Below are 46,428 nucleotides of genomic sequence, written 5' to 3' on the forward strand. Positions count from 1 at the left end.
GAAACGATCTGTACGACTGATCGTTCTTCAGGTATGACCAACGCCAAGTGCATCCTTGCCGCGATCGCCTTGACCGGTGCGGCCGTCATCAGCATGAGCGCCAGCGCCTACGCTGCTTCGGGGAACCGCAGCACGCTGGGTAACGGTGAGTGGCTCCAGGTAGGAAGTTCTCTTTTTAGCGAGGACGGCAGTGTCGAGTTCAAGTGCCAGACAGATGGGAAAGTCGCCATCTACTGGGGCGGCGAGGCCCGGTGGCAGAACACTCCGCAACAAAGGTATGACGTCAAGGGGCTGATCATGCAGGGCGACGCGAATGTGGTCCTCTACACGAAGGACGGCGAGGCCATCTGGCACAACGCGCCACACTAGACCTCAGAACTCCAGGCCGGCATCAACCAAAACGGACAGTTCGTTGTACGGCGGCAACCACCTGGCCCCGCAGATGATCAGAACTGATCACGAAATATCCGCCACAGCCATTTTCAAAGATCCTCATCAACGGCGCTGGATGCCACGGTGAGCGGCGTTGGCGCCCTTCATGAACCACCTGTCCGCCGTGCTGAGTTGGTGCCTGTGGTGGGGGAGTGTGGGGCATGGCGGCCGTGCGGCTCGCCTCCCTGGTGGCCGACTGAGCAGACGACAGAGCCCCCCGCGACGATTCTGCGGGGGGCTTCTCTGCTTGGTCGGGTGCGGTGGTGGTGTCGGGCGGCTGGCCGGCCGGACGGGACCGGCCGCAGGCCGCACGCCCGGCCGAGGCGGCCAGAGCCGCCCGGCGCGCCGAAGGCGCGCCCTTGAGCAAGTAAAGAGAAGTTACTCCGATTCGGATCGTCGGCGGGCGGCGCGCTTGGCGGCTGGCTTCGTCGGGGTCACGGGGTAAGTGAGCTGGCACGTGGCGGCGGGGGCCTTCAGCTCCTCGCACAGCAAGGGGCGGTCCTGGTCGGCGTCGGTGGTCACGCGGTAGGTGATCAGGAGGGGGCTGGCGTCGCTGAGTCCGAGTGCGGTTCGCTCGTCGGGATAGGGGGCGCGGGCGGTGACATGCTCGGTGAACGACAGGCTGAGTCCGGCTTCGGCAAGCTGCCGGTACAGGTCGATGATCTCGGCGTCTGGCTGCTCGGCCAGAGTGGGCACTTCGGCGGCGGTGGCCATGGGGATCAGAACGCGGTGGGCCATGCGTGCGCCGGTGGCCGGATCATGGATCAGTCGGTCTACGTTGATGGCGTCCTGGTCCTGCTGGTCCAACAGCAGTGCCGGGGGGCCGTCCAGCGCGGTCCTGCTGATGGCGGGCGGCTCTGCCTCGGTCATCTCCGGTAGGTGCCAACTGCCCTTCGTACTGCGCTGGATGGACCGGTCAACGCGGGTGGCGGGGAGAACTCCCCCGGAGGGAAGTACCCTGCTGCCCTTGCCCTGCATGGATTCCACCAGACCCATGCGGCGCAGCTCGGCGACGGCGGCACGGGCCGTGTGCTTGCCGATGCCGTACATCTTCACCATTTCCGACTCGGACGGCAGGAGATCGCCGGCCTGGTAGCGGCCTCGCTTGATGTCCGTGGCCATGCGCTGAGCCACCTGCAAGTACATGGACGGGGCGCGTTCGATGTGCTCTCGGGCTGCCATGGCTTGTGTCCTTCTCGGGTCGGCATCTAGGTAGTCGAACAAAGATTCGATATCAGTGGTCGTTGTCAGTGTTGCGTGGTATAGGCCATGCACTCATGAGGATAAGTGGTTGACCCTCTGCCGCCTACCCCACCCCACTCATCCGGATAAGTGGTTGACCCCGTTCCTGACGGCGAGTGAAGATGATCGCCCCAACTCATCCGGATGAGTGGCCGGGTGAGTGCTGTGCTGAAACGAGGTGAACCCCTATGGACAACAAGCCGATTGATGTTGCTCGGCTCGGCGCGATCCGCTGTGTGATCGCTCCGGAACCGCGTCTGACGCCGGAAGGAGAGACGCGCAGGGACCGCGAGGGAAACCCGCTGTGGATCACGGGCCTGTCGGTGAGGCAGGCAGAGGGACGGCGTACAGACGTCGTTCACGTGGTCACCAGCGGACAGCCGCAGGGCCTCACGGAGGGAAGTGAGGTCAGGGTCACGAACCTGTGGGCCAACGACTGGGCGGTGGACGGCCGGACCGGTACGACCTACCGGGCCGATGCGATCACCCCCGTGTCCGGCGGCGCTTCCGCCTCGACGACTCCGGCGGCCGGTCCGCGCGGGAAGTCGGCGGGCGGTGACGCGTGATGGAACGCTACTTCTGGCACCTGAACGCCCGGCAGTCAGACGGCATGGCCTGCGTGGTCTGCAACACCGACTTCCTCAACAACAAGATCACCTCCGTTCCGGTGGGGCGGTCGCCTGCGGATGAGTCACAGGTGTTCGCGTGCAAGGACCCGTGCGCGGCTGTGATCGCTGACGAGGCTGCCCGGATGGCCAAGGAGATGCGGGCGGCGGTCGGCGCTGACGAGGCGGACGACGAGGCGGACGGCGGGGGCCTGGCGGACGGCGAAGACCCGGTGTTCTGCGTGGACGGGCATTTCGGCTCGCTGCTGCGGGACCTGCGGGCCCTGGCCGGTGCTGAGGCGCTGCTCGCCACGTCCGACGACATCCCCACCCTTCGCTTCCTGTTGGGGCTGACGGCTCGTCATGCCGAGACGGCCATGATGCGCGCCCGGCTCGTGCTCGCCCGGACCAAGGAAGGGGACGGCTGATGCCTGCCTCGCTGGTGGTCTGGGTCCTGACGGCGCTGGTCCTGGTCGCCGTGATGACACAGCGCTGGTGGGAACCGCGTCTGGCGGCTCGGGGCATCCCGGTGCGGCGGTGGCCGTGGCGGTGGTGGCTGGTTGGCTACCCCGGAACCGCGCTGCGGATCTTCACGACCTGGCGGCGGCTGGCTCAGCTCAACGGGTTGTCGGTGAGCACGTCGCCGGACCGTCGTGTGATTGGCCGCGATCTCGTGGTGCAGGGACAGGCGCTGCGGCCCAAGCCTCCTCGGCTGTCCTGGCCGGTGCCGACGAAAACCGGGCTGACGCTGCGGGTGCTGCTGCATCCGGGGCAGACTCCGGCGGCCTACTTCGCGGCGGCCCGCGCCATGGAACACGCCTGGCACGTGCACGGGGTGCGGGTCACCTCCCCGCGTCGGGGACAGGTCCTCATCCACGTCACGGCCCTTGACCCCCTGACCGGTGACCTTGCGTCTGTCCGTTCGCCGGCTGCGGAGCTGCTGTCGGCCAACGTGGGCCGGATCGAGGACGGCGACCCCTGGGTGATCGACCTTCGGCGAGTGCCGCACTGGCTGATCACGGGTGCCACACAGTCCGGGAAGTCGTCGTTGCTGGCTGCCCTGGTGCTCGCACTGGCGCCTCAGCAGGTCGCCCTGGTCGGCATCGACTGCAAGGGCGGCATGGAACTGGGCCTATTCGGCGGGCGGCTCGCCGCGCTGGCGGTAGACCGGACACAGGCGGTCGGCCTGCTCTCCGGCGTGGTCGCTGAGATTCAGGCGCGCATGGATCGCTGCCGTGCGTGGGGCAAGCGGTCCGTCTGGGAACTGCCCGAGGAACAGCGGCCAGTGCCCCTCGTCGTGATCGTGGACGAGCTGGCAGAGCTGTACCTCTCTGACGGCTCTCGGGCCTCGAAGGACGAGGCGGAGCAGTGCGGAACGCTGCTGCTGCGGGTCGCCCAGCTCGGCGCGGCGCTCGGCGTTCACCTGGTCGTCGCCGGACAGCGGGTCGGCTCCGACATCGGCACCCGCGTCACCGCGCTGAGGGCCCAGCTCGGCGGACGCGTCGCCCACCGAGCGCACGACGAGGCATCAGCCGAGATGACCTTGGGCGACATCAATCCGGACGCCGTGATCACCGCCCTGAGCATCACCGAAGACGAACAGGGCGTCGCCGTGATCGCCATGGGCGGCCGGTGGATGCGCGCCCGGTCCCGCCTCGTCACGACCGCCGATGCGGCCGGCATTGCCCGCATGGACCCCCCGGCGGATCCCTTCCTGACACAGCCCGACCCCGTGACCTTCGAGAAAGGAGGTGCAGCGGAATGACACAGACACAGATATGGGTCATCGACTCCTTCCTGTTCCTGTACGTCGTCCTTACCGCCCGGTCACGGGAAATCCGCTGGTATCAGGCAACCCTGATTTCCCTGTTCGGATTCCTGCTGGCAATGACGCCATTCTCGTACCCCGTCATGGAAATCGTTTCAGCCATAGTCGGCCTCTTTACTGGCTGACCTTCCCGAATCGACAAGGAGAACAAGAATGAACATCACTACGCGCATCGCCGGTGCCGCTGCCTCGACCGCCCTTCTCGTCGTCGGCGCCCTGGCCGCTGCCCCGACTGCTTCGGCGGCGCCTCAGAGCGTTTCGGCGGCTGCCCTTCCCAAGGCATGCGACTGGGAATGGGCCTGGCCGCAGAAGGAGGCCACCACGACGGCCGTGAACCTGCGCAGTGGTCCGGGCACGAATTACACGTCCCTTGGAACCCTGTATAAGAGCGTGCACTTCACCGAGTACTGCAACAAGAAATTCGCCTGGGGATACGGCAAGGTCACCAGCGGCCCGAACGCCGGACGGTGGGGCTGGGTGAAGGAATCCTATCTCTGGCCCTGATAAGCCGCCCCGCTTATCCCTGGGCCTCCCGGAAACGCAAAAACACTCTTCATAGATCATTCAAGCCAAGCTGAAGCCGTAGCCGAGTAGAGACAAAGACGGAGCCAATCCATGAATACCGCGCCTATTCCTCGTGAAAGGGGGCCTCCGAATGTCTGTGATATCGGATGAGGCGCGGCGCTCAGTCCTCAATGAGGCTGAGCGTCTGCGCCTTCTTTCGTCCACCGAGCGTGACCTTATCCGGCTCGTCCATGAACCCGGATTCTCACGCTGGCTCGATCAGATCAAGTCCATTGGAGGGTGCGCCCACCCGATCTACCTTGCCGGGCACACCACAACCCGTGATGCCGTCACGGGGGAAATCCTGCGGCACTACGACACCAGCAACGAACCCGGCGGCCGGATGCCGGTACGGTGCCGCAACAGGCGCGAGACGCGCTGTGAGCCCTGCTCGTACCTGCACGCGGGCGACACCTTCCACCTGGTCCGCTCCGGCCTGCTCGGCGGCAAGGGCATCACGGACGGCGTTCAGCATCACCCCCGACTCTTCCTCACCCTGACAGCACCCTCGTTCGGCGCCGTGCACCGTGCTGACGACGGCGGGGTGTGCCGCCCTCGTCGGGACGGCGGAGTCTGCGAACACGGGCGCCCCGTCGGCTGCGGTCAGAAACACAAAGACAGCGATCCCATGGTGGGCCAACCCCTGTGCCGGGACTGCTACGACTACACCGGACACGCCCTCTGGCACGCCTTGGCCGGCAAGCTATGGAATCGCTATTGCCACATGCTCAGGCGGCATTTGGGGACGGCGGCAGGAATCACGCAAACCCGCCTGCGTGAACACCTGACGCTCTCGTTTGCCAAAGTCGCCGAGTATCAGGATCGGGGCGCGGTTCACTTCCATGCCGTTATTCGGCTCGACGGGCCCGACGGTCCCTCGTCGCCCCCGCCTCTGTGGGCGACAACTGCCTTACTGTCAGATGCCGTGCGGTCGGCTGCGGATCAAGTAGAGGTGCACACCCCGTATTCTCCTGCGACCGGTGAGCGGGTCATCAAGTGGGGTAAACAGCGCGACGTACACCCGATCCGCAGCGACGCATTCACCGAATCGGCCGTGACCGATAGCGCCGTTGCGGCATACGTCGCGAAATACGTATCCAAGAGCGTCGGCGACTCGGGCGGCATCGACTACCGGATACAGGACTTCGACAGCATCCGCCTTGCCCCCGTGAATGCTCACCTGCGGGCGCTCATGGCCACCTGCTGGCGTCTGGGTGGCCTGCCAGAGCTGGAGGGGCTGAACCTGCGGGCCTGGGCTCACACGCTCGGCTACCGGGGGCACGTGCTCACCAAATCACGGCAGTACTCCACCACGTACGGGGAGCTGCGTGCGGTACGGGCGGACTACCAGGGCGGCGGCGTGCTCGCCCTGGAGGGCCGAGAGACCATCACGGATTCAGCCTGGCGCTACGTCGGCTCGGGACACTCGCTGGCCGAAGCGGAAATTACGCACGGCATCGCTGAGGATCTGGCGACACTTCGAGAAATCAGACGAGAAATGATCGCTGAGGGGTGGAAGTATGCCGCGTAAGGAATACGCTGGGCGCTTCCACTCGGACCGTGTATTCAGTGGCCGAAAAGAGGTACTGCATGAATGGTGCGTGACGACAAATTTCCGAAATGTAGCGCAGATAACGGCACGGAGGCTAGGTGGTGAAGTGTGGGATGCTGGAGATTCCTCACGTGATCGATGGGAAGTGCTGACGAAATCTCCTGCCGTTGAGATTCTGGTGAGTAGAGTCACTGCTGGGGCGATTACGTTTACCTTGTCTGGAGAAAGTGAACTTGGGGAATTCTTCTTCAGGTCCGACATGTGGAACTCTGAAGAGATGTCTCGAATGTCGACCGTAGGTGATTCCCGTTCCGTGCGATGCGAGTTGAGCCTAAAGCCTGTTGAGTTCAAGACGTTAACGGGGTTGACGGTCCTTTATATTATGCCGTCAATCAGGTTGCTCCCCTCGAACGTGTAGTTGCAGGCAGGAGTGAGCCCCGGCAAGCGTGTAGTTGCAGGCAGGAGTGAGCCCCGGCAAGTCTGCGTCCTTGCCGGGGCTCACTCCGTGCTCTACAGCATGGCGTGATGTGCTAAGCGGCTCGGTCCCAGATGTCTGCACCGGTAATGCGGACTCGTTCCTTGGTGTTTGCCGGGAAGAGCGTCACGCGCACGTTAAAGCCGCTAAGAAGCTCGCGACGGGCCGCGTCGTCGTGGGCGGCGTGCCATTCATCTGCCACGGACTTTCCTGTGGGCACCATCCGCATTCCGGCGGGACGCTCCGGCAACTTCTTGAGTTCAGCGATTTCGCGACCCATGCGGGCGTACTCACGGCGGTACCATTCGGCGTCGTCCTCGGAGTCGTAGAGACCTGCTGAACGGTCGTCCCGAAGGCGCTTTCGGTCTGCCTCCAACTCGGCGATACGTGCGGCATACCCAGTTCCCGGGTCGTACTGGCGCTTCATGAGCTGACCGTTTCCGTATTTCCCTAGGAACCATTCAGTGACGATCTTGTTTAGCTTGGGAACGGACATGTTGGGTGCCGGGGAACAGTCCTTCGATACGATCACGCCGAGTACGCGCCCATCGCAACCGTAAGAATTGTTCTGGCCCTTGCGACCGTAGATGTAAAGTGAGCGACCGCAATTTCCACAGTAGGCACGCCCCGAGAGAAGGTATGTCGACTTCGGGGCTCGGCGCTGTGCTTCGCTTACCTTTCGCTTCGGGGCTGTCTTCTGGATCAGAGCATCCCGAGTAGCGCGATCCCACAAGGGCGGGGCAAGGCGGCGCGGGTGCCCGTCCGGCCCGATAACCGGGCGGCTGTTGTGCATCAGGTAACCCAAAGATCCTTCGCTGATGAGAAGCCTCTTTAGGGTCTTAGCGTTCCAGCGGAATCCCTTGGGCTCCCGGCCGCTCAGAACAGCGCGGTAGTCCTCCGGCGTTGGTACGCCTTCCCGGCTGAGGCGTGCAGCCTCGGTGTGTACGGTGATCTCTCCCGTCTCGTCGGCAAGGATGCGCTCTGCGACGGTGCGCAGAATCACAGCCGGCACAGGGTCAACCTCGACGCGATCGACCTTTCCGTTAGGGGTGAGTCGCACATAGCGGTAGCCGTATTGGTTCTTCTGCTTCGGCTTCCCGTTTGTACGAGCCCGTACCGTTTCTTCCCGGTTGCGCTTTTGGATCGCCCTCAACTCCATTTGCGCGCCGAAGGATTCCATGGAAAGGCGCATCTCGTCGTTGGGGTCGTCCAGGTTCCACGGTCCGTCATGCCCGTACGTCACCAGTAGGCGGCCGGACTCGTGGATCGTGTACGCGGTGTTCAACACGTCACGCTGGTTCCGGCCGATCCGGTCGACGGCGGCGCCCACGATCCCTGAGTACGGACCTGCCTCGTTCCTCAGCCACGGGCCAAGTCCCGGCCGCGTGAGAGGGTCTGTGGCGCCTGAGACCTCCCAGTCATCGGCCCACGCGATGATGTGGCCACCTACGGATTCAGCGGCGCTGAGGACCTGGTCTAGCTGCTTCTCGGGGCTGTTGCTCGCGTCCTTCATGCGCGAGAGGCGCCGGACGCCTACCAGGCACCTTCCGCATCCGTCGTAGTCGGTAGTGATCACCTGGTCCATGATGTCCGCTCTCCGATCCGCACGCATGTGCGTTTAGGGAGCGCTCCTGACCGCCACGGCCCTGCACTGGCTGCACAGCGAACCCCTCGCGGCCCTCTACGGTCGGATGGCGGAGCTGGTCCGCGACGGCGGTGTCTTCATGAACGCGGACCACATGATCGACGAGAGCACGCCGCGGATCAACGAGGCCGAGCGCGCCCAGCGGCACGTCCGGATGGATCAGGCCAAGCGGGCCGGCGCCGTGGACTGGGCCGAGTGGTGGCAGCTCGCGGCGCAGGACCCGGTCCTCGCCGGGCCCACCGCCCGCCGTTTCGAGATCTACGGTGAGCACGCGGACGGGGACGTGCCCTCGGCCGCCTGGCACGCGCGCGTGCTGCGCGAGAAGGGCTTCGGCGAGGCCCGGCCGGTGTGGTGCTCGCCGTCGGACACGTTGCTGCTGGCACTGAAGTGAGCCGGCCATGAGCGCCAAGGGGCGGTACGGGAAGCCCGTACCGCCCCTTGCGCAGTGGCGTGTCAGAGAACCTTGGACAGGAACGACTGCGTCCGCTCGTGCTGCGGGTTCGTCAGGACCTCGCGCGGATGGCCGGATTCGACCACCACGCCCTCGTCCATGAACACCAGGCTGTCGCCCACCTCGCGGGCGAAGCCCATCTCGTGGGTGACGACGACCATCGTCATGCCGGACTCGGCGAGGTCGCGCATGACGTCGAGGACGTCACCGACCAGCTCCGGGTCCAGGGCCGAGGTCGGCTCGTCGAACAGCATCAGCTTCGGGTCCATCGCGAGGGCCCGGGCGATCGCCACGCGCTGCTGCTGGCCGCCGGAGAGCTGCGAGGGGTAGTGCCCGGCCCGGTCGCCCAGGCCCACGCGCTCCAGCAGCTGCACGGCCCGCTCCTTGGCCTGCGCCTTGCCGGTCCCCTTGACCTGGACCGGCGCCTCCATGACGTTCTCCATGGCCGTCATGTGCGGGAACAGGTTGAAGCGCTGGAAGACCATGCCGATGTCCCGGCGTTTCATGGCGACCTCGCGGTCGCGCAGCTCGTACAGCTTGTCGCCCTGCTGGCGGTAGCCGACCAGCTCGCCGTCGACGTACAGCCGTCCGGCGTTGATCTTCTCCAGGTGGTTGATGCACCTGAGGAACGTGCTCTTGCCGGAGCCGGAGGGGCCGATGAGGCAGAAGACCTCGCCCGGCTTCACCTCCAGGTCGATGCCCTTGAGCACCTCGACATGGCCGAAGGACTTGTGGACGCCCTGCGCCTTGACCATGGGGACGGTGCCCTTCGCGGGGGCGGCGTCCTCGGGCTTGCTCAGCTTGTCGGTCATGCCGCGACCTTCCTGCTCGAGAAGGTCGTCAGGTGCGACCTGACCTTCTGCCACGGGGTGGGCGGGAGGCTGCGGCTGGAGCCGCGGGCGTAGTACCGCTCGATGTAGTACTGGCCGACGCTCAGGACGGACGTCATGATCAGGTACCAGGCCGCGGCGAGGAAGTACATCTCCACCGGGGCGCCGGAGTTCTGGCCGATGTCCTGGGCGTAGCGGAACAGCTCGGGATACTGGACGGCCGCCACGAGCGAGGTCGTCTTCAGCATGTTGATGACCTCGTTGCCCGTCGGCGGCACGATCACGCGCATCGCCTGCGGGATGATCACCCGGCGCAGGGTCTTGGCGTGGCTCATGCCCAGCGCGTGGGCCGCCTCGGTCTGGCCCTCGTCCACCGCGAGCAGGCCCGCCCGGCAGATCTCGGCCATGTACGCCGCCTCGTTCAGGCCCAGGCCGAGCAACGCCGTCAGCAGCGGCGTCATGAAGTTCGACCAGTAGTCCTTGTAGAACGGCATCAGGTTGATGTACTCGAAGACCAGGCCCAGGTTGAACCAGAGGAACAGCTGGACCAGGACCGGGGTGCCGCGGAAGAACCAGATGTAGAACCAGGCGATCGAGGAGGTCACCGGGTTCTTCGACAGTCGCATCACCGCGAGGACGATGCCGCCGACGATGCCGATCAGCATCGACAGGACCGTCAGCAGGAGGGTCTTGCTGACGCCGGTCATGATCCGGTGGTCGAAGAAGTACTCCGGCACCGCGTGCCAGTTGATCTTGCCTTGGCCGAACGCGTAGATGATCGCGACGAGGATCGCGATGGCTATGACGGCGGTGACGTAGCGTCCGTAGTGGCGGACCGGGATGGCCTTGATGGCCTCCGGGCCGGCGGTGGCGGCGCCCGGCCCTCCGGCCGTCTTCTCTGTGTCAGTCACGGGTGTTGCCTCTCAGTGGCCGCTTGCTCGTGCGGGTCACTTGCCGCCGTTGACGACGGACTGCTTGACGGCGCCGTCCTGGGCGCCCCACTTCTCGAGGATCTTCGCGTACTCGCCGTTCTTGATGATCGCGTCCATCGCGGCCTGGAGCGCGTCACGCAGCTGGGTGGCGTTCTTGGCGACGGCGATGCCGTACGGGGCCGCCTCGACCTGCTGGCCGACGGTCTCGAAGTCCTTGCCGCCGCCGGAGGTCTTCACCGCGTACGCGGCCACCGGGAAGTCGGAGGAGGCGGCGTCCACACCGCCCGAACGCAGCCGGGTCTGGGACTGCTGGTCGTCGTCGAACGGCTCGATCGTGAGCTTCTTTCCGCCCGGACACTTCTTGGCCTCCTGCTTGGCCAGGTCCTCCGAAACGGTGCCGCGCTCGACGGCTATCTTCTTGCCGCACAGGTCCGCCCAGCCGTTGATGCCCTGGGTGTCGCCCTTGCGCGTGTAGATCGAGACGCCGGCGGTCAGGTAGTCGACGAAGTCCACGCCCTCGCCGACCTTCTTGCCGGTGTCGGGGTCGACGCCCTGCTGGCGGTTCTTGTTGTCCGTCATCGCGGACATCGCTATGTCGTAGCGGCCCGAGCGCAGACCGGTGAGCAGTCCGTCGAAGGTGCCGTTCTCGAAGGTCAGCTTCACGCCGAGCTGCTTGCCCATGGCCGCCGCGAGGTCGGGGTCGAGGCCGGCGACGTTGCCGGAGGAGTCCTTGAACTCCACGGGGGCGTACGCGATGTCCGAGCCCACCTTGATCTCGCCCTTGCTCCGGATCTCGGCCGGGAGCTTGCCGGCGAGCGGGGCACTGCCGGCGGACGAGCTGCCCGAGCCCTTGCTCTTGTCCTTGGTCTGGTCACCGCAGCCGGTGAGCAGCAGGGCGCCGGCGACCGCGATCGCACCCACCGCGGCCAGACGGGAGTGCGCGGCGGTCGTACGGCGGGTGGAGCTTGCGGTCATCGTTGTTCCTCCGGCGGATGGGAAGAGGTGCCGATGGGTCGACGGAAACACACACCTTCGGGTGTCGCGACCTCGTGGGTTTACGGCATCTTGCCATTCGGACTGCGGCATTCAGGGCTGTGACTATGTCAAAATCGCATAACGGGTGACCCCCCGAACCGCATCAGGTCGGTACAACAACGGTCCTTGGCCACCGAACCATCTGCGGGAATCCAGCATTCCGGCCGGAGAATCTTCGGCGCATCTCACGATGTGGTCAGCGCATCTGTCCGCCTGCCAGCGCTTTCGTGCGCCGCGCACGGACGTCAGCCGCGTGTCATCTTCAAGCGGTTCTCTGGTTGCCAGATGTGACCTTGCACCTAATGGACTCGTCGTGGGCGCCGTCCGTCCGGTAAGAAGGTTCTTTACACCCCTCATCCGGGGCTCAGGGCGCGTGTGCGGCGCGCCCGTCGCGTATGTGCTCGTACGTATCACCAATCGGGCCGTACGCGGTGCCCGCCCACCCCTCACCAGGAGTGGTCGACCCTCAAACCATGCATACCTAAGGGGTAAGACAAAGTGGCAGCGGAGATCGTCAATCCTCGCAGCGACAGCAAAACGGATCAGGACAGCGGGGCCGAGCCCCTCGATTCCTTCGATCCGGTGTTCGCGCTGCACCGCGGCGGCAAGATGGCCGTGCAGGCCACCGTGCCGGTCCGTGACAAGGACGACCTTTCCCTCGCGTACACGCCCGGCGTCGCGCGCGTGTGCACCGCGATCGCGGAGCAGCCGGAACTGGTCAACGACTACACGTGGAAGTCCAACGTGGTCGCCGTCGTGACCGACGGCACGGCCGTGCTCGGACTCGGGGACATCGGTCCCCAGGCCTCCCTCCCCGTGATGGAGGGCAAGGCGATCCTGTTCAAGCAGTTCGGCGGGGTCGACGCGGTCCCGATCGCGCTCGACTGCACCGACGTGGACGACATCGTCGAGACCGTGGTCCGGCTCGCTCCCTCCTTCGGCGGAGTGAACCTGGAGGACATCTCGGCGCCCCGGTGCTTCGAGATCGAGCGCCGGCTGCAGGAGCGCCTCGACATCCCGGTCTTCCACGACGACCAGCACGGCACGGCCGTCGTGAGCCTCGCCGCGCTGCGGAACGCGGCGCGGCTGAGCGGGCGGGGGATCGGCGACCTGCGGGCCGTCATCTCGGGCGCCGGCGCGGCCGGTGTCGCCATCGCCAAGATGCTGGTCGAGGCCGGCATCGGGGACGTGGCCGTGACGGACCGCAAGGGCGTCGTGTCCGCCGACCGGGAGGACCTGACCCCGGTCAAGCGCGAGCTGGCCGGCTTCACCAACAAGGCGGGCGTCACCGGCACGCTGGAGGACGCCCTCGCGGGCGCGGACGTCTTCATCGGCGTCTCCGGCGGTACGGTGCCCGAGGAGGCCGTGGCCTCCATGGCCGAGGGCGCCTTCGTGTTCGCGATGGCCAACCCGAACCCCGAGGTGCACCCGGACGTCGCGCACAAGTACGCGGCGGTCGTCGCGACCGGGCGTTCGGACTTCCCGAACCAGATCAACAACGTGCTGGCCTTCCCCGGGATCTTCGCGGGCGCGCTTCAGGTGCGGGCCACTCGGATCACCGAGGGGATGAAGATCGCCGCCGCGGAGGCGCTGGCCGCCGTCGTGGGCGACGACCTCGCCGCCGACTACGTGATCCCGTCGCCGTTCGACGAGCGGGTCGCCCCGGCCGTGACCGCGGCGGTTGCGGCTGCCGCTCGGGCCGAAGGGGTCGCACGCCTCTAGGTCGCACGCCTCCAGATCGACTGGCCCCGCCTGCTGAGGCGGGGCCAGTCGTGCGAGGGGGGCTCCGCGGCGTCGGCGCGCGGCCTGCGCCGCACGGGTGCCGGTGCGCAAGAGGGCATGTGTCACAGGGGTGCGTGGTTCCCTCGGCTGATCCACGCCCCTATCGTCGGGCCCATGTTCGCTGTCTACGCCGCCCGAATCGACCGCGACCAGCCGCTCACCGGCCTTGAGTTGGGGGAGCGCCCGGCTCCCGAGGCCCGGCCCGGCTGGAGCACGATCGATGTGCGCGCCGCCTCCCTCAACCATCACGACCTCTGGTCCCTGCGCGGCGTCGGCCTCCCGGAGGGCCGGCTGCCGATGATCCTCGGCTGTGACGCCGCCGGGGTCGACGCGGACGGCAACGAGGTCGTCCTGCACTCCGTCATCGGCCAGACCGGCCATGGCGTCGGCCCGGACGAGCCGCGCTCCATCCTCACCGAGCGCTACCAGGGCACGTTCGCCGAGCAGGTCGCCGTGCCGACCTGGAACGTCCTGCCCAAGCCCAAGGAGCTGTCCTTCGCCGAGGCCGCCTGTCTGCCGACCGCGTGGCTGACGGCCTACCGGATGCTGTTCACCAACGCCGGGGTACGACCCGGTGACTCGGTCCTCGTGCAGGGCGCGGGCGGCGGTGTCGCCACGGCCGCGATCGTGCTGGGCAAGGCGGCGGGTCTTCGGGTCTTCGCCACCAGCCGGGACGAGGCGAAGCGGAAGCGGGCCCTTGAGCTCGGCGCGGTGGAGGCGGTGGAGACCGGGGCGCGGCTGCCGCAGCGGGTGGACGCCGTCATCGAGACCGTGGGCGCGGCCACCTGGTCCCACTCGGTGAAGTCCCTGCGGCCCGGCGGGACGATCGTCATCTCCGGGGCGACGAGCGGGGACCGGCCCTCGCACGCCGAGCTGACCCGGATCTTCTTCCTGGAGCTGAAGGTCGTCGGCTCGACCATGGGCACCAAGGACGAGCTGGAGGATCTGCTGTCCTTCTGCGCCGCCACGGGCGTACGGCCCGTCATCGACGAGGAGCTGCCGCTGGACCGGGCCCGCGAGGGCTTCGAGCGGCTCGCGTCCGGAGAGCAGTTCGGGAAGATCGTGCTCACCAACTCCTGAGGTTCATGGAGCGGTTGGGGCCAGAAGGCGGGTCCGGGGTGCTCCCGGCCCGCCTTTTTCCTGCCACGCATGTCAACTTTGGTTGACGGGAGGCGGGTGTCAACGTAGGTTGACATCATGACCGATGCAACCGATCTCGCCGAGCGTGCCGGCGACCGCGATCCGCGCGTCGGACTGCGGGCCGTGGCCGCGCTGCGCAGGCTGCTGGAGCAGCTGGAGGCGGTACAGGTGCGCAGTGCGCGCCATCAGGGCTGGTCGTGGCAGGAGATCGCCGCGGAGCTGGGTGTCAGCAGGCAGGCCGTGCACAAGAAGTACGGGAGGCAGTGATGTTCGAACGCTTCACCAAGGACGCCCGTGAGGTGGTGGAGGGGGCGGTCACGGACTGCCGGCGCGACGGGGTCCGGACCGTCGACGCCGAGCATCTGTTGCTCGCCCTTCTGGAGCGCGAGGGCAGCCGGGCCTCCTTCGCCCTGGCCGCGCTCGGGCTCGCGGAGCGCCGGGAGTCGGTGCGGGGTGCCTTGTCGCAGGCGCGGCGGAGTGCCGGGCTGACCCGGGCCGACGCCGACGCGCTGGCGGGGTTCGGGATCGATGTGTCCCAGATCGTGGCGCGGGTGGAGGAGGTGCACGGCGTCGGAGCGATGTCGGGCGGCCGGAAGGGCGGAAGCTGGTGGCCGGGGCGCCGGCCGGGCTTCGGCCGGGGCGCGAAGGACGTGCTGGAGAAGTCCCTGCGGGTCGCCCTCGCCCACCGTGACCGGCACATCGGCGACGAGCATCTGCTGCTGGCGCTCACCGTGCTGCCGGGCGTGGCGGCCGAGGTGCTGGCCGACCACGGGGTGACGTACGAGTCGGTGACTCGGGTGCTGTACGGAGAGGGGTACGAAGAGGGTCGGGGAGGGGGAGGGGGAGAGGCGAAGGCCGGCTGAACACCGGGCTGCGTCGGGGTGGCACCGGGGTGGCACCGGGGCGGCATCGGCTGCTCGCCGGTGCCCTGCCGGTGCCCGGGCGTTTGCCGTCGTCCCGCCGGTGCCGGGCCGCGTGCTGCCGTACCGCCGCGTAGTCTGCGTCCGACCGTCCGAGGCGGGCCTCGGTACATCGTCGGACGGCCTCCGTGTGCTGGTGTCGGGCCCGGCGGTTCCTGTCAGGGCTTCGGTGACCGCAGGAGTGCGCCGATACGGGCCGCCGCCGTCGACAGGTGGCGGCGGGTGTCGCGGAGCTGGTCCTCGGTGACTCCGTGATCGCGGGCCGCGTCGCGGATGTCGTCGCGGAATCGGTCCAGGAGCCGGTCCAGGTCGCGGGCCGGGTCGCCGGTGACGTCCTCGTGGGCCCAGGAGGGTTCGTACTCGGCGGGGAAGTCCTCGGTGGGCGGTGTGTACTGCGGTTCCTGCGCGGTGGCGGGCTTCGCCGTGTCCTCCGGGATGCGGCCGAAGCCCCAGTCCCTGCCCAGCTCCTTGCCGAAGTCCTTGCCGAAATCGCCGAATTCCTTGGCCAGTTCGGTCAGGCCCTCGCGTACGCCGTTCGGCCAGTCGCCGCGGGTGAAGTGGTCCTGTACGCGGTCCTGGACGTGGCGGGCGATGCGCTGCATCTCCTCCTGTGCCTGGGCTCGCGCCCGCGTCTGTGCCTCCTGGGCCTGCCGGCGGGCCCGCTGGGCCTCCTCGCGGGCCCGGCGGCTCTCGTCCTTGGCGCGGCGGGCCTGCTCCTTCCACTCCTGCTTGACCCGGCGCATCTCCTCCTTCGCGACGCGCCAGGACTCCTTGTCGTCGCCCAGGTCGCCGTACTCCCCGGCGAGGCCCGCCGCGCCCGCGCCCGCCTTGGCGCCCCGGCGGGCCTCCGTCGCGGCGGCGCGCATCTCGCGGCGCAGGTCGCCGGCCGCGCCGCGCACGTCGGCCTTGATCTCGGCCGCCAGTTCCGCCACCGACTCGCGGATCTCCAGCTCCAGGTCGGCCAACTCACCGCTGCGGTCGGCCAGTTCGGCGCGGCCCGCGTCCGTGATGGAGTACACCTTGCGGCCGCCCTCCGTGGTGTGCCGGACCAGGCCCTCGGCCTCCAGCTTGGCCAGCCGGGGGTAGACCGTGCCCGCCGAGGGTGCGTACAGCCCCTGGAAGCGTTCCTCCAGGAGCCTGATCACCTCGTAGCCGTGGCGCGGGGCCTCGTCGAGCAGCTTGAGCAGGTACAGGCGGAGGCGCCCGTGGGCGAAGACGGGGGGCATGTCAGAGCACCTTCTTGTCGGTCGTGCCGTCGGCCGGGGCGTCGGTGGCTTCGGTGCCCTGGCCGGAGACGGAATTGTCTCCCGGCGCGGCCGGGGAGTCGGCGGCGGGGGCGGTGTCCGGGTCCCGTGGCGGCGCGGACTCCCACGGGGTGTCCGCCTCGTCCTCGCGCGGTGGGCGGCGCAGCAGGGCGATCGAGCCGGAGACCGTGGTGGCCCGGAGCCTGCCGGTGCCCGCGCCGAGCCGGCCGGTGATCTTGTGGGCGCCCCACTGGCCGTGCACCCGCAGTCCGTCGAAGGCGTTGGAAATCGTGCCGCTCGCGGTGTTCGCCTCCACCTCGGCGTCCGCCGGGTGCGGCAGGCGGATGGCGATCTCGCCGGAGACGCTGGTGAGACTGACCTCCGTGGGGCCGTCCGGGTCCAGGTCGACGATCATGGATCCGCTGACCGAGTCGGCGCGGACGGAGGGGCCGGAGCCCTCGACCACCGTCAGGTCCCCCGAGACCGAGTGGAACCGCAGGTCGCCGGTGACCGCCTGGGCCTCCAGGTTTCCCGACACGGTGTCCGCGCGGACCGGGCCCGAGACGCCGACCAGGGTCGTGTCGCCGGTCACCCCCTTGACCACCGCGGGGCCGCGGACGCCGGAGACGACCGCGCCGGCGCCGACCACGCCCACCTCCACGCGGGTGTCGGCGGGGACCGCGAGGGAGACGACGGCGCTGCGCCGCCAGCCCTTGCGGTCCAGCCACTTGAGGAAACCCTTCCAGGGCAGGTCCTCGTAGGCCACCGTGAGGGTGCCGCCCTGCTGTGTGACCACCAGGGGCGGGCCTTCGATCTCCGAGACCTCCAGGCGGGCGGAACCTTCTTCCGTGCCCACCACGTTCACCGTTCCGTTGACGATGCGGACCTGGAGGTCGCTCACGCCGCTGTCGAACGTCAGCTTCCGGGGCTCGGTGACGGACCACTCGGGCATGGGGGACCTCCTCGGCCGGACAGTGTCGTGACGCGCCATATCGCGTCTTCTGTGAAACACGATATATCGTGGACGTCGGAAGTCAAGGCGCTCTTTCGAGTGAGCGCCCAAGCCGCATGGCGGGCGAGGTACGGGCACGTGCCTTGCGTGTTGGTCCGTCGACCGATGCGCTTCAGGGCGGCCCGTGGCGGGAGGGGGGCGACAGCGGCCGTCGGTTCCTCCCGGTCGGTGCTCGCGCCGTGGCGGGACGGTGCGACCGGGCCGGTTGCACCGTCGCCGCCGGATTCCGGCGTCCTCGGGCACGTCCGGCCGGCCGACGGCACGCCGGTGGCCCGGGTGCCGGGTGCCGGGGATCCGTGGGTGCGTCGGTTCGGGATGGTGCGGGTGGGGACAGGACCCAGTCGTCGCTGGGCGGCGCGGCGGTGGGAGCGCGGGGCGGTCGGACGCCGGGGCGCTGTTCCCGGCGCACAGGCCGTTGGAGATGGCCTGCGGCGGTACGCGTCGGCCCGGGTGAGGATGCGCGCCCGGGGAGCGGCCGGAGCTGTGCGGTGGGCCCGGACCGGGACGGGACGGTGTGCGGGGCGTTGCATAGGCTGTCTCCGAAGGCGCTGTCGGCCTTGAGCCGTGAAGAACCGTCGGCCTTGAGCCGTGAAGAAGACGCAGGAGACGCACCCCATGTACTTCACCGACCGTGGGATCGAGGAGTTGGAGAAGCGGCGAGGCGAGGAAGAGGTCACCTTCGAGTGGCTCGCCGAGCAGCTGCGCACCTTCGTCGATCTGAATCCGGACTTCGAGGTGCCCGTCGAGCGGCTGGCCACCTGGCTCGCCCGGCTCGACGACGAGGACGAGGAGTAGATCCGCTCCACAGGGGGCGATCATCAGCCGTATCGTTCGTTGACCCTCCCCCTCCCCTTCCCCGGGAGTTAGCCTTCTCCTCCCATCGGGGAACGGGGGCGTCATGACCGGCGGAATCGAGCGGATACGGCTGGACGACGGGAGCGTCGTCTGGGCCAGGATCGGGGACGGCGACGGGGACGGGTACCGGGACACCGGGCTCGGGGACCGGATCATCGACATGGCGGGGGGACTGGCCGGCACGGTCGGCGGGGTCGTGCGCTCCCTGCGCGCCGGTCTGGACACCCCGGCCCCCGTCGAGGTCTCCGTCAGCTTCGGCATCGAGCTGACGGCGCAGTCCGGCAAGATCGTGAGCGCCATCGCGGAGGGCGGCGGCAAGTCGTCCCTCACCGTGTCGCTGACCTGGACCGAACCGGCCGCCGGGGCCGACGGCGCGGATCCCGCGCCGCCCGCCGCCGGGACCGTACCCCCGCAGTCGACGGCGCCCGGCGCCGTATGAGCACCTTCGCCGCGATGGTGCGCCCCTCGCTCGCACGCATCGGCGCACCGGGTGACGGGTATGCAACGGACCGTGACCCGTACTGGGGGTCGGGGTTCTTCGTCGCTCCCGGGTGGCTGTTGACGTGCGCGCATGTCGTGGGGAAGGGGGGAGCCGCGGTGTGCCGAGGGGAGAGCGCCATGAGCGTGACCTGGCAGGAGCGCTCCGCCGCCGACGGCTGGGCGGACCGCACCGGCACCGGTACGGCCGTACTCGTCGCCCCCCGCCCCGATGCCGCGCAGGCCCCACGGGACCGCTGGCCGTTCCCCGACCTCGCGCTCGTCCGGGTCACCGGCGCCGACGACGTGCGCTGCCTCTGGCTCGGCGACCGGGAAGCGGGCCCGCGCACCCCGGTCGGGCTCTACGGCTGGTCCGTGCAGACCGGCGAGCTGGGCATCCGGCACGGCGACGGCGAACTCGCCGGCTCCGACGCCCGGGCCCTGCTGCTCGCCGGGAGCCTGCCGGTCGGCGGCCTGTCCGGCGGCCCGGTGCTCGATCTGCGGCACGGTTCGGTGATCGGCGTGATCAAGGGGCGGCGGCCGGAGGAGGGCGTCGCCGTCCCGGTCACCGCGCTGTACGAACTGCTGGACCTCAGGGACGGCGGCCGGATCGTGCGCGACGTGCTCCGCGCGCACGATCTGCACCATCTGCGTCTGCTCGACGACCGCGCCGCCTCCACGGCGTACCCCGACTGGACCTCCTTCCAGGCCGAACTGCCCGGCCACGCGCCCGCGGTCACCGGCATCACCCCCGAACTGCGCACCCGGCTGTACGGCCATCTCGCGCACCTGCCGCCGCCGAGCGGCGCGGGCGAGGTCGTCCACCTCGTGGAGGACGTGAAGGAGCACGTGCGCGGCGAACGCCTGCGCTCCCTGGTGCTGCGCAACGCACGGACCTGGCGCGAGGGCGCCGGACTGCTGTACGGGCTGCGCACGCTGGAGCCGGGCGGCGGCGGCACGCTGGTCGATCTGGACGCCGTCCTGCTGTATGCGGCGAAGGCGGCCCGCACGATCGCCTCGGAGCGCGCCGGGGAGGCGGATCCGGGCCGGCTGCGGGCGTTCACCGACTGGATCGCCGGGCAGGCCGCCGGCCACCGCCACTGGGCGGTCGGCGAGGCCATCCGCGCCCTCCTGGAGGTCGACGCCGGTCAGCCGGCACGGACGACGCCCGCGCCCGCAACCGTCCCCGCCCCGGTCACCGGGGCCTTTGGCACCCGTACCGACGTCCTCGTCAAGGTCGGCGCCGCCATGTACGACGGCCGTCATCCCTGGAGCGTGCAGCTGATCTACGACGGTCAGGACGTCACCCCCGTCGCCGCCGACGACCGGGGCGTGCGCGCCGAGGAGCTGGTGCGGGTGCTGCGGGAGCCGCTGGCCCGGGCGCTGAGCCAGGGCGATCACGGGGAGCACCTGGCCGCGATCGAGGTGTTCCTGCCGCGTCGGCTGTTCGACCTGCCCGTGGACGACTGGCAACTGCTGCCGGAGCGGTCTCGTGGTGAAGACGGCTGTGAGGACGACGAGGACGACCTCGTGGACGAGCGGGCCATGCCGCTCGGCATGCGGCGGACCGTCGTCGTCCGGGACGTCCGGCGCAACGCGCTGCCGCCCTCCCCGGAGTGGCGCCGGCGCTGGAAGGGCGTTCGGTGCGGGCCGCTGGCGGCCGAGACGCTGCACGGGCGGCCGCCCGCCGTGGGGCATCCGCCCGGTGCCCGCCCCGGCGGCCGCTATCCGTACTACGGCGCCCTGTCCGCGATGGGCGACGCGTCCGTACCGGTGTACTGCGGGCCCGTCGGCAGCGGAGAGGGGCAGGCCGCGATGAAGGACGCGCTGATGGCCGGGCACTCGGTGGTGCTGTGGCGCCGGGACCGGCACGACCACGAGGAGTGCGGGGTCTTTCACGGGCAGGCCGCCGAACTGCTGGCGGCCGCCGGGCAGGCGGGCGCTCTGCACGGCCCGGTGCGGGACCTGCGCATCCGCCTGGCCGACCCCGACACCGCCCGCGCGCACGGACTGCGCGGCAAGATCGCCGTGCTCTTCGACCCGCCGGACCGGCCGCCGTACGGTGCGGAGGCGATGCGTCCGCCGCCGTCGGCCGGGCCGGGCGGCTGACCCGGTCCGGACCGGCCGCCGTATCCGGACGCCCCGTCAACCCGACTGATCCGCAAGGGCGTTGGTCCGGCCGGAAGTGAACACCCGGGCACCCCGAACCTCGGCAGGCACGCCCCGGCGGCGGTAGCCTCGTAGGCCGGACGACCGGGACCCGCTGCATGATCACCAGAGCCGGGAGGAGCCCAAGGTGAACGACTGGCGGATCTACCGCGGAGTGGGTCAGCCGCACGACGGCGTACGGCGGTTGCCGGCGCCGCCGCCCTGGCGTGACTTCGCGGCGTCCCGGGAGAACGACGGCGACGGGGCGTCCGGTCCGGAGGACCCCAGCAGCGCCCGCCGGCTCGGCGTGCGCCGCCGGATGGTGGAGAGCTACGCGCCCCGGCCCGCCGAGGTCGACGCCGTCAACGCGGCCCTGTATCTGCGCCGGCCCCTGCTGGTGACCGGCAACCCGGGCACCGGCAAGTCGACCCTGGCCTACGCGATCGCCCATGAACTGGGCCTCGGCAAGGTGCTGCGCTGGCCGATCGTCAGCCGGACCACCCTCCAGGACGGCCTGTACCGCTACGACGCGATCGGCCGCCTCCAGGACGTCCAGCTGGAGCGCGCCCGGGGCGGCGAGGCCCCGGCGGGTGCCTCCGGGATCGGGTCGTACGTCCGGCTCGGGCCGCTCGGCACCGCGCTGCTGCCCGCCGCCGAGCCGCGCGTGCTGCTCATCGACGAGCTGGACAAGAGCGATCTGGACCTGCCCAACGACCTGCTGAACACGCTGGAGGAGGGCGAGTTCGCGATCCCCGAGCTGGAGCGGCTGGCCGACCGCGAGCCCGTCGTCGAGGTGCTCACGCACGACGGCGACCGGGTGGCCGTGCACGGCGGGCGCGTCGCCTGCACCGCCTTCCCGGTGATCGTCCTGACCTCCAACGGCGAACGCGACTTCCCCGCCCCGCTGCTGCGCCGTTGCATCCAGCTGGAGCTGGAGGCGCCCGGCGAGGAGCAGTTGACCGCGATGGTCGAGGCGCACCTGGGTCCGGAGGGCGTCGCCGCGGGCACCGAGCTGATCCGCAGGTTCCTGGAGCGCGAGCCGGGCGAGGTGCTCGCCGCCGACCAGTTGCTCAACGCCCTCTTCCTCACCCGGCACGACCCTCGCGCGCAGAGCCTCACCCGGGAGCGCATCGCCGAGATGCTCATGCAGCCGCTCGACCGTACGAGGTGATGGCCCGATGCCCGGCATGGGTCTGGACGAGCTGATCGGCAAGCTGCGCCAGGGCGGGCTCGACCTCACCGTGGAGGACGTGGCGGACGCGCTCTGGCTGGCCCGGCGGCTCGGCGCGGGCCCGGCGCGCGATGCACCCGGGCCGGCCGTGGCCGGGCCCGGCCACCCGCCCGGGGCGGTCCCGCCGCTGCCGCAGCCGGCGTCCCCCGCCCCCGCCTCGCCGGATCCCGGACCCGGCCCGCTCACGCGGCGCGGGGAGCCCTCCGCCGCCCCCGTCCTGCTGCACACCCGCACCGGGGGCCCCGACCCCGGGCGCCCGGCCGCCGAGGGCAGGCCCGCCGGGTTCCCGGTCCGCGCCCCCGCCGCCGGCGCCCTGCCCGGGCTGCTCGGCCTGGAGAAGGCGCTGCGTGCCCTCGGCCGTTACCGGCCCGGCTCGGCCCGCGGCGAGGACGAGCGGATCGACGAGGAGGCCACCGCCGACCGGGCCGCCCTCAGCGGCATCCTGCTCCCCGTCACCCGGCCCGGCCGCCGTCGGCGCTGTGACGTCCAGCTCCTGATGGACACCGGGCCCGCGATGGCGGTCTGGGGGCAGCTGGTCGAGGAGCTGCGCCAGGCCTGCCAGCAGTCCGGAGCGTTCGCCTCCGTCCGTGTGCACCAGCTGTACGCCGGACATGCCGGGCAATCGGCCGTCCCGCTCGTCGGTACGACCGCCGGTCCCGGCCGGCACACCCGGCTGCGTCCGGCCGACGAGCTGCACGACCCCACCGGCCGCTGTGTCACCTTCGTCATCAGCGACTGCGTGGGCCCGTTGTGGCAGGACGGCAGCGCCCAACGGCTGCTGCACACCTGGCCGCGCACCGCCCCGCTCGCCGTCGTCCAGCCGCTGCCGCCCCGCCTGTGGGGCCGTACGGCGCTGCCCGCCGAACCGGGGGTGCTGGTGCGCCAGGCGGAGGTCGGCGGGCGCCTCGTCTTCCTGCCCGACGACGAGCCGTGGGAGGAACCGGCCCCGGACGCCCGGCCGGTGCCGGTCCTGCAGCCCACCCCGGACGCCTTCGGGGCGTTCGCCCGGCTGCTCGCGGGCGCCGGCCCGACCAGCGCGCGCGCCTGGGCCGCGCTCACCGGCCCCCGTACGGCTCCGCCCTCGTCCGTCGGCGCGTACGCGCCCAGCGACGACGAGCTGCTGCGCGCCTTCCGCGCCGGTGCCTCGCCCGGGGCCCTGCGCCTCGCCGTGTACCTCGCGGCGGCCCCGCTCACGCTGCCCGTGATGCAGCTGGTCCAGCGGGCGATGCTGCCCGACACCGGGCCCATGGAGCTGGCCGAGGTGCTGCTCGGCGGGCTGCTGCGGCAACTGCCCGGGACCGAGGACCAGCCGTGCTTCGTCTACCCGGGCCGGGTGCAGGACCTGCTGCTCGCCTCGCTCGACCAGGACGCCGCCGGGCTCGTCCTCAAGCACTGCTCGGCCTATGTGGAACGGCACTTCGGCCGGGGCACCCGGAACTTCGCCGCGCTCGCCGCCGCCCGGCTCGGCGACCGCGACCCCGGCGGAGGCGCGGGGCCGCTGCCCGAGGACGCCGGTACGCAGGAGGGGAGCGGCGGCGTCGAGGCCGAGCTGTTCGCCCGCGTCCCCGCCCGGGTGCTGCGCTTCTACCGGCCCGAGAGCCCGGCGGTCGACCCGCTCGCCGAGGGCGGCCGGCTGTTCGAGGAGTGGCGGCGCCGGGGCGACCCGGAGGTGCTGCGACAGGCCTGTGACCTCGCCCGTACGGCGGTGACCGGCGCGGACGCCGACCCGCTGGACGTCGTACGGGCCCGGCTGCTGCTCGGCCGGGTGCTGCGCGCCGAGGCGGGCACGGCGGCCGTACGCGCGGCGGGCCGGCGCGAGGAGCTGCTGCGCCAGGCCGTGACCGAACTCGCCGCGGCGCATACGACGGCCCCCGCCGACAGCCGGGAGTGGGCCGAGTCGGCCCTCGAACTGGCCTCCTGCCGACGGGAGTTGTGGCAGCTGACGGCGGAGGCCGAGCAGCTCACGGCAGCGCTGGAGGCCCTCGACCCGGACCGTGCGCCGTGGCCGGACCTGGCGGAGCGGGCCCGCGCCTGGGCCCGCTCGCGGCCGCGCCGGGCGGCCGAGGCCGCGCAACACGGCCGGCAGGCTCCGGTCCCGCAGCACCCGCAGCGGGCCCAGGCCGGCCGGGAGGACTGGGGCGTGGCCATGCACCGGGCCCGGCTGCTGCTGCGTGGCCGGATCCTGCTGGAGCTGCGGCATTCCGCTGCCGCTGTGCCCGAACTCAGGGAAGGGTGCGCTCTGTTGGACCTCGAAGAGGCCTCCGACACGGTCCGCGCACCCGCGCTGCTCGATCTGGCGCGGGCGCTGCGGGCCGCGGGGGCCGAGGACGCCGAGACGCGCGCGGTGCTGGAGCGGGCCGAGCGGGCCGCCGGGGACGAGCCCGGGCTGCTGCTGCCCTGCCTGGCCGCGCTGGCCGCCTTCCAGGACGAGACCGGGCACGGCCGCGAGGCCGACGCGGCCTACGAGCGGGCCGCGCTGCTCGCCCCCGCGGACAGTGCCCTGCGCTGCCGGCTGCTGACCGGCTGGGGCGAGTCGCTGCTGCGGCGGGCCTCGGCACAGGGCGGCGCACAGATCGTCGACCGGGCCGAGTACGTGCTGCGCGAGGCGCTGAAGGTGCTGCCGGCCCGCTCCGCCCAGCGCGGCCGGCTCCAGGGGCTGGTCGGCAGCGCGCTCGCCCAGCGGTTCCGGCATCTCGGCTTCCTGCCCGACCTGTTCGAGAGCCGCCATCTGCTCGGCCAGGCCCTGCGTGCCGCCGCCGACGCGGCCGTACGCGCGGAGGTGTGGCTCCAGCTGGGGCGGGTGCGGCTGGAGGGCTGGTACCACGCGGGGGCGCCGGTGCTCATGGACGCGCTCCAGGCCTACGAGAACGCGGGGCGGGAGGCCCGGGCGGCGCACGGCGCCGATCCCGGCTCGGTGACCGCGGCCCGGGCCTGGCACGGCAGCGCCGCGGTGCTGGCCCTGATGGGCCGGCCGGCGGCGGCGCGGGGCGCCTACGGGGCCGCGCGGGAGCAGTGGCAGCGGCTGTCCGGGGCGCTGCGCGAGATGGACTGGGCGGACGTCGAGGAGACCAGGAGGGCGGAGACGGTCCTGGACTCGGAGGGGGTTCGGTGGGATGACGCACGGGGGATGCCGGAGGCGGAGTGGGGCCGGCTCGCGCCTCCTTGGTACCCATGGACCGAGGAGTGGCCCAACTGGTTCGACCGTGAGCGGAGTTGATCGATTCGGTGTTTCTGACTCCCCTGTGTCGGGAAGAACTGGGCAGCCGCTGTGGCCGTGCGGGGCGGGTACCGGCAGGGAGGAGCCGAGGGTGGCGGACCACGGGAAAGGAGCGGCCGGTCCCGGTGAGGACCGCGTAGGGGCCGTGCTGCTGCCCGACCTCACCGACATCGACCTGCGGACGTTGCGTGCCATGGACGATCCGGGCCTCATGGCGGTGGTGGGTGACGTCCTGTGCCGGGCCCGGGAGTTCGGTGAGGTCTGGTACGTGGGCGAGGAGGGCACCGGGAGACACGGGACCCCGCCCGGCGACCGTACGTTTCCGGCCGGAGTGGCCGCACGCGACCCCGGTGAGGACGACCGGGGATGACCCCGGCGCCGGTGTCCGCCGAGACCGTCGGGGAACTCGCGACGACCCGGCCCGCGCCCGCGGGCACCGCGGCACTGCGTGCCGCACTCCACGCGCGTCGCCTGCTGCTCCTGAAGGCCGTCCTGGTCCGGGTCGAACGGGCACGGGCGTCGCTCGCGCCGGCCGTCCGGACCCGCTTCGAGGCCGACTGGGCGCTGCTGGAGCGGGCGGAGCGTGCCGACCCCGCGGCGGTCCGCGGCCTCGTCGACTACCCCATGACCGGCGCCTGGCTCGGTGCCGCACTCGCCGCCGAGGAAGGCCCCGGCCTGGCGGGGCAGTTGGCGTATCTCACCGGGCTGGCCCTGGCCGCCGCCGTGCGCGCGGGCTGCCCGGTCGACGGGGAACGTGCGGTGCCCTCGGGCCGTCTGGTGCTGCCCGGCCTCGGCGTGCTGTGCTGCCCGTCCCGCCGGGCCCTGCTCGGCGGCCGGCCCGGACTGGTGCGCGTCACGGACGCCGCCGGCGCCGCCGAGGTGCGGCTCGGCCGCTCCGCGCCGGGCGCCCACCGGCCGGCCCACGGCGGCACCGGCTGGCTCGGCCTGCGCGAGCTGCCCGGCAGCGCCATACTCCTCGACGACCTCGACCCCTACCGGGTGCCCGCGCCCGGCATCGGGCCCGAGGCGCTGCCCGCCGCCCGGCGCCCGCACTCCGAGCCCGCGGCGTGGGCCGCGCGGTGGCTGGCCGCGCGGGCGCTGCTGTCGGCGACCGATCCCGCCCGGGCCGCGGAGACCGGGGCGGTGCTGCGCGCGGTGGTGCCGCTGGCGCCGTCCGGACGGCCGGGCGGACCCCCGATGAGCGCCACCCTGCGGGCCGCCCCCGGCGCACTGCTCAGCCAGCTGCCCGAGGACGCGGGCGACCTGGCCGAGACCCTGGTCCACGAGACCCAGCACACCAAGCTGGCCACCCTGCACGAACTGGTCCCGCTGTACCGGCCGGGCGGCGCCCGCCACCAGGTGGGCTGGCGCCCCGATCCGCGCCCCGTGCCCGGCGTGCTCCAGGGCGTCTACGCCCATCTCGCGCTCGCCGACCTGTGGCGCCGGGCCAGGAACGGGCCCGTGCTCGCGTACGGCTGGCGGGATCGTGCCGAGCGTCAGTTCGACACCCACTGGGATCAGGTCGGCAAAGCCTTGTCCATCCTCCGAGAATCCGATGAACTGACCTGTGCCGGGAGGGAGTTCGTCCAGGAGATGGAACGGCACCACGCCGGTCTCGGCGCGGCGGCCCGAAGTTCCGGGTGACAGCTCGTACATGGTTGACTGCGCTAGGTTAGGCGGGCGCTCGTCCGGGAGTCGGGCACGGGAACAGGAGCGGCGATGGCGGAACAGCGGCGGTCGGACACGGACGGTGCGGCTCAGCACTTCCTGGTGGTCTTCCCGGGCTACCACCGCTCATGGGCGGCCTGGATCGCCCAGACCCTGGAACGCCACGGCCAGCGGGCCACCCTGCAACGCTGGGACCCGCCGCGCGAGGTCCCGCTGGAGGACTCGCTCGACGACCTGCTGCTGTCCAGCGGCCGGGTACTGCTGGTGCTCAACGACTGGTTCTTCGAACTCGGCCCGCGCCCGGCGGGGGAGTGGAACGACGTCCTGCGCGGCTTCGTCGCCCACCACGCCGACCGCTTCGCCGCCGTCAACCTCACCAACCGGCCGCTGCTGCCCGCCACCGCCGTCCTCGAACCGGCCAGCCTCTGGGCGCTCGGCGAGGAGGCCGCCGAGGAACGCCTGCTCAGCCGGCTCGGCCTGGAGCGCCGGCGCACCCCGCGCAGCCTGCCCGGCGGCCGGGTCCGCTACCCGGAGAACCGCTCCGACATCTGGGGCGAGGTCCCGCGCCGCAACCCGCGCTTCACCGGGCGCGACGACATGCTCAACGAGATCCACCAGCGGCTGTCCGACGCCGAGCGCGGCGCCTCCGCCTGCACCCTGCTGGGCATGTCCGGCATCGGCAAGACCCAGCTGGCCGCCGAGTTCGCGCACCGCTTCAGCACCGACTACGACATGGTCTGGTGGGTCAACTCCGACGACCGCAACATCCAGCGCGACCGCCTCGGCGAACTCGCCGTGGAACTCGGCCTGCCCATCGGCAGCGAGCCGGGCGAACGCATCCGCGCCGTCCGGGACGCGCTGCGCCGGGGCGAACCGTACGCCAACTGGCTGGTCGTCTTCGACGGCTGGGACGACTCCGAGGGCATCAACGCCCTCCTCCCGCAGGGCCCCGGCCATGTCCTCGTGACCTCCCGCAACCGGGCCTGGACCGAGTACACCGACGTCGTGGAGGTACCGGCCTTCCTGCGCGCCGAGTCCACCGGCTATCTGATGCGCCGCGCCCCGCACATCACCGCCGTCGAGGCGGACGAGGTCGCCGCCGAGTTCGGTGACGTACCGCTGCCCCTCGTGCAGGCCGCCTCCTGGCTCGGCGAGTCCGGCATGGAGGTGCCCGAGTACCTGCGGATGGTGCGCGAGCGCCGGCTGTCCACCGTCGACGAGCCCGCCACCGGCGAGGGCTTCCCGCAGTCCTCCATGACCTCCTGGTCGATACTGCTCAACCGGCTGCGCCGCTCCCAGCCCCAGACCATCGACGTCCTCGGCCTGTGCACCTCCTTCGCCCCCGGACGCATCCCGCTCGGCCTGATCCGCGCCTACCCGCAGACCGACCTCCCCGAGGAACTGCGCTGGATGGCCACCGATCTGCCCGCCTGGACCCGGGCCCTGGACACCCTCGTCAACTACTCGGTCCTCACCCGGGAGTCACGCGGCCCGCTGGGCGCGGACATGGGCCCGCACCAGGAGTCCGTCCACATGCACCGGCTCGTCCACGACATCGTCTCCAAGCTGACCAGTGAGGAGAACCGGGCCCTGCACCGCCGGGCGGTACGCACCCTGCTCGCCGAGGCCGACCCCGGCAACCCGGCGGACAGCCGCAACTGGCCGCGCTACGCCGAACTGCTGCCGCACCTGGAACCCTCCGGTGCGCTGAGCAGCGGCCAGCCCCGCGTCCGGGCCACCGTCCTGAACTGCCTGCAGTACTGCCGCAGCAGCGGCGAGTACAACAGCGGCCTCGAACTGGCCCGGAAGATCCGCGACCGGTGGTCGCGGACCATGGACCCGCTGGAGCCGGCCATGCTCGACCTGACCCGGACGGAGAGCTTCATCATGCGGGCCAGCGGCCGGTTCCGCGAGGCCTACGACCTGGACCGCCGCTTCCTGGAGGGGCTGCAGCAGTCCACCCCCGGACCCGACGAACTCGCCGAACTGATCACCCAGGGCTCCGTCGCCGGCGACCTGCGCTTCCTCGGCCGCTACGAGGAGGCGTACGCCCTCCAGCGGCAGGTCCTGGACGGCCACGAGCGGCTCCTCGGCCCCGACGAGGCCGCGACCCTGGTCGCCCGGCACAACCTGGGCGTCGGCCTGCGGCTGCTCGGCCGCTACACGGAGGCCTACGAACTCGACCTGGAGACCCTCTCCCTGCGCGAGAACGTGCTGCGCGCCCGGCACATCAGCACCCTCAACTCCGGCAGCGCGGTGGCGCACGACCTCAGACTCCTCGGCCGGTACCGGGACGCCCTGGCCCGCCAGGAGCCGCTGGTCCGCCTCCATGTGCAGGTGCTCGGCCCGCAGCACCCGCAGACCCTGGAGTCCCGGGTCCAGCTGGCCCTGTGCCGGCGCCGGGAGGGCGGGGCCGGCCAGGACGTGAGCGCCGGCATGGCCGCCCTGCTGGACCAGCTCGCCCAGCTGCACGGCCGAGAGCACTACCGCACCCTGTCGTTCCTCACCGCCTACGGCAACTACCTGCGCGAGCACGGGGATCTGAGCCGGGCCCGCGAGCTGATCGACGAGGCCGAGGCCGGCTACCGGTCGCTGCTCGGCCCCGCCCACCCCGTCGCCACCGGCATGCTCTCCAACACCGCGCTCGTCATGCAGGCGGCCGGTGAGCGGGCCGAGGCGCTGGCCATGTCGGAGGCCGCGCTGGCCGGGCTCACCTCCACCCTCACCGCCGACCACCCGTGGGTGCTCGGCTGCGCCCTCAACACGGCCGCCGCCCGCAACTTCAACGGCCGGCTTCCCGAGGCGGGCGAACTGAGCCGGGACACCCTGCGCCGGGCCCGGCACGTCCTGGGCCACGAGCACCCGCTCACCCTGTCCTGCCAGGTCGCCCTCGCCGCCGACCTGCGGGCCGTGCACGAACAGGAGGAGGCCGGAAAACTGGAGGAGGACGCCCTCCTCACCCTCACCCGTACCCTGGGCGCCCAGCACACCCACACCATCTCGGCCCGCCAACGGGTGCGGCCGTACTGGGACTTCGAGGCGTACCTGGGCTGAAGTGCCCCGGGGGCAGGCGAAAGGGCCCGGTGCCGAGTGAGAACTCGGCACCGGGCCCCGGTGTTCGGCTGAACCGCCGGAGGCTTACGCCTCGAACACCTCACGCACCAGCTGCTCCTGCTCGGCCTGGTGACGCTTGGCCGAACCCACCGCCGGCGACGAGCCGTGCGGACGCGAGATGCGCCGCAGCCGCTCGCCGTGCGGGACGTCCGCGCCGACCGCGAGGTCCAGGTGGTCGATCAGGTTGAGCGCGATGAACGGCCAGGCACCCTGGTTCGCCGGCTCCTCCTGCGCCCACAGGTACTTCTCGGCGTTCGGGTACTTGGCGATCTCGGCCTGCAGCTCGGCACCCGGCAGCGGGTACAGCCGCTCGATGCGGATGATCGCCGTGTCCGTGACGCCGCGCTTCTGACGCTCGGCCTCCAGGTCGTAGTACAGCTTGCCGGCCACGAAGACGACCTTGCGGACCGCCGCCGGGTCCGCCGTCGCGTCGCCGATGACGGGACGGAACTGACCCGACGTGAACTCCTCCGTCTTCGACGCGGCGGCCTTCAGGCGCAGCATCGACTTCGGCGTGAACACCACCAGCGGCTTGTGGTGCGGGTTGTGCACCTGCCACCGCAGGAGGTGGAAGTAGTTCGACGGGAGGGTCGGCATGGCGACCGTCATGTTGTTCTGGGCGCAGAGCTGGAGGAAGCGCTCGACACGGGCCGAGGAGTGGTCCGGGCCCTGGCCCTCGTAGCCGTGGGGGAGCAGGAGCGTGACGCCGCTCATCTGGCCCCACTTCTGCTCGGCCGCCGAGATGTACTCGTCGACCACGGTCTGCGCGCCGTTGACGAAGTCGCCGAACTGCGCCTCCCACATCACGAGGGCGTCGGGACGGGCCAGCGAGTAGCCGTACTCGAAGCCCATGACCGCGTACTCGGACAGCAGGGAGTTGTAGACGTTGTAGCGCGCCTGGTCCTCGGAGAGGTACTGGAGCGGGGTGCGCTCCTCGCCCGTCTCACGGTCGATGAGCACGGCGTGGCGCTGGCCGAAGGTGCCCCGCTGGGAGTCCTGTCCGGACAGGCGGACCGGGGTGCCCTCCAGCAGGAGGGAGCCGACCGCGAGGGTCTCGCCCATGCCCCAGTCGATCGTGCCGTCCTCGACCATCGTCGCCCGGCGCTGCAACTGCGGCAGCAGACGCGGGTGCACGTGGAAGGAGTCGGGGATGTTGACCTGGGACTCGGCGATCCGCTTGACGACCTCCGAGGAGATCGCGGTCGGGACCGCGACCGGGAAGCCGTCCTGCGGCTCCTCGACGCCCTCGGCGGCCGGCTGCGAGGTGGCCTCGCGGACCTCCGTGAAGACCTTCTCCAGCTGGCCCTGGTAGTCCTGCAGGGCCTGCTCGGCCTCTTCCAGGGTGATGTCGCCGCGACCGATCAGGGACTCGGTGTAGAGCTTGCGCACCGAGCGCTTCTTGTCGATCAGGTCGTACATCAGCGGCTGGGTGAAGGCCGGGTTGTCCGACTCGTTGTGACCGCGGCGGCGGTAGCAGATGAGGTCGATCACCACGTCCTTGTTGAACGCCTGGCGGAACTCGAAGGCCAGCCGCGCGACGCGGACCACGGCCTCCGGGTCGTCGCCGTTCACGTGGAAGATCGGGGCCTCGATCATGCGGGCCACGTCCGTCGCGTACATGGAGGAACGCGAGGACTCGGGGGCCGCGGTGAAGCCGACCTGGTTGTTGATGACGACGTGGACCGTGCCGCCGGTGCGGTAGCCGCGCAGCTGCGACATGTTCAGGGTCTCGGCCACCACGCCCTGGCCCGCGAAGGCCGCGTCGCCGTGGATCGCCACCGGCAGGACCGTGAAGTCCGTACCGCCCTTGTTGATGATGTCCTGCTTGGCACGGGAGATGCCCTCGATGACCGGGTCGACCGTCTCCAGGTGGGACGGGTTCGCGGCCAGCGAGACCGTGATCTGCTCGCCGTCCAGGCCGGTGAAGGTGCCCTGGGCGCCCAGGTGGTACTTCACGTCGCCGGAGCCGTGCATCGACTTCGGGTCGAGGTTGCCCTCGAACTCGCGGAAGATCTGCGCGTACGACTTGCCGACGATGTTGGCCAGCACGTTCAGCCGGCCGCGGTGGGCCATGCCGATGACGACCTCGTCCAGGCGGGACTCGGCGGCGGAGTCGATCACCGCGTCCAGCAGCGGGATGACGGACTCGCCGCCCTCCAGCGAGAAGCGCTTCTGGCCGACGTACTTCGTCTGCAGGAAGGTCTCGAAGGCCTCCGCGGCGTTCAGCCGGCGCAGGATGCGCAGCTGCTCCTCGCGCTCCGGCTTGGCGTGCGGGCGCTCGACGCGGTCCTGGATCCACTTGCGCTGCTTGGGGTCCTGGATGTGCATGAACTCGATGCCGATGGTGCGGCAGTACGAGTCGCGCAGCACGCCGAGGATGTCGCGCAGCTTCATCAGGGACTTGCCGGAGAAGCCGCCGACCGCGAACTCGCGCTCCAGGTCCCACAGGGTGAGACCGTGCTCGGTGATGTCCAGGTCGGGGTGCTTGCGCTGCTGGTACTCCAGCGGGTCGGTGTCGGCCATGACGTGGCCGCGGACCCGGTAGGAGTGGATCAGCTCGAAGACGCGGGCGGCCTTGGTGACGTCGTCGTCGTGGCTGGCGTCGATGTCCTTGAGCCAGCGGACCGGCTCGTACGGAATCCGCAGGGCCTCGAAGATGTCGTCGTAGAAGCCGTTCTCGCCGAGCAGCAGGTTGGCGACGGCGCGCAGGAACTCGCCGGAGGCGGCGCCCTGGATCACCCGGTGGTCGTAGGTCGACGTGAGCGTCATGACCTTCGAGATGCCGAGCTTGTTCAGGGTGTCCTGGCTGGTGCCCTGGAACTCCGCCGGGTAGTCCATGGAGCCGACGCCCATGATCACGGACTGGCCGGGCATCAGACGCGGGACCGAGTGGACGGTGCCGAGGCCGCCGGGGTTGGTCAGGGAGACCGTGACACCGGTGAAGTCGTCCATCGTCAGCTTGCCGTCACGGGCGCGGCGGACGATGTCCTCGTAGGCCTGCCAGAACTCGAAGAAGTTCAGCGTCTCGGCCTTCTTGATGGCGGCCACGACGAGCTGGCGGTCGCCGTTGGGCTTCACCAGGTCGATGGCCAGGCCGAGGTTGACGTGCGCCGGCTTGATGAGGGTCGGCTTGCCGTCCTTCTCACCGAACGCGTGGTTCATCGCCGGCATGGCCTTGATGGCCTGCACCATCGCGTACCCGATGAGGTGCGTGAAGGAGATCTTCCCGCCCCGGGCGCGCTTGAGGTGGTTGTTGATGACGATGCGGTTGTCGAACAGCAGCTTCACCGGGACCGCGCGGACCGAGGTGGCGGTCGGCAGCTCCAGCGAGGCGTTCATGTTCTTGGCCACGGCGGCGGCCGGGCCGCGCAGCGTGACCAGCTCCGGGCCCGCGGGGGCCTCGGTGGCCGGGGCAGCCGGGGCGGCCTTCGGCTTCGGCTGAGCGGGCGCCTGTGCGGGCTGCGCCGGCTTGACCGGGGCCGGGGCCTGAGCCGCGGGAGCCGGCGCCGGGGCGGGGGCCGCGGCGGGCTGCGGGGCGGCGGGCGCCGGAGCGGCCGCCTGCGGGGCCACGGGCGCGGGCTGCGCCTGAGGGGCCGGGGATGTGGTCCCTGCGGCCCCCGCGGCCGCAGTACCCGCCGGAGCCGGGGTCGCAGGCGCCCCCGGCTTGTAATCGGCGAAGAAGTCCCACCAGGCACGGTCTACCGAATTCGGGTCCTGGAGGTACTGCTGATAGATCTCGTCGACGAGCCACTCGTTCGGACCGAACGCAGCTGCGGGGTTCTTCCCGGCTTGGTCGTCGGTCGAGACGCTCGGGTTACTGGGGGACTGTGGCGACACGGCGGCAACCGCCCTCTTCCGCTTCACAAGGTGATGGACAGCGGAAATAAAGGCTACGCCCCCAAGACCGTGAAGGTCAGGTCGAGCCCGTTCATCGTCGCGTAAGTCACACCGGAAATCTTGTTTCGGGGCTTGATATGGCGGGAAACAAGCGTGGTTCCGCATGTCAGAGGGTGCACCGGGCCGGGCCCGTCGGCTCCGCGTTCGACGCGCGGGACGGGCCTGCTCCTGATCACACGTGTCCAACTGCGCGGCAAAGGGCGCGGACACTCATGGATCTTGTGCTTCCGGTTCGAACTTTACGTCAATTTGGAACGGAGGACAGTCCCGGAAGGGTGACGATGATCCGGCAGCCGCGATCGGATTCGGCCACACCGATCCGGCCGCGGTGCAGATCCACCGCCCAGCGGGCGATCGCCAGACCGAGGCCCGTACCGCCGTCGCTGCCCGGTCCGTGCGGCCGGGTCACCGCGCCCCGGTTGAAGCGCTCGAAGACCCGGTGCCACTCCGAGCGCGGGATGCCCGGACCCTCGTCCAGGACCTCCAGCTCCAGCGACTGGGGCTGCGGCCCGCGCCGCGCCTTCACCGTCACCCGGCCGTGCGGCGGGCTGTGCTTGACCGCGTTGTCGATCAGGTTGGCGACGACCTGGTGGATGCGCTCGGGGTCCGCGTGCGCGGTCAGCTCCGGCGGGGAGACGTCCAGGTGCAGATGGACGTCGGTGCGGGTGTGGCTCCCGGAGCCCGAGGCGATGCCTGCCCGCGCCGAGGCGACCATGTTGGCCTCCTTCAGCACGCCCGAGAGATACGGCCACACCTCGAAACGGCGCATCTTCAGCGGTACGACGCCGTTGTCGAGCCGGGACAGATCCAGCAGGGTCTCCACCAGCCGGCCCAGCCGCTCGGTCTGCTTCAGGGCCGTGCGCATGGTCTCGGGGTCGGCCTCGGTGACCCCGTCGACGATGTTCTCCAGCACCGCGCGCAGGCCCGCGATGGGCGTGCGCAGCTCGTGCGAGACGTTCGCGACCAGCTCTTTTCGCTGGCGGTCCTGGGCCTCCAGCTCATCCGCCATGACGTTGATCGTCTGGGCCAGATCGCCCAGCTCGTCCCGGCGGCTCTCGCGTACCCGGCGGGTGTAGTCACCCTCCGATATCGACCGCGCCACCGTGTTCATCTCGTCCAGCGGCATGGTCAGCGAGTGCGCCACGAACTGCGTGATCAGCAGCGTGGCGATCATCGAGAAGACCGTGATGAAGCGCAGCTCCGTCTTGGTGTGCACCGCGACGATCGACAGCCCTGTGGTGATCAGCACCGCGATGACGACCAGCGCGCCCAGCTTGGTCTTGATCGAGAACGGGCGCACACCGCCCCAGGGGTCCTCCCCGGGGCTCCTCCGTGCGGCCTGGCGCCCGTCGCCACTCATGGCGTCGGTGTCTCCAGGGCGTAGCCCACGCCGTGCACCGTACGGATCCGCTCGGCGCCGATCTTCCGGCGCAGGGCCTTGATGTGGCTGTCGACGGTCCGGGTCCCGGAGGCGTCCGCCCAGTCCCACACCTCGGCCAGCAGCTGCTCCCGGGAGAGCACCGCACGCGGGGTGTTCGCCAGGCACACCAGCAGGTCGAACTCGGTGGGCGTGAGGTGGACGTCCTCGGACTTCACCCGCACCCGGCGCTGTGCGTGGTCGATCTCCAGCTCACCGAGGCGCAGTATGCCGGAGCGCGGGGTGGTGGCGGCCAGCGCCGCCCGCTCCACCCGGCGCAGCAGCACATGCACGCGTGCGGCCAGCTCCCGCATCGAGAACGGCTTGGTCATGTAGTCGTCCGCGCCGACCCCGAGACCGACCAGCATGTCCGTCTCGTCGTCCCGCGCGGTCAGCATCAGCACCGGCACCGGCCGCTGTGCCTGCACCCGTCGGCAGACCTCGAGTCCGTCGAAGCCCGGCAGCATGATGTCGAGGATCAGCAGGTCGGGCTGCCAGGCCTCGGCCGTGTCGACGGCTGCCGGACCGTCCGACGCCGTCTGCACGAGAAATCCCTCGGCGCGCAGCCGGGCCGCGATGGCGTCGACGATCGTGGGGTCGTCCTCGACGACCAGCACCCGGCGCTGGGCGCCCTGGGTGCTCGTCGCCGCGCCGCTCTGGGAGGTGTGTGTCTGCTCCATCGCCCGCCCCTGCTTGTTGCTTTCCGGAACCAGTGGGGTGATCCCATGTCTGCTATTGACGCTTGAATGATCCGCGTCAGGGCAGCACATTACGGGGATGCACCGTGCTGTCGCTATCCAGGTCGGACCCCGAGGTGCACGGCGTCCGGAACGCCCCGGGCAACGGGGACCTCTTCGGTACGCACCTGCCGGAACCCGGCATTCCGCAAGGTTCCTTCAAAATCCGGAGAGGGTTCGGCCGACCACACCGCGAGTACCCCGCCCGGCCTCAACACCCTTGCGCAGGCCGCGAGTCCGGCTGGACAGTACAGGCTCCCGTTGCCGTCCGTGACGGTCCAGCCGGGTCCGTTGTCGATGTCCAGGCACAGCGCGTCGAACGTGTCACATGTCTCATTCACGTAAGCAACGAGATCGTCCCGTACGACGTCCGTCCGTGGGTCGCCGAGTGCCCCGGCGGACACCTCCGCCAGTGGTCCCTCCCGATGCCACGCGATGACGGCGGGCTCCCGCTCCACGACGGTGATCCGCCCCCAGCGCGGATCCGCGACGGCGTGTGCGAGCGAGAACCCGACGCCGAGGCCGCCGATCAGCACCGATGGCCGCGGCCGTCCGTCGAGCGCGGCGTACGCGGCGTCGACCAGCAGCCGTTCCGAGCGCCCGTCGGAGGTGTCCATCAGGAAGCACCCGTTGGCGATGATCTGGAGCAGCGCGCCGTGTCTGCGCAGCACCACCTCGCCGTACGGGCCGTCGCGCCGGTCGAGGACCACGGGAGAGTCGTACACGGCAGTCATGCCCCCATCCTGCTTGAACGAGCCCCGTCATTCACGGGAATTGCCGATGACGGGACGGCCTCGTGGGGCATGGGGTGGTGTGGAGTGCGGGCCGTATGCCGGGGTGCGGACGCCGGCGGAACGTAGGAGGTTGCTGTGAATCGGCTCTCGCGTGGCGCCGGTCATAGACAGCGGCCCACCTCACACTCAATGGTGGGGCGCGACGGAAGGAGTGCCTCATCGTGGAACGGACCGCGACGGGCCCTGCGGCGGCCACGTCCCCGCCCCCGGCGGGCACGCCCCTGTCCGACGGCGTCGCCGCCGCCCCGGCCTCCGTGCTCCCGGGCCTGCTGGACGGCATGCCGCGCCAGCGCGGCACCGCGACTCCCGCTCCCCTTCCCGTCGAGGCACCGCCTGCCCCGTTCGGCGCATGGCTGTGGCGACTGTTGCCGACCCCGGCCGGCACGCCCTTCACGTTCGCCTACGCGGCCGTCCTGGCCGTCACCTCCGCGGTCGCGGCCGTGGCCGCCCCCGGGCTGATGCACAGCCTCTACCAGGACTCCAGCACGGACGTGGCCCACCTGGTGCGCACGCCCGCGGTGGTGCTGCTGGCGAGCGCGCTGTGGATCGCGGGCGGGATCCTCTCGCCGTACGTCGCCGCCTTCCTGCTGGTGCTCACCGCGCTGGAGAGACGGATAGGAGGGGCACGGGCCGCGTGTGTGTTCCTGGGCGGGCACGTCCTGGCCACGCTCGCGACCGAGATCCCGGTGGGCCTCGCCGTCCTGGTCGGCCATCTGCCCACCACCTCGCTGCACCGCCTCGACTACGGCATCAGCTTCGGCGTGGCCGCGAGCACCGGCGCCCTGGCGGGCCTCCTTCGCCCGTGGTTCCGCTGGCCCCTGCTCACCCTGGTGGCCGCCCTCCTGCTGAGCGACCTGACGGAGTTCGCGGACCCGATGACGGACTGGGGCCATCTGATCGCCCTGACCCTCGGGGTGGCGAGCTGGCCGCTGGTGCGCCGCTGGACGAGGCCGGCCTGAAGCTCGCGCACGACTCCACCACACCCCCTTCCGGGTGCTCTGGCCTGCGCGAACATCCTGATCGCTGACAGCGAACACAATGCAGGGAACAATCCCCACGGCTACAACATTGAGTCGGCATAGCTCAAGTTGACTGCCCAAGGGGAGATCATGGCTGCTGAGTCCACGGCGTTCACGCTCGTCCTGCCCGTGCTGCCGCTCGACGACGAGGTCGTGCTGCCGGGCATGGTGGTTCCGCTGGACCTGAGCGATGCCGAGGTGCGGGCCGCGGTGGAGGCCGCGCAGGCCGCCGCCCGGTCGGCGCCCGGAAAGCCCAAGGTGCTGCTGGTGCCACGCATCGACGGCACGTACGCCAGGACCGGTGTGCTCGGCACGGTCGAGCAGGTCGGCCGGCTGGCCGACGGTGACCCGGGGGCTCTGATCCGCGGCCGCGGCCGCGTACGGATCGGCGCCGGCACCACCGGCCCCGGAGCGGCCCTCTGGGTCGAGGGCGCGGAGATCGAGGGGAGTGTGCCCGAGCCGCTGCCCGGCCAGGTCGCGGACCTCGTGAAGGAATACAAGGCGCTGGCCACCACCTGGCTGAAGAAGCGCGGCGCCTGGCAGGTCGTGGACCGGGTCCAGGCCATCGAGGACGTCTCCGCGCTCGCCGACAACTCCGGTTACTCACCGTTCCTCACCATCGAGCAGAAGATCGAACTGCTGGAGACCGCCGACCCGGTGGCCCGGCTCAAGCTCGCCGCGCAGCAGCTCCGCGACCACCTCGCCGAGCAGGACGTGGCCGAGACCATCGCCAAGGACGTCCAGGAGGGCGTCGACAAGCAGCAGCGGGAGTTCCTGCTGCGCCGTCAGCTGGAGGCCGTCCGCAAGGAACTGCGCGAGCTGAACGGCGAGAACTCCAAGGACTCGGCCGAGGAGTCCGACGACTACCGCGCCCGCGTCGAGGCCGCCGACCTGCCGGAGAAGGTGCGCGAGGCCGCGCTCAAGGAGGTCGACAAGCTGGAGCGGTCCAGCGACCAGTCCCCCGAGGGGTCGTGGATCCGCACCTGGCTGGACACGGTCCTGGAGATGCCGTGGAACGAGCGCACGGAAGACGCGTACGACATCCAGGGCGCCAAGGCGATCCTGGACGCCGAGCACGCGGGCCTGGCGGACGTGAAGGAGCGCATCACCGAGTACCTGGCGGTGCGCAAGCGGCGCGGTGAGCGTGGCCTGGGTGTCATCGGCGGGCGGCGCGGCGGTGCCGTGCTCGCCCTGGTCGGGCCGCCCGGTGTCGGAAAGACCAGCTTGGGGGAGAGCGTCGCGCACGCGATGGGCCGCAAGTTCGTCCGCGTCGCCCTCGGCGGCGTCCGCGACGAGGCCGAGATCCGTGGCCACCGGCGTACGTACGTCGGTGCGCTGCCCGGCCGGATCGTGCGGGCCGTCAAGGAGGCCGGGTCCATGAACCCGGTGGTCCTGCTGGACGAGATCGACAAGGTGGGCTCCGACTTCCGGGGCGACCCGGCGGCGGCCCTGCTGGAGGTCCTCGACCCGGCGCAGAACCACACCTTCCGGGACCACTACCTGGAGGTCGAGCTGGACCTGTCCGACGTGGTCTTCCTCGCCACCGCCAATGTCCTGGAAGCAATCCCGGAGGCCCTTGCCGACCGTATGGAGATCGTGCGGCTGGACGGTTACACCGAGGACGAGAAGGTCGTCATCGCCCGGGACCACCTGCTCCCGCGCCAGCTGGAGCGGGCCGGGCTGAACAAGGACGAGGTGACGATCGACGAGGGCGCGCTGCGCAGGCTCGCGGGCGAGTACACCCGCGAGGCGGGCGTGCGCACCCTGGAGCGGTCCGTCGCACGGCTGCTGCGCAAGGTCGCGGCCCAGCACGAACTCGGCGAGCGGGAGCTGCCGTTCACCGTCCGGGACGAGGACCTGCGCGCGCTGATCGGGCGTCCGCACCACGTGCCCGAGTCCGCGCAGGACCCGGCCGAGCGCCGTACGTCCGTGCCGGGTGTGGCGACCGGTCTCGCGGTCACCGGCGCCGGCGGCGACGTGCTCTTCGTCGAGGCCTCCCTCGCCGACCCGGAGACGGGCGCGGCCGGGCTGACCCTGACCGGTCAGCTGGGCGACGTGATGAAGGAGTCGGCGCAGATCGCGCTGAGCTTCCTGCGCAGCCGCGGGGCCGGGCTGGAGCTGCCGGTGGCCGACCTGAAGGACCGGGGTGTGCACATCCACTTCCCGGCGGGCGCGGTCCCCAAGGACGGCCCGAGCGCGGGCATCACGATGACCACGGCCCTCGCGTCCCTGCTGTCCGGCCGGCTGGTCCGCACGGACGTGGCGATGACCGGCGAGGTCTCGCTGACCGGCCGTGTGCTGCCGATCGGCGGCGTGAAGCAGAAGCTGCTCGCCGCGCACCGCGCCGGGGTGACCACCGTGATTATTCCCAAGCGCAACGAGCACGACCTGGACGACGTCCCGGCCGAGGTGCTGGACAAGCTCGACGTCCACACCGTGACCGACGTTCGCCAGGTCCTGGAGCTGGCGCTCGCGCCCGCGACGAACGGTGCGGCGCCGGAGGTTCCGGTCGCGGCGTGACGGACGCGACCGGAGACGCAAGGCCCGGGTCCCGTGAGGGAGGCCCGGGCCTTCGCCGTGCGCTCACAGGGGGATGGGTCGGTAGAATTCAGGCGTGAGTTGGCCCCCCGAGAGCCCCTCCGGCCTGATCGGGGCCGAGATCGCGGGCTATCGGGTCGAGCGCGAACTCGGCCGCGGCGGCATGGCCGTCGTCTACTGCGCCAGGGATCTGCGCCTCGGCCGGACGGTCGCCCTCAAGCTGCTCGCCCCCGAGTACACCCGCAACGACGCCTTCCGCCGGCGCTTCGCCCAGGAGTCCCGGGTGGCCGCCGCCATCGAGCACCCCCACATCGTCCCCGTCTTCGAGGCCGGTGAGGCCGACGGGATCCTCTACATCGCCATGTGCCTCGTGGCCGGCCCGGACCTGCGCGCCCTGATCGACCGGGAGGGCCCGCTGCCGGTGCCGGCCGCGCTGCGGATCGCGGCCCAGCTGGCCTCCGCGCTCGACGCGGCACACGCCCGCGACCTGGTGCACCGGGATGTGAAGCCCGCCAACGTCCTGGTCGCCAAGGGCGTCGACAGCGAGCACCCCGAGCACGTCTACCTCACCGACTTCGGGCTGGCGAAGAAGTCGCTGTCGCTCACGGGATTCACCAGCGCGGGCGAGTTCGTCGGCACCCTCGACTACGTGGCCCCCGAGCGGATCGCCGGACGCCCGGTGGACGGCAGGTCCGACCTGTACAGCCTGGCCTGCGTCGTCCACGAGACCCTCGCGGGCACCCCGCCCTTCCGCCGGGAGGACCCCCTCGACCTGCTCTGGGCCCACCAGTACGAGCCGCCGCCCGCACTGAGCGGGGGGCGGCCCGGCCTGCCCGCGGCCGCCGACGACGCCCTGCGGCGGGCCCTGGCGAAGGTGCCGGACGACCGTTACGGCTCGTGCCTGGAGTTCGTCGTGGCTCTGCGCACCGCCGTCGGTGAAGCTGCCGGCCCCGCTCCCCGCCGGCGTACGCCGACCGTGGTGGACCGCGTTCCGCCGCCGGAGCCGCCGTCCTGGGCCCGGCCGTTCCTCGTCTGACCCCGGCGCCCTCGCGCTTATGCGGGCTTTACCCGACCGTCGTGGTGCCGTCAAGTCCCGAGTCCTCGGAACATGACCCGGATTTCGTCTTCGGGCCTACTTGAAGTGCGGCCTCACCGGAAAGGAAATGAGGCGGCACGGAGAGTGGAAATTCTCTCCGGAATTCCTCGCATTCATGGGAGAAAATCATGGCTCGTAATGTTCGCACCCACGACGAAATCCGTCCGAAGCGCCGAGGTCTCCGGCTGGCGACTGCCGTCGCCTCGGCCGCACTGGTCACCGGCGGTGTCCTGCTCCCTGTGTCCAGCGCGATGGCGGCCCCGATGCCCACGTCGACCGTGGCCTTCGTGCACGGCGGCGGCGCCGGCGGGGCCGGTGGTGACGGCGGCTCCGGCCTGATCGGCGGCGGCGGTGGCGCCGGTGGATCCGGGGGCGGCAGCGTCCTCGGGACCGGTGGTGACGGTGGCGCCGGCGGCAAGGGCGGCGACGGCATCCTCTCCGGTGGCGGCGGCGGTGGTGGCGGTGGCGGTGGTGACGGCGTCATCGGCGGCAAGGGCGGCGCCGGCGGCGACGGCGGCTTCGGGATCCTCTCCGGCGGTGGCGCCGGCAGCGGCGGTGGCGGTGGCGACGGCGTCCTCGTGGGCGGCCAGGGCGGCAACGGCGGGAAGGGCGGCAACAGCGTCTTCCAGGGCGGCAGCGGCGGCAAGGGCGGAAAGGGCGGCCACGGCGGTCTCTTCGGCGGCGCCGGCGGGTCCGGTGGAGCCGGTGGCATCAGCCTCTTCTGACGGTCTCCTCCGCCAGTCTCCTCCGTCTGTCTCCTGTGACCGTCTCGCCTGACGGTCGACGGGGTGGAGGCCACCCCAGGCCTCCACCCCGTGCCCGGGCCACCGAGCCCGCACCCGCCCCCTCACCCGACACCTCTGACCGGAAACGGAGCCCCCCGATGTCCACAAGCTCCTGGCGTCGCCCCTTCGCCCTCGCGGCGGCCTCCGCGGCGCTCGTCACCACCACCGCGTGCGCCGCCCAAGCGGCCACCCACACGGCCCCGGCCCCCACCGGCCACACGGCCCTGGCCCACCAGTCGTCGTCTTGCGGAGAAGGAGGCGAAGGCGGCAAGGGCGGTGCGCCCGGACGGCCGGGTGAGCCCGGGCGGCCCGGCAAGCCGGGCTGCTCCGCCTTCCGCGACCTCCACGACCTGCCCGACAAGCCGACGTCGGAACTCTCCCGGCTGGACAAGGCACGGATCGCGCTGACCGTGCTGACCGGCCGGGTGACCCAGGCCGACGCGGCCAAGAAGTACAAGATCTCGGAGAAGGAGATCAGCAAGTGGGAGCGCCAGCTCCTGAGCGGTGACTGGCTCGCATTTCTGCAGCCCGAATCTCCGTGAGGAATCGAGAAAAGGACCGGCCGTCCCGGCCCGACAGCAAGGGCCGGGGACGGAATGAGGAGAAGGGAAATCGTATGTGCAGGCACTCTTGGAAATTCGGTCTCGGACTCGCGGTCTCGACCGTGGTCATCGCCGGGGGCGCGATGGCACCGGCCGCGATGGCCGACACCGGCCCTGTCGTCAGCGGATCCGGCAGCGGCCCGCCCGGCCTCGGCAGCCTCCACGCGGGCGGCGGCACCATCCATGTGGGCAACGGCAGCGTCCGTATCGGCGACTCGATCTGCGCGGGCAACTGCAACGGCACCGTCAACGGCACCGACGGACACAAGGGCGGCATCTGCGCCGGACTCTGCAACGGCAGCGCCAACGGCGGCGACGGCACCACCGGCGCACCGGGGCGGGCCGGTGGCAAGGGCGGCAACGGCGGGGTCTGCGTCGGCGTCTGCTCGGGCAGCGTCAACGGAGGCAACGGCGGCGACGGAGGCGCCACGGCCGGCACGGGCAACGGCGGCGACGGAGGCCGGGGCGGCAACGGCGGGGTCTGCCTCGGGGTCGGCTGCGAGACCAGCGGTCAGGGCGGCCGTGGAGGCAACGGTGGCAGTGGCTGACTCAACCGGCGGCCCCGGAGAGCGACTGCTCCGCCCACACCGTCTTGCCGACCCGGTCGTGCCGGGTGCCCCAGCGTTCGGCGAGCTGGGCGACCAGCAGCAGGCCCCGGCCGCCCTCGTCGAAGATGCGGGCGCGGCGCATGTGCGGGGTGGTGCCGCTGGCGTCGTACACCTCGCTGATCAGGGTGGAGTCGTGGTGGATCAGCCGGAGCCGGATGGGCGGGCGGCCGTAGCGGATGGCGTTGGTGACCAGCTCGCTGACCATCAGCTCGGTGGTGAACGTGGCCTCGTCCAGGTCCCACGCGGACAGCTGCTCACGGGTGAGGCTGCGGGCGCGGGCGACCACGGTGGGGTCGTCCGCCAGCTCCCAGGCGGCGACCCGGTCCTCGTGCAGGGCGCGGGTACGGGCGACGAGCAGGGCGATGTCGTCGTCGGGGCGGTGGCTCAGCAGGGCGGTGAGGACGTGGTCGCAGACCGAGTCCAGCGACTTCGCGGGCCGGCCGAGCGCGGCGAACATCTTGTCCAGCGCCTCGTCGATGTCGTGGTCCCGGGCCTCGAACAGCCCGTCGGTGTAGAGGGCGAGCAGACTGCCCTCGGCGAGTTCGGTCTCGATGGCCTCGAAGGGCAGCCCGCCGAGGCCGAGCGGCGGCCCGGCCGGTACGTCGAGGAAGCGGACGGTGCCGTCCGGGGTGACCACGGCGGGCGGTGGATGCCCGGCCCGGGCCAGGGTGCACCGGCGCGAGACCGGGTCGTACACCGCGTACAGGCACGTGGTGCCGATGCCGCCGGCGGTGTCGGCGGCCGGGTCCGCGCTGCTCTCGTCGGCGGCGAGCCGCAGCACCAGGTCGTCGAGGTGGGTGAGCAGCTCGTCGGCGGGCAGGTCGACGTCGGCCAGGGTACGTACCGCGGTGCGCAGCCGGCCCATGGTCGCCGAGGCGCGGATGCCGTGCCCGACCACGTCGCCCACGACGAGCGCCACCCGGGCGCCGGACAGCGGGATCACGTCGAACCAGTCGCCGCCCACACCGGCCCCGGTGGCGGCGGGCAGATAGCGGGTGGCGATCTCCAGGGCGGCCTGGTCGGGCAGGGTGTGCGGGAGCAGGCTGCGCTGGAGGGCCATCGTGGTGGTGCGGGCCCGGGCGTGGTCGCGGGCCTGCCGGATGCCGGCCGCCGTCCTCGACGCGAACTCCTGGGCCCGGCGCAGATCCTCCGGGCCGAACGGCTCCCGGCCGGGTCGCCGGCCGAAGAGGGCCACTCCGAGGGTGCCGCCCGGGTCGAGCAGCGGCACCGACAGCAGCGAGCCCGCCTCGGACGCACGCAGCCAGGCCGCACCCGGGTCCAGCGCCGCCCACGCGGCGACGGCCGGGTCCGTCGTGTCGTACAGCAGCGGACGGCCCTCCGCCAGGCACCGGGCGGGCGGGGAGTCCGCCGGGCAGACGACGACCTCGCCGACCCCGGTGTCGCCGCCCGCCCGCCCGCCGTCCGGTACGGCGCGCAGGGCGGCGCGGCGCAGCACGACCGGGCCCGGCTGCGGTGCGGGCTCCTCGGCCCCCTCGGGCGGGGTGTCGAACAGGTCGACCGCCATGACGTCGGCGAGCCGGGGGACCGTGACCTCGCCGAGTTCCCGCGCGGCCCGCGCCTGCTCCGTTCCCGTGCCGGCGCGCACGTCGCCCGGCGTGGCCGTGGAGTCCTGGGCGGCGGGCGGCCGGGCGGACAGACAGACGGCCCGTACCCGGCCGCCGGCGTCCTTCAGCGGAGTGAGCAGGGTGCTGTGGCCCAGCTCCGGGCCGAGCCGCACCCCGGTCTCCTGCGGTCGGCCGGACTCCAGCGCGAGCCGCATCGACCTGTCGGCCCCCTGGCTCGCGACGCCGGGCACGATGTGCGGCAGACGCAGCCCGCGCACCGCGGCCTCGGGCAGCGCGAGGGCGTGTTCCATCCGGCGGTTGGCGCGCACCAGGCGCAGGTCGGCGTCGAAGATGGCCAGCGGGAACGGGGACTGGAGGAACGTCCACTCCTCCAGCGGCTCGCCCCGGGGCGGCTGCGCACGGGCCGGTACGGCGCTCACCACGAGCCAGTCGGTGACCCCGGACTCCGAGGTACGGCGATGGGCGAGCACGCCCAGTTCCAGGAGCCGGCCGTCGCGGTGGCGCAGCGGGACGGTGCCGTTCCAGCGCTGCCGCCCGGCCAGGGCGCGGCGGACCGCCGCGCCGTCGGCGGCGGCCAGTGCGGTGGCGGAACGGCCGACGACATCGGGCAAGTCGTAGCCGAGCAGCCGCCGCGCCCCGTCGCTCCAGCCCGTGAGAATGCCCTGCTCATCGATGGTGGCCGTGGCCGTGTACGTCGACTGTCGCTCCATCGCCGCTCATCTCGCCCTTGCTCGGCAGGCTCTCCTGACCAGGATCGTCCGGGGCGGCTTGGAGCACCAACGCAGGAACGGCGGCCCTCCACAGGGGGACGGCCGCCGCACATGCATTGCGGCGCCTAGCCGTTGGCCAAGGCCTGCACCCGGTCCAGAGCGCCGTTGCTGTGCTTGCCCGGGGGCGATCCCCGGACCCCTGGCCGGGAGGGTGTTGCGCTAGCCGTTGGCCAACGCCTG

Annotated in this window: 36 protein-coding genes and 2 pseudogenes; 26 read left to right on the forward strand and 12 right to left on the reverse strand. The window is 71.2% G+C overall.

What is annotated here, in order from left to right; genetic code table 11:
- Positions 1–369 (forward strand): annotated as a pseudogene (locus tag ADK64_RS20925) (hypothetical protein); the annotation flags it as partial.
- A 441-nt stretch (positions 370–810) separates the two neighbouring features.
- Here ADK64_RS20925 and ADK64_RS20930 read toward each other — a convergent pair.
- Complete coding sequence (locus ADK64_RS20930) at positions 811–1,614, reverse strand: GntR family transcriptional regulator (protein WP_053661253.1); 804 nt, start codon at positions 1,612–1,614, stop codon at positions 811–813.
- Between the two features lie 248 nt (positions 1,615–1,862).
- On the opposite strand from ADK64_RS20930, the gene ADK64_RS20935 reads away from it, so the two are divergent.
- From ADK64_RS20935 to ADK64_RS20960, 6 genes are all read left to right on the forward strand, one after another.
- Complete coding sequence (locus ADK64_RS20935) at positions 1,863–2,240, forward strand: hypothetical protein (RefSeq protein ID WP_053661255.1); 378 nt, start codon at positions 1,863–1,865, stop codon at positions 2,238–2,240.
- Complete coding sequence (locus tag ADK64_RS20940; RefSeq protein WP_053661257.1) at positions 2,240–2,707, forward strand: hypothetical protein; 468 nt, start codon at positions 2,240–2,242, stop codon at positions 2,705–2,707. Before ADK64_RS20935 ends, ADK64_RS20940 begins: the two co-directional genes overlap by 1 nt.
- Positions 2,707–4,044, forward strand: a complete 1,338-nt coding sequence (locus ADK64_RS20945; RefSeq protein WP_053661258.1) for an FtsK/SpoIIIE domain-containing protein — start codon at positions 2,707–2,709, stop codon at positions 4,042–4,044. The genes ADK64_RS20940 and ADK64_RS20945 overlap by 1 nt, the downstream gene beginning before the upstream one ends.
- A complete protein-coding gene (locus ADK64_RS20950; protein ID WP_053661260.1) occupies positions 4,041–4,232 on the forward strand; it encodes a hypothetical protein in 192 nt (63 codons plus the stop codon). The genes ADK64_RS20945 and ADK64_RS20950 overlap by 4 nt, the downstream gene beginning before the upstream one ends.
- Positions 4,233–4,260: 28 nt before the next feature.
- Positions 4,261–4,611 (forward strand): SH3 domain-containing protein, encoded by a 351-nt coding sequence (locus ADK64_RS20955; RefSeq protein WP_234384658.1) that lies wholly within the window; start codon positions 4,261–4,263, stop codon positions 4,609–4,611.
- A 151-nt stretch (positions 4,612–4,762) separates the two neighbouring features.
- Positions 4,763–6,202 (forward strand): replication initiator, encoded by a 1,440-nt coding sequence (locus ADK64_RS20960; protein ID WP_053661262.1) that lies wholly within the window; start codon positions 4,763–4,765, stop codon positions 6,200–6,202.
- 551 nt (positions 6,203–6,753) lie between these two features.
- Here ADK64_RS20960 and ADK64_RS20965 read toward each other — a convergent pair.
- Positions 6,754–8,283: a recombinase family protein gene (locus ADK64_RS20965; protein WP_234384659.1), complete on the reverse strand. Its 1,530-nt coding sequence runs from the start codon at positions 8,281–8,283 to the stop codon at positions 6,754–6,756.
- Between the two features lie 40 nt (positions 8,284–8,323).
- On the opposite strand from ADK64_RS20965, the pseudogene ADK64_RS20970 reads away from it, so the two are divergent.
- Positions 8,324–8,734: pseudogene (locus ADK64_RS20970) on the forward strand (SAM-dependent methyltransferase); the annotation flags it as partial.
- A gap of 62 nt (positions 8,735–8,796) precedes the next feature.
- Here ADK64_RS20970 and ADK64_RS20975 read toward each other — a convergent pair.
- The 3 genes from ADK64_RS20975 to ADK64_RS20985 are packed head-to-tail and all read right to left on the reverse strand — an operon-like array spanning position 8,797 to position 11,531.
- A complete protein-coding gene (locus tag ADK64_RS20975; protein ID WP_324614428.1) occupies positions 8,797–9,606 on the reverse strand; it encodes an amino acid ABC transporter ATP-binding protein in 810 nt (269 codons plus the stop codon).
- Complete coding sequence (locus ADK64_RS20980; RefSeq protein WP_053661264.1) at positions 9,603–10,535, reverse strand: amino acid ABC transporter permease; 933 nt, start codon at positions 10,533–10,535, stop codon at positions 9,603–9,605. The genes ADK64_RS20975 and ADK64_RS20980 overlap by 4 nt, the downstream gene beginning before the upstream one ends.
- Before the next feature lie 36 nt (positions 10,536–10,571).
- Positions 10,572–11,531 (reverse strand): ABC transporter substrate-binding protein, encoded by a 960-nt coding sequence (locus ADK64_RS20985; protein ID WP_053661266.1) that lies wholly within the window; start codon positions 11,529–11,531, stop codon positions 10,572–10,574.
- A 558-nt stretch (positions 11,532–12,089) separates the two neighbouring features.
- Between ADK64_RS20985 and ADK64_RS20990 the strand changes: the two genes are divergently transcribed.
- The 4 genes from ADK64_RS20990 to ADK64_RS21005 all read left to right on the forward strand — a co-directional run bounded on the left by ADK64_RS20990 (position 12,090) and on the right by ADK64_RS21005 (position 15,376).
- The gene (locus ADK64_RS20990) at positions 12,090–13,313 is read left to right on the forward strand and encodes an NAD(P)-dependent malic enzyme (protein WP_053661268.1); all 1,224 of its coding nucleotides are present in this window, start codon (positions 12,090–12,092) and stop codon (positions 13,311–13,313) included.
- 174 nt (positions 13,314–13,487) lie between these two features.
- Entirely contained in the window at positions 13,488–14,453 is a 966-nt protein-coding gene (locus ADK64_RS20995) for a zinc-binding dehydrogenase (RefSeq protein ID WP_053661271.1), read from the forward strand.
- Positions 14,454–14,570: 117 nt separating this feature from the next.
- The gene (locus ADK64_RS21000; protein ID WP_053661273.1) at positions 14,571–14,780 is read left to right on the forward strand and encodes a helix-turn-helix domain-containing protein; all 210 of its coding nucleotides are present in this window, start codon (positions 14,571–14,573) and stop codon (positions 14,778–14,780) included.
- Positions 14,780–15,376, forward strand: a complete 597-nt coding sequence (locus tag ADK64_RS21005; RefSeq protein ID WP_053661275.1) for a Clp protease N-terminal domain-containing protein — start codon at positions 14,780–14,782, stop codon at positions 15,374–15,376. Before ADK64_RS21000 ends, ADK64_RS21005 begins: the two co-directional genes overlap by 1 nt.
- A gap of 215 nt (positions 15,377–15,591) precedes the next feature.
- Here the strand turns inward: ADK64_RS21005 and ADK64_RS21010 are convergent, their stop codons facing one another.
- Both ADK64_RS21010 and ADK64_RS21015 read right to left on the reverse strand, forming a co-directional pair.
- The gene (locus ADK64_RS21010; protein ID WP_053661276.1) at positions 15,592–16,659 is read right to left on the reverse strand and encodes a PadR family transcriptional regulator; all 1,068 of its coding nucleotides are present in this window, start codon (positions 16,657–16,659) and stop codon (positions 15,592–15,594) included.
- Position 16,660: 1 nt separating this feature from the next.
- Positions 16,661–17,629 carry a DUF4097 family beta strand repeat-containing protein gene (locus tag ADK64_RS21015; RefSeq protein WP_053661278.1) on the reverse strand — a complete coding sequence of 323 codons (969 nt, stop codon included), beginning with the start codon at positions 17,627–17,629 and terminating at the stop codon, positions 16,661–16,663.
- A 675-nt stretch (positions 17,630–18,304) separates the two neighbouring features.
- Between ADK64_RS21015 and ADK64_RS21020 the strand changes: the two genes are divergently transcribed.
- The 8 genes from ADK64_RS21020 to fxsT all read left to right on the forward strand — a co-directional run bounded on the left by ADK64_RS21020 (position 18,305) and on the right by fxsT (position 30,339).
- Complete coding sequence (locus ADK64_RS21020) at positions 18,305–18,484, forward strand: DUF6104 family protein (protein ID WP_023586593.1); 180 nt, start codon at positions 18,305–18,307, stop codon at positions 18,482–18,484.
- Positions 18,485–18,587: 103 nt separating this feature from the next.
- On the forward strand, positions 18,588–18,983 hold the full coding sequence (locus tag ADK64_RS21025) for a CU044_2847 family protein (protein WP_234384660.1): 396 nt from the start codon (positions 18,588–18,590) through the stop codon (positions 18,981–18,983).
- Between the two features lie 14 nt (positions 18,984–18,997).
- Positions 18,998–21,130: a trypsin-like peptidase domain-containing protein gene (locus tag ADK64_RS21030; protein ID WP_078992767.1), complete on the forward strand. Its 2,133-nt coding sequence runs from the start codon at positions 18,998–19,000 to the stop codon at positions 21,128–21,130.
- A gap of 187 nt (positions 21,131–21,317) precedes the next feature.
- Entirely contained in the window at positions 21,318–22,340 is a 1,023-nt protein-coding gene (locus ADK64_RS21035; RefSeq protein WP_053661281.1) for an AAA family ATPase, read from the forward strand.
- A 7-nt stretch (positions 22,341–22,347) separates the two neighbouring features.
- Positions 22,348–25,617, forward strand: coding sequence for an SAV_2336 N-terminal domain-related protein (locus ADK64_RS21040; RefSeq protein WP_053661282.1), 3,270 nt, complete (start codon positions 22,348–22,350; stop codon positions 25,615–25,617).
- Between the two features lie 91 nt (positions 25,618–25,708).
- Positions 25,709–25,987 (forward strand): hypothetical protein, encoded by a 279-nt coding sequence (locus ADK64_RS21045; protein WP_159046309.1) that lies wholly within the window; start codon positions 25,709–25,711, stop codon positions 25,985–25,987.
- Positions 25,984–27,261: an aKG-HExxH-type peptide beta-hydroxylase gene (locus ADK64_RS21050; RefSeq protein WP_053661286.1), complete on the forward strand. Its 1,278-nt coding sequence runs from the start codon at positions 25,984–25,986 to the stop codon at positions 27,259–27,261. The genes ADK64_RS21045 and ADK64_RS21050 overlap by 4 nt, the downstream gene beginning before the upstream one ends.
- Before the next feature lie 75 nt (positions 27,262–27,336).
- Positions 27,337–30,339 carry an FxSxx-COOH system tetratricopeptide repeat protein gene (fxsT, locus tag ADK64_RS21055; RefSeq protein ID WP_053661288.1) on the forward strand — a complete coding sequence of 1,001 codons (3,003 nt, stop codon included), beginning with the start codon at positions 27,337–27,339 and terminating at the stop codon, positions 30,337–30,339.
- Positions 30,340–30,423: 84 nt separating this feature from the next.
- On the opposite strand, the gene ADK64_RS21060 is transcribed toward fxsT, so the two are convergent.
- The 4 genes from ADK64_RS21060 to ADK64_RS21075 all read right to left on the reverse strand — a co-directional run bounded on the left by ADK64_RS21060 (position 30,424) and on the right by ADK64_RS21075 (position 37,184).
- Entirely contained in the window at positions 30,424–34,236 is a 3,813-nt protein-coding gene (locus tag ADK64_RS21060; RefSeq protein WP_053661290.1) for a multifunctional oxoglutarate decarboxylase/oxoglutarate dehydrogenase thiamine pyrophosphate-binding subunit/dihydrolipoyllysine-residue succinyltransferase subunit, read from the reverse strand.
- 304 nt (positions 34,237–34,540) lie between these two features.
- Entirely contained in the window at positions 34,541–35,656 is a 1,116-nt protein-coding gene (locus ADK64_RS21065) for a HAMP domain-containing sensor histidine kinase (protein WP_078992760.1), read from the reverse strand.
- Entirely contained in the window at positions 35,653–36,393 is a 741-nt protein-coding gene (locus tag ADK64_RS21070; RefSeq protein ID WP_053661294.1) for a response regulator transcription factor, read from the reverse strand. Before ADK64_RS21070 ends, ADK64_RS21065 begins: the two co-directional genes overlap by 4 nt.
- 113 nt (positions 36,394–36,506) lie before the next feature.
- Complete coding sequence (locus ADK64_RS21075) at positions 36,507–37,184, reverse strand: spermidine synthase (RefSeq protein WP_053661296.1); 678 nt, start codon at positions 37,182–37,184, stop codon at positions 36,507–36,509.
- A gap of 221 nt (positions 37,185–37,405) precedes the next feature.
- Here ADK64_RS21075 and ADK64_RS21080 point away from each other — a divergent pair, with 221 nt between their 5' ends.
- The 6 genes from ADK64_RS21080 (at position 37,406) to ADK64_RS21105 (ending at position 43,832) form a co-directional block, all read left to right on the forward strand.
- Positions 37,406–38,203: a rhomboid-like protein gene (locus ADK64_RS21080; RefSeq protein WP_053661297.1), complete on the forward strand. Its 798-nt coding sequence runs from the start codon at positions 37,406–37,408 to the stop codon at positions 38,201–38,203.
- A gap of 150 nt (positions 38,204–38,353) precedes the next feature.
- Positions 38,354–40,783, forward strand: coding sequence for an endopeptidase La (gene lon / locus ADK64_RS21085; protein WP_053661300.1), 2,430 nt, complete (start codon positions 38,354–38,356; stop codon positions 40,781–40,783).
- Positions 40,784–40,877: 94 nt separating this feature from the next.
- Positions 40,878–41,837, forward strand: a complete 960-nt coding sequence (locus ADK64_RS21090; RefSeq protein WP_053661302.1) for a serine/threonine-protein kinase — start codon at positions 40,878–40,880, stop codon at positions 41,835–41,837.
- 188 nt (positions 41,838–42,025) lie between these two features.
- Positions 42,026–42,622 carry a hypothetical protein gene (locus ADK64_RS46050; RefSeq protein ID WP_053661304.1) on the forward strand — a complete coding sequence of 199 codons (597 nt, stop codon included), beginning with the start codon at positions 42,026–42,028 and terminating at the stop codon, positions 42,620–42,622.
- Positions 42,623–42,780: 158 nt separating this feature from the next.
- Positions 42,781–43,224 (forward strand): DUF1153 domain-containing protein, encoded by a 444-nt coding sequence (locus ADK64_RS46055; protein WP_053661306.1) that lies wholly within the window; start codon positions 42,781–42,783, stop codon positions 43,222–43,224.
- A gap of 74 nt (positions 43,225–43,298) precedes the next feature.
- Positions 43,299–43,832 carry a hypothetical protein gene (locus ADK64_RS21105; RefSeq protein WP_053661308.1) on the forward strand — a complete coding sequence of 178 codons (534 nt, stop codon included), beginning with the start codon at positions 43,299–43,301 and terminating at the stop codon, positions 43,830–43,832.
- Between the two features lies 1 nt (position 43,833).
- Here ADK64_RS21105 and ADK64_RS21110 read toward each other — a convergent pair whose 3' ends face one another.
- Positions 43,834–46,188 (reverse strand): SpoIIE family protein phosphatase, encoded by a 2,355-nt coding sequence (locus ADK64_RS21110; RefSeq protein ID WP_053661310.1) that lies wholly within the window; start codon positions 46,186–46,188, stop codon positions 43,834–43,836.
- Positions 46,189–46,428 lie beyond the last annotated feature (240 nt).

It is taken from the genome of Streptomyces sp. MMG1121 (genome assembly GCF_001280015.1).
Taxonomy (GTDB): Bacteria; Actinomycetota; Actinomycetes; order Streptomycetales; family Streptomycetaceae; genus Streptomyces.

Coding starts and splice junctions, on each gene's coding strand:
- ADK64_RS20930 (WP_053661253.1), bottom strand. CDS start 1,614: ATGGCAGCCCGAGAGCACATCGAACGCGCCCCGTCCATGTACTTGCAG.
- ADK64_RS20935 (WP_053661255.1), top strand. CDS start 1,863: ATGGACAACAAGCCGATTGATGTTGCTCGGCTCGGCGCGATCCGCTGT.
- ADK64_RS20940 (WP_053661257.1), top strand. CDS start 2,240: ATGGAACGCTACTTCTGGCACCTGAACGCCCGGCAGTCAGACGGCATG.
- ADK64_RS20945 (WP_053661258.1), top strand. CDS start 2,707: ATGCCTGCCTCGCTGGTGGTCTGGGTCCTGACGGCGCTGGTCCTGGTC.
- ADK64_RS20950 (WP_053661260.1), top strand. CDS start 4,041: ATGACACAGACACAGATATGGGTCATCGACTCCTTCCTGTTCCTGTAC.
- ADK64_RS20955 (WP_234384658.1), top strand. CDS start 4,261: ATGAACATCACTACGCGCATCGCCGGTGCCGCTGCCTCGACCGCCCTT.
- ADK64_RS20960 (WP_053661262.1), top strand. CDS start 4,763: ATGTCTGTGATATCGGATGAGGCGCGGCGCTCAGTCCTCAATGAGGCT.
- ADK64_RS20965 (WP_234384659.1), bottom strand. CDS start 8,283: ATGGACCAGGTGATCACTACCGACTACGACGGATGCGGAAGGTGCCTG.
- ADK64_RS20975 (WP_324614428.1), bottom strand. CDS start 9,606: ATGACCGACAAGCTGAGCAAGCCCGAGGACGCCGCCCCCGCGAAGGGC.
- ADK64_RS20985 (WP_053661266.1), bottom strand. CDS start 11,531: ATGACCGCAAGCTCCACCCGCCGTACGACCGCCGCGCACTCCCGTCTG.
- ADK64_RS20995 (WP_053661271.1), top strand. CDS start 13,488: ATGTTCGCTGTCTACGCCGCCCGAATCGACCGCGACCAGCCGCTCACC.
- ADK64_RS21000 (WP_053661273.1), top strand. CDS start 14,571: ATGACCGATGCAACCGATCTCGCCGAGCGTGCCGGCGACCGCGATCCG.
- ADK64_RS21005 (WP_053661275.1), top strand. CDS start 14,780: ATGTTCGAACGCTTCACCAAGGACGCCCGTGAGGTGGTGGAGGGGGCG.
- ADK64_RS21010 (WP_053661276.1), bottom strand. CDS start 16,659: ATGCCCCCCGTCTTCGCCCACGGGCGCCTCCGCCTGTACCTGCTCAAG.
- ADK64_RS21015 (WP_053661278.1), bottom strand. CDS start 17,629: ATGCCCGAGTGGTCCGTCACCGAGCCCCGGAAGCTGACGTTCGACAGC.
- ADK64_RS21020 (WP_023586593.1), top strand. CDS start 18,305: ATGTACTTCACCGACCGTGGGATCGAGGAGTTGGAGAAGCGGCGAGGC.
- ADK64_RS21025 (WP_234384660.1), top strand. CDS start 18,588: ATGACCGGCGGAATCGAGCGGATACGGCTGGACGACGGGAGCGTCGTC.
- ADK64_RS21030 (WP_078992767.1), top strand. CDS start 18,998: ATGGTGCGCCCCTCGCTCGCACGCATCGGCGCACCGGGTGACGGGTAT.
- ADK64_RS21040 (WP_053661282.1), top strand. CDS start 22,348: ATGCCCGGCATGGGTCTGGACGAGCTGATCGGCAAGCTGCGCCAGGGC.
- ADK64_RS21050 (WP_053661286.1), top strand. CDS start 25,984: ATGACCCCGGCGCCGGTGTCCGCCGAGACCGTCGGGGAACTCGCGACG.
- fxsT (WP_053661288.1), top strand. CDS start 27,337: ATGGCGGAACAGCGGCGGTCGGACACGGACGGTGCGGCTCAGCACTTC.
- ADK64_RS21065 (WP_078992760.1), bottom strand. CDS start 35,656: ATGAGTGGCGACGGGCGCCAGGCCGCACGGAGGAGCCCCGGGGAGGAC.
- ADK64_RS21070 (WP_053661294.1), bottom strand. CDS start 36,393: ATGGAGCAGACACACACCTCCCAGAGCGGCGCGGCGACGAGCACCCAG.
- ADK64_RS21075 (WP_053661296.1), bottom strand. CDS start 37,184: ATGACTGCCGTGTACGACTCTCCCGTGGTCCTCGACCGGCGCGACGGC.
- lon (WP_053661300.1), top strand. CDS start 38,354: ATGGCTGCTGAGTCCACGGCGTTCACGCTCGTCCTGCCCGTGCTGCCG.
- ADK64_RS46050 (WP_053661304.1), top strand. CDS start 42,026: ATGGCTCGTAATGTTCGCACCCACGACGAAATCCGTCCGAAGCGCCGA.
- ADK64_RS46055 (WP_053661306.1), top strand. CDS start 42,781: ATGTCCACAAGCTCCTGGCGTCGCCCCTTCGCCCTCGCGGCGGCCTCC.
- ADK64_RS21105 (WP_053661308.1), top strand. CDS start 43,299: ATGTGCAGGCACTCTTGGAAATTCGGTCTCGGACTCGCGGTCTCGACC.
- ADK64_RS21110 (WP_053661310.1), bottom strand. CDS start 46,188: ATGGAGCGACAGTCGACGTACACGGCCACGGCCACCATCGATGAGCAG.